This window comes from Paenibacillus sp. fava2 (assembly GCF_058313675.1).
This window is the reverse complement of sequence record NZ_CM177755.1, coordinates 2,129,488-2,187,158: the sequence shown is the minus strand read 5'-3', so window position 1 is coordinate 2,187,158 and position 57,671 is coordinate 2,129,488. Positions and strand designations below refer to the sequence as shown.

Here is a 57,671-nt window from a genome sequence, read left to right as displayed (position 1 = left end):
TGCCTGCACAATGCCTTCATGCACTGCGCCGCCTGCATAACGGGCGATCAGGGCTGCGGCGCGGTTCAGTGCCGGAATGACCGCTTTCGGATCCACCTGCTTCTCGAAGCGCAGGGAGGCCTCCGAGCGCAGGCCGAGCTGGCGGGAAGTCTTGCGTACGGTGCCGCCTTCAAATCTGGCCGACTCCAGAACGATATTAACGGTCTCTGCCGTTACTTCTGTGTCCAGCCCGCCCATTACACCTGCCAGAGCTACCGATCTGGCTCCATCGGCAATGACCAGCATTTGCGGCTCCAGCTTGCGCTCCTGGCCGTCAAGGGTGGTCAGCACTTCGCCTTCACGGGCAAAGCGTACTCCCAGCACGCCGCCTTCCACTTTATCACCGTCAAAGGCATGCAGCGGCTGGCCGTATTCCAGCATTACGTAATTTGTAATATCAACGATGTTGTTGATCGGGCGCACTCCTGCAGCCATCAGGCGGTTCTGAATCCACAGCGGCGACGGAGCAGGCTTCACTCCGGAGATATAACGCACCGCATAGTGGCTGCAGAATTCCTCGTTCTCGATCTGGACGGAAATGGAGTCGGAAGCTTTGCCCCCAGCTTCAACCAGTTCCGCAGCGGGATCAGGCAGTTTCAGGTCACGGCCCAGAATGGCGCTCACTTCATACGCTGCACCAATCATGCTGAGACAGTCGGAGCGGTTCGGCGTCAGATCAAATTCCAGAATCTCGTCATTCAGGCCGAGCACCTTCAGGATATCCTGGCCGACTTCCGTGTTCTCCGGCAGCACCAGGATGCCTTCCTGCAGCTCTTTCGGCAGCAGCTTGTCGTTCAGGCCCAGCTCTTTGGCCGAGCAGATCATGCCCTGTGACAGAACACCGCGCAGCTTCGCTTTCTTGATCTCCAGACCCGGCAGCTTGGCACCGACGAGGGCAACGGGCACCTTCTGGCCGGCGGCCACGTTCTTCGCTCCGCAGACGATCTGCAGATCCTCGCCTTGTCCGGCATCAACGATACACACGTTCAGCTTATCGGCATCCGGGTGCTTTTCTTTGGATTTCACATATCCGGTTACGATGCCGGACAGTCCTTTATTGCGGCGCTCCACGCCGTCAATCTCAATGCCTGCGGTAGTAATTTTGTCCGCCAGCTCTTCAGCGGTTACTCCCTCTAACGATATATAATCGGTCAGCCATCCGGTTGATACTTTCATGTCCGCTCACTTCCTTTTGTTTCAGATGTATTTATCTACCTGCCGGGTCTGCTTGCTGAAGATGTTTAAAATATAGCCCGAACCAGTAATACTCAATTTCGGGATAGCCGTGACTCCAGAGAATGTTTGGACTTCCGGCCGCTGTTGTCTTCAGATTTCCTGATTAGAACCGCTATTCGCGGTCGAAATCTGAAGACAGCATATGCTTCCGTAGCGAGCTTTTCTGCGAAAAGCTTTTAGGCGGTCGCTACCGCTCCTCCAGTTCCAAAATTCCTCTCCGTTCCTTAATAAACAGTTTTCTGACAGGTGCCAAACCACCAAAGCTGCGCCTTCATACACCAGCCCGCAGCCCCGCCAAAAATCTAAATCCCCTTGAACTGCTTCACAAAGCCCATATCGTTGGTGTAGAAGTAGCGGATGTCGTCGATTCCGTACTTCAGCATCGCGATCCGTTCCACGCCCATTCCGAAAGCGAAGCCGCTGTATTTCTCAGGGTCGTAGCCGCCCATTCTCAGCACGTTCGGGTGTACCATGCCTGCACCGAGAATCTCAAGCCAGCCGCTCTGCTTGCACAGACGGCAGCCGTCGCCGCCGCATTTGAAGCAGCTGACATCGACCTCAACGCTCGGCTCGGTGAACGGGAAGAAGCTCGGACGCAGGCGGATGCCTGTAGCCGGCCCGAACATTTCCTTCACGAACTGGTTCAGCGTTCCCTTGAGGTCGCTCATGCGGATTTTGCTGCCGATGACGAGACCTTCAATCTGGTGGAACTGGAAGGAGTGGGTCGCATCGTCATCATCGCGGCGGTACACTTTGCCGGGACAGATGATTTTGACCGGAGTTTCGCCCTTCATCGCCTGCATGGTGCGGACCTGTACCGGAGAGGTCTGGGTACGCATGAGCAGGTCCTCTGTTAAGTAGAAGGAATCCTGCATGTCGCGCGCCGGGTGATTCTTGGGCAGATTCAGTGCTTCAAAGTTGTAGTAGTCTGTCTCTACCTCCGGACCTTCAGAGACCTTGTATCCCATGCCGATGAAAATATCCTCGATTTCCTGAACAACCCGGTTCAGCGGATGAATGCCGCCTTGCGGCAGAGTGCGGCCCGGCAGGGTAACGTCTACCTTTTCAGCCTGCAGACGGTTCAGCGTCTCCTGCTGCTGGAAGGCGTCCTGCTTGGCTGTAATAATCTCTTCAATGGCGCTGCGCACCAGGTTCGCCACCTGGCCGATCACCGGCCGCTCCTCGGCGCTCAGTCCTCCCATTCCGCGCAGAACCTCAGTCAGCTCACCTTTTTTGCCCAGATATTTGACACGCAAATCATTCAGCGCCTGCGGATCGGTAACCTCCTGCAGCTTAGCCAAGGCCTCGACCTTCAATGCTTCCAGCTTTTCTTTCATGGCATGCACTGCCCCCTTTAATCATCGTATTGTACAAGTTGAACCGGCACCCGTCTACACAGGACCGGATCAACAAAAAAAGGCCTTCTCTCCCGGAAAGGGACGAAAAGACCGTGGTACCACCCTTGTTAGACAAGCTGTACCCTATCCCTCTAAGAGAGGTATTCCCTCTTACGGCATGGTAAAGACATGTCTCACTTTAACAGAAATAACGGTCTGCGGCCGGTATCCCCTACTGAATGAAATTCAGGGAACTGCTCCGGAGTGAACTTCGGCAGCTCTGCTCTCCCAGAAACGCTCTCAATCTCCGGCGTCTCCTCCCTGTTGGCCAGGCACTGCGTACTTGTCTCCATCACTGCATTTGTACAGATTATACGTATTCATCTTCATAAAGATATGCCTCAATAGTATAAGCAAAAATATGACTTTTGACAAGCGAATCTAAAATTAGGCAAATTTTTATCTGATTTTAATCTTCCTTTAAGTTTCAAAAAGCTTTTGCAGGTTTTTTTTCAGCGGACATTCAGCGAATCTTGATATTTTTCCTAATTAGTAAGGCCGGGCTAACCTGTTTTTTCCTGCGAAAAAAGGATAGTGCCGGTTTTTAAACAGGGAGGGAAATTCATGCATAAACGAAGTAAGGCTTATGTTCTTTTATTACTCAGCACATTTGCCGTAAGCCAGTTCCCCGGATTTACGGGATCTGCAGCATATGCCGCCGGCACAGCAGCAGTCAAAACGGCGGCTGCCGTAACCGAAATCTCAACGCTCGCCAAGCTGAGCCCGATGAATCTGGGAGCGTCCTTTAGCGTCAAGCTTAGTGATGCCCGGGTGTTCGCCCAGGACAGCGGAAATATTTTAACGTATACCCTTACTTACACCAATAGCTCAAGCACCAGCGTCAATCTGGTCAATTACTTCTCCAAGGTTGTTACAACCGGGGGAAGCGTGATCAAGGGGACGGCCGTCTCCGCAGACAGCGCGGTCAAAAAAATCGCCGGGAAAGAAACAAAAAGTATTACATACTATGCGAATATCGGCAAAGCCGTCAGCGTAAAAGGACTAAAAATCAATATGTACGGCTGGAATTTCAGCGCAGCCAATTATGAGCAGCGGATCGGCACGTTTACCGTTCCTTCAAACTATTCAGCCGCATCACTTCAGGGAGAGAGCAGGAAAACCGAGCTGGGCAGCGTTCCCGTAACTACTCAGGCCAGCTCACTGCAAATCTACAAATATAACGGAAAAGTCTATGCCAAAGTGGGTTACAGCATTACGAATCTCGGTACCAGAGTACTGAGTGATCCGGGCTACAGCATGTATCTGAAGTCCTCCGGCGGTTCGGTATTTACACTTGCGCTGGATGAGGGCAGCTCTGAATACAAGATTCAGCCGCAGCAAAAAAAGACGCTCTATTTCATGTCCGAAATCCCGGCGTACATGAACACTTCCAGAATGGAGCTGCAGATTGCCAAGCTGGATGAAGGCCTTAAGCTGTACCTGCCGGTGGCCTCTTATTCATTGCCCGCTTCGGTTACTGCTGACTTCACTGTCGCTGCCGGTGCGATCAAAAAGGTATCCGTCGACAGCAATGTGGTTGATATGCAGCTGAAATCAGCGGCCGTCTATGCCGAAAATGAGAACGGAATCTGGACATACCAGTTCCGGGTCAAAAATACAGGCAGTACAGCAGTGACTTTGCCTGCCTACGGGCTTTCGGTCAAATCAGCGGAAGGCTATTCCTTCCCGGTCACGACGGTAGCCTTCAACAGCCTTACACTGAAGCCGCTGGAAGAAAAGCTGATTGAGCTTACCGCCAGCGTTCCGCTTGAGCTCGCCCAGGATACCCTGGAGCTTCAGGTCATACCGCCAGCCGCCGCAGATAATTCCGGCAAAATCGTGCTGCCGGTTGCCTATTTTAAAATTCCATACAAGCTCGAGAGCAACACTCATATCACCTCCGAGGCCAGTGTTACCAACAATTACGGGACGTTTGGCGTTACCCTGCAGTCTCTGCAGCGTCTGCCCTGGGGCGATGAGGACCTTGTCCAGGCCAAGCTAAGCATCCGGAACAGCACCTCCAAGACGATCACGCTGCCCAAGCTGACTGGTAGTTTGAAAGCGGATTTGAATGATCTGACCTCCTCAACCCAGGTCGTTGTTGACAATGACGTGTCCATCCTTGCGCCTGGTGAAAGTGCGCAGCTTACCGTATTGGCTCCTATTCCTTACACGCTCGACTACAGCCAGACCAAGATCATTCTCCAGGAAACGTCCGGACAGTTCCTCTCTTTGAGCACAACCGACGGGGCAGTAACCAGCCTCAGCCCGCTGGCGGCAGGTTCATCATTCAAGATTACGGCAGCCGGTAAAAAAGCGAGTATTCAGGAGCGGCTGACCACGGTGTATACCGGCAGCAGCTCGAAGACGGTATACAGTGAAGTAGAGATGAACAGCGAGGAATCCCGCCAGACAAACCTGGCCAGGCTGTATGCCTCCTTCCGGACCGCGGACGGGCAATACTTTGAAGCTGATGTTAATCAGTCTGAGCTGCCTACCGGCGCAGCAGGCAAAACACTGGTCACCTTCTCGGCGAATGTGCCATCTACAGTAGACACCGCTTCCCTCCAGCTCTATATCGGCCAGGGCGTTGCGGGCGGCAAGCTTGCTGCAGCCGGAACGGAGGCTACCGGATACGTGAATACTGCAGCGCTGGCCTTGAACGTTAAGACGGTTACCCCGCAGACGAACCTTAGCAGCGGCATATCCGTGTTCCCTTACAGCCTTGCGGTTAACGCCTCTTCAAGCAGCCTGACTGCCGGCACCACGAACCTGACACTGTCCATCAACTACAGCCTGTCTCAGGATTCCGCTTACCAGACCGGGGCTTTCGGCCATAAGCTGGTGCTGCAATTTATTGATCCGTTTGGTCAATTCTTTGAAAAGACGCTTACGTTTGGCACTGATCTGATCACGGGCAGCAACAGCCTGTACACCACGACAATCAGCAGCACACTGTTCAAGAGCCTGAACGGGGGAAATTACAGACTCAGGCTGTACGATGAGTTCCAGGGCCAGCGGATGGAGCTGGGCAGCCAGATCTATGACATTACCGTTATCCAGCCTGCTTCGGCAACAGACGATGACAAGGACAAAGATACAGACAGCAGTACAAGCACCGGCGATACCGCCGCAGGCAGCGCATCCTGATTTTTGGTGACCTGCAATTATTTGTTTTGAATATGGAGCAAGATGGAGGACCTCGAATGAATAAGAAAAAGACAGTGATTATCTCGTCAAGCATAGCGGTAGTGGCGATTGCAGGTGTGCTGACCTATGTGCTGTGGCCGGATGCCGGCAAGGAGGCCAGTGCGGCTCCTCTGAATACCGCCATTGTGGCAAAAGGGAACATCCTTAACGGAGTGTCAGGTTCCGGCTCGGTATCACCGGTCAATACCGGCAGCATCCGGACCAAGGAAGCCGGGGAAGTCGATCAGGTTATGGTGGTTAAAGGCGATGTCGTTAAAAAAGGCGATGTGCTGATCACTTTTGTAGCCAGCGACTTGAGTGACAAAATGAGAGAAGCCGAGAAATCATTGACCAGCCTGAAGACAGACCTTACGGACAAACAGGAAAATTATAAAACGCTGGCGATGAACAATGCTACGGAGGAAGAGCTGGCTTCAGCCAAAAAAGCGATCGTAAAAGCGGAAAGCGACATCGCCGAGCAACAGGAATCGATATTCGATCTTGAAGAGGATATGCTTCCTCAAGGCCCGCTGACCGCTCCGATGGACGGCACGATTACAGCAGTCAATATTACGGACGGTGAACAGGCCCAAAACGGCTCGGAGCTGTTCACCATGACCGATTACGAAAACCTCAGCGTTACTGTTCAGGTGGACGAACTGGACATCCCGAATATTAAGCTTGACCAGTCTGCGACTATTACACTGGATGCCCTGGAGGATCAGGAGTTTGAAGGTAAAGTCATTGAAATTGCCAAAGAAGGCACCTCTTCCAACGGTGTCTCCCTCTTTGATGTGACCGTAGGCCTGAATGAATCCGAAGGCGTACTAGTCGGAATGTCTGCCGAGGTAGCCATAACCATTGAAGAGAAGAACGATGTATTAACCGTACCGATCGAAGCCGTATCCGAGATGAATGAAAAATACTATGTCAACGTTCCTGTAACGGAAGGTGACGGCAGTGAAACCGGCGCAGGAAGTGACACAACTGGCGGACAAATGCCTGGCGGCGCGGCTCCTGCAGGCGACACTGCAAGCGGGCAGGCTCCGAGTGGTGAAGCTCCTTCCGGGGACGCTGCAGACGGGCAGGCTCCGAGCGGTGAAGCTTCTGCCGGCGGCGTTTCCGGCTGGCAGGGCCGCGGCGGTGAAGGCCGCGGAGGCACCTTCCCGAGCGGCGGTCAAATGGGCGGCAGAAGCAGCAGCTCAAGCACAGCTTCCGGCCAGAAGCGGGTTGAGGTCACCGTCGGCATTCATGATGAGAGCAATATTGAAATCGTCAGCGGACTGTCCGAAGGCGATGAAGTGATTATCCCGACCGTTATAAGTACAGGCAGCTCCTCTAGTAGCGTACAGTCCCAGATGGGCGGCATGGGCGGGTTCAGCACAGGCGGCTTCAGCAGCGGTGGCGGTGGATTCAGCGGCGGCACAGGCGGCCCGCCATCCGGCGGCGGCGGCATGGGTGGTGGCCGTCAATGAGTACGCAGCCGCTGATTAAGGTCGAGAATATGATTCACCGGTATGTTATGGCCGGTGAATCCATGACCATTCTCAAAGGCCTCAGTTTTACGGTTGAACACGGGGAATTCGTGGCGATCATCGGCCCCTCCGGCTCCGGCAAATCCACATTGATGAATATGCTGGGCTGCCTTGATATAGCCAACGAGGGTGATTATTTTCTGGACGGGCAGGAAGTCCGTAAATTGTCGGACAACAAGCTGGCCCAGATCCGTAACGAGAAAATCGGCTTTATCTTTCAGAACTTTAACCTTCTGCCCAAGCTGTCGGCAGTAGAAAATGTGGAGCTTCCCCTGATATACCGGGGGGTCTCCCACCGGGAACGCCGGGAGGTTGCCCGTAATGCACTGATCAGGGTCGGCCTTGAAGAACGGATCGACCACCGGCCCTCAGAGCTGTCGGGCGGCCAGCAGCAGCGTGTCGCCATTGCCCGCGCACTGGCCGGAACCCCGCCGATCCTGCTGGCAGATGAGCCGACTGGCGCCCTCGATTCCAGAACAGGCAAGGAAGTTCTTCAGATGATCAAAGAACTGAATGAGCAGGGGCACACCATTATCCTGATTACGCATGACCTTGAAATTGCCGAACAGGCTAAACGGATCATCCGCATTCAGGATGGCAGCCTCGTTGAAGATCGGAGGATTGCCAGATAATGATGCTGTATCAAAGTATGAAAATGGCTATAAAGAGCATCCTCAGCAGTAAAGTGAGAGCTTTTCTGACCATGCTAGGAATCATTATCGGGGTTTCATCCGTTATTGCGCTTGTTTCTGTAGGGCAGGGAACGACTTCGCAAATTACGGAATCGTTAAGCTCACTGGGGACTAACCAGCTGACAGTTAGCATTATGGGACGAGGAGCAACCACCTCCCTGACCTACGAGGAGGCGCTTGCCCTTGGAGAGATTGAAGGCGTGGAGAATGTCTCACCTGTCATCAGCGGCAATGTCACTGCCAAGCACGGAACCGAAAACGTCTCGGTATCGGTAGAAGGCATTACGCCCGCCTATGAGGATGTGCAGAATTTCCATGTACAGTCCGGCCGCTTCCTGCTCGACATTGATACCGAGTACCGCCAGAAGGTCGCCTTAATCGGCTCAGACACGGCTGAGGATTTATTTGGCACTGACAGCCCGGTCGGCGAAAGAATACAGCTGAACGGGACGAGCTTTAAAATCGTCGGCCTGCTGGAGAGCAAGGGCAGCACCAGCGGCGGCTCCAGTGACGAGAAGGTTCTGATTCCAATCTCCACTGCGGAACGTTTCCTTCAGAGCAAAGGGGTACGCTCCATTACCATTACCACAACCTCCAACGGGAACGTGGAGGAAGTCAAAACCAAGCTGGAGTCCACCCTGGACGCCAAATTCAGTTCAGCGGAAAATGCCTACTCTGTCTTTGATTCCCAGGAGATGCTGGAGACCGTTAACGAGACCAGTGCCACGCTTTCGCTCGCCCTGGGCGGGATCGCCGGTATCTCACTGTTTGTCGGCGGTATCGGCATCATGAACATCATGATTGTCTCCGTGAACGAGCGGACCCGTGAGATCGGTATTCGTAAAGCCATCGGCGCCAAGAAAATAAACATTCTGATGCAGTTCATGATCGAATCTGTCGTATTAAGCGGCTTGGGCGGTCTAATCGGTGTCGGCGTGGGTCTTGGAGCCAGCTGGGCGGTAGGCAATTATACCTCGATGAATGTAGCAACATCCTGGAACATGGTCATGATCTCCTTCTCATTCTCGCTGATCATCGGAATCGTGTTCGGAATGATCCCCGCGAACAAAGCCGCAAGAATGCGCCCGATTTATGCTCTCCGCAACGATTAACCCCGGTGTATGCTGTACACAATCCGTAAAGCCCCTAAACCTGGCTTTGCGGATTTTTTTATCTGCCTGCAGGAGTATCGTTTATAGAAAAGATGGGTAATAGGATTCAAGGGCCGGAATAGAAATAGTCTGTAGGGTTCAATACATAATTTAAAAATTTGTTGTAAGATTTGTTTATACGTTCCCCTTTGCCGGTTGTGTGCAGTTCCGGAAACCCCGGAATTCCGCATATTTCCGGTTGTAAGACGTTATCATGATACATATACTGCCTGCAGACATTCCGCCCCATTTGGCAGTTGAAGCGGGCAATCTGACGGATGAGAAGAATCGTTAATCGTACGGAAGCTAAGCTTTCCTGTGACTTTTGAATGACCCCTCCTCCAGTCCCTGAAGGGCCTGGCTCCTCAGTGGAACAGCACCGCATGTTTTCTGTACACAGCAATGAGTTTTTAAGTTTGATGCGGGGAGAGGATGACAGTGGCAGGTTTATCCAAGAATAACAACACACGCAGATTGATTATTGTATTTGCCGCTATCCCGGTGCTTCTGGTCGTTATCAGTACCGCTTCCCTGCTGTACTTGAATGCTACAATGAATAGGCTTTCAAATTCCCTGTACAGTGACGTATACCAGAACTCGGAGCTGATTCTGAACGCTGACCGCGACCTTTACCAGGGTGCAGTCTCCCTTCAGGCGGCAATGAGCACGAACATTACAAGCGAGCAGCGCAGCCTGTTCGCCCAGGATTTTGAAGACAACAACTCGCAGATCCGGCAGCGCCTTACTATGGCCAGCTATAATATTAACAACCTGGACAATCCGTTCAGCGGCATGAAGCAAAGCGAGCTTCTGCTCAGTGAATTAAAGGGAAAGCTTGCAAGCTTTGAGAGTTCCCTGGAGACCTGGAAGGACACAGGCCGTGATCTCATTTCCCGGCGGGTACAAAGTGACTGGAACCCGGACAGCTATTCTGCCGCTCTTATTATTACCCAGTTAACAGAGACGCGCAGCAGCCTGGACGAGGCAGAAAACCTGATCGGCAGTTACGCCCAGCAGATTACCCAGGAATTCCGGGAGAAAAAAAGTGCTCTCTTTGCCGTCTACTCCCTGTTCCTGTTCCTCCTCATCCTGGTCATTATCTATCTCTGCCGCAGGCTGATTTCACTGCAGAACCAGATGCTCGAGGAAAAATCGCTGTATCAGCTGATCGGTGAAACGATGTCGGATTTCATTATTCTGACCGATCCCAACGGCCTGATCCTGTATGCTTCGCCTTCACATGCCGGCGTGCTTGGTTATGTTCCGGAGAAAGGCTCACCGCTCACCAATTATATCCGCGAGGCGGAGATATCCTGGGCCAAGCTGAAGAGCGCTGTACAGGGCAGCCCCCGCATCTCCGAGCTGCGCATGCGTTCCTCGGAAGGGCACTGGGTATGGCTGGAGACGAAGGTATCGCCAATCAGCGGGAGCAAGGTTTTCCCGGCCCAGTTTATGCTGATCTCCCGGGAAATTACACAGCGCAAGCAATATGAGGAACGGCTGCACAAGCTGGCCTTCTACGATCATCTGACGGCGATCCCGAACCGGGCGCATTTCAAGATGTATATGGAAAACCTGATCACCCAGCCGGAGGAGCGCAGACAGGAAATTGCGCTGGCACTGCTCGATTGCGACCGGTTCAAACAGCTGAACGACACCCTGGGCCATCTGGCCGGCGATGAGTTCCTGCAGCTGTTGTCCCGTGAGCTGCAGCAGACCGTCAAGGGGACCGGCCAGGCTTTCCGCATCGGCGGCGATGAATTTGCCGTAGTGCTGCACCGGTTCACCAATCCCGAAATGCTGGATGAAATCCTGCAGAGGCTGCTGCAATTATTCAACAAGACATGGTCGGTGAACAACGGGTCCAGCTTCCACACTTCAGCCAGTATCGGGGTAGCCCTGTATCCGCAGCACGGCTCCAGCATCAACGAGCTGCTCCGCGCAGCCGATCTGGCGATGTACCGCTCCAAAAATCGTGGCGGTAACGAAGCCAGCCTGTACAATGAGCTGGTCGACGAGGAAGTGTCAGATCAGACTAAATAGAGCACCAGTGTATACAAAAAGGCGCCCCTCAAGCCGGAAACGGCAGGGACGCCTTTTTTGGACATAATCTGATTTAAACTGCCGCCGTCTCCTCTAACCGGCCTTTCAGCTGCTCAGCTGTACTGGGTCATGCGCATTGCCGAGAGTGGCTGGCTGGCGTTCCCGCACCAGCACCTTGATCAGCTTTTCGCTGCCGGAGCAGTCAATGAACCGGTCGCCGTCCGCTGCCTTTTCTTCCCAGTCATTCAGTCTGAGAATATAGCCGACGGACTGCACGCCCATTTCAGCTTCAATCCGGGCTACAGCCCGCCCGTTCTCCATCTGCCGGAAATCACACTGGCCGTCCTGTATGCCTGTACCCCAGACCCAAAGGTTCCATCCGCGGTAATCGCCGTCAGGGCGGTCATAATGGACTTCAATGATCTTGGATCTTGGGGCAGGCTCACCATAGCTGTCATAGAGTACCATCATCGACAGGCCCTCAACCTGAACCTCCTGGTTATCGGCAATCCGGAAGGCTTCCGTTCCGGCATAGCTGTGATCCACGACAATGTTCCAGCAGCCGCCGGTATTAGGCAGGCTCTGCGTAATACTATCCGTATTGGCATTAAAGATAACAACAATATTGTTCCAGACGTCGCCGCCCGCGTTATCCTTCAGCATGTAAGACACTACACCGCCGTCGCAGCGGAGGAATTCCAGGGAACGTTCAATTTCCTGGCGCCCGTGCAGACGGAAAGCAGGATGCTTGCGGCGCAGCTCAATCAGGCCCTTGTAATACTGGAAGACCGGCATAAATGACTGCTTCCGGTCCCAGCGGATCGCATTAATAACATCCGGGCTGCGGTAGCTGTTATGATCGCCGTATTTGCTGCGCAGCATTTCATCGCCGGCATGAAGAAAGGGGATGCCCTGAGAGGTAAGGATCAGGCCGTTAGCCAGCAGCGAGCGCCGCACCGTCTCGTTACGGAGAATATTCTGTCCGTCAACTGCAAAATACGGATCTGCCGCCCCGACAGCCTCCTCCAGATTCCCCCCGTATTTCAGCCTTCCGTTCTCAAGCTCCGGCAGCCCGGCTGCCTGCTTCAGACCCTGGGAGGCCAATATTTTATCCCACAGGTTAAGATTATCATGGGCTGTCACATAATTGACCGTTTCAACGGGTGAATCGGTAAAATCATGTATCGCACCTTTGATTCCGGAGGCAATCGCCCCCTCCTTGCCGTACTCGCCGGTTACGAATCCTCTGCCCCAGCCGTCACTGTCACCTTTGATTGCCGAGCGGAAGTTATCATTGAATACCGCATAACCTTTCCCGCGCTGTACGCCTTTGAGCGTCTTGGCAGCCAGGGGGGATTCTCCGCCTGTCCAGGGCTCTCCGTAAATCAGAAGATTCGGGTTAATGTTAAGCCGCAGCTCCTCGGTAATTTCCCGGATCGTCACGCTGTCCATCAGCCCCATCAGATCGAAGCGAAAGCCGTCGATATGATATTCAGAAGCCCAGTAGGCCAGGGAATCCTTTATAAATTTGCGGACCATCGGCCGCTCGGTGGCAAGCTCATTGCCGACACCCGAACCGTTTGATAACCGTCCCAGGTAGTCCCGGCGGTAGAAATAATCCGGCACCAGCGGTTCAAAAGGCCCCTTCTCGAACGCATAAGTATGGTTGTAGACCACATCCATAATCACCGCAATGCCTTTGCTGTGCAGTGCCTGAACCATTTCCTTGCATTCGCGGATGCGCGTTCCGGGATCGCTTGGATTCGTGCTGTACGAGCCCTCAGGCACATTATAGTGCTGCGGGTCATAGCCCCAATTGTACTCTGTGTAATATTCCGGACGCGGCCCCTCTCCTGCACCATCCAGCTCATCAACCGTCTGGTAATCAAAGACCGGCAGCAGATGGACATGGGTTATACCAAGCTCAGCCAGATGGTCAATGCCGAGCGGATTTCCGGCCGCATCACGCAGACCGGTTTCGGTAAAAGCCTTAAACTTGCCCTTATTCATTATCCCCGAGCTTGCATGAGCCGAGAAATCGCGCACATGCAGCTCATAGATGACAGCGTCAGCCGGATGCGGGAGCTGTGGTGACTTATCCCCGCTCCAGCCTTCCGGATCCGTATCACGCAGGTCCACAATCGCCGACCGCAGCCCGTTGGCCGAAACAGCGGTTGCATAAGGGTCCGCGGCTTCATTGATCGTTCCATCCTCAAAGATCGTTCGGTACATATAATACTTGCCCTTCATATCCCCGGTAACCTGTACCTGCCAGACGCCGCCATCCTCGCGCTGCATCGGAACAATCCGTCCGCTGTCCCTGGTGAATATCGCCGGCGATCCGGTTCCGTTCCCTCCAGTCTCGTATAATACGAGTGAAACGGTAAACGCCGTTGGAGCCCACACCTTAAACTGGCTGTACGCTGCGGTATAGGTCAGGCCAAGATCACTGCCTGCATAGGTTTCGAGCACTGTCTCTGCATTCATATAGTTACTGTTCATAACATCCTCACCATCCTAATGCCCACCATGGATTTTACCGGTGAACGGATCACCTTGCTTAATTCCAACTATTACCACATCAATTTATAATCATACCTGCACTGATTTGCAAGCGGGGTGTAGCGGGGCCTTATTCCTGAGTTCAAGCAAATAACTTGGCTCAAAATAGTATATGTAACACTATGTTCACAGGTTTGGGTCCAGCAGCCTATTCTGCTGCCTATACAACATATATCGACAATTTATGGCATTTATTTAAGATAAAAAGCAAAGAGTCCAATCTAACGGAAGTATAGTCCATAATCCGCCACACTGCTACAGTAAAATGCTGTTATCTGTCTAATTCAGCAGATACTGGCCCGCTCTGCCTGTGTTTGCGCCGTACTCTGGCGAACAAAACGGCGACCGGAAACAGCAATGCAGCAGCAGCCAGCAATGAGGCTCTGATAGAGAACCTGCTGCCGATGTAACCGACTGCCGGTCCGCCGGCTGTCTGTCCAAGCGCGTCAGACTGGCTGATCAGAGACAATACGGTTGCCCGTGTCCTGCTCTCCAGTCTAAGATTCAGCCAGGTCTTGTATACCGGCTCATTGACCGCGCCTGCCACCGCAAGAAGCAGCACTGCAGCCACTGCCGCATAAAAGCCCGGTGCGAGTGCAAGCAGCAGAATTGCCCCGATACGGACCAGCGTCAGCATCAGCAAGGCTGCCGTGAGAACCTTCTCCTTGTGCATATCCATCCTGCGTGCGGACATATGAACGGCAGGTATTGCCAGCAGCGTAGAAGAGGCGCTGATGATTCCGAACCACACAGCCATGGAGATTACACTGTCCGGAAATCCGATTCCTTCTATTAAGTGGATTTGCCATAACCGGTCATAGCCTTCGGAGGCGGCCCCGCTAAACAGGGTTACCACAGCCAGCAGGAGCAGCACCGGACTTTTGAACAGGACTGCAGCACCGCTGTGCCAGGTACGGGCCCATGCCTTGAACGGAGCAGCTTCTGCTTCCCGCTCCCCCCTTACAAAACCTGTTTCCTTCATCAGAAGGAACAGGACTAGCCCTAGCGTGAGATATATTAAACCTCCAGCGATGTAAGGCAGGTTCGGCGCTGTAAGCGATAACCCCACACTGGTTACGGCACCGAGCAGGGAGGCGGCAAGAGAAGCCTTTTCCGCCTGCATAAAAAGGGTACCGGCTTTTCCCTCCCCCAGCTCATCCATAATCCAGGCGGTGTCCGCGCCGCTGACAAAGGTCCAACCAAGCCCGAACAGCAGCTGCGCGGCCATTACCCATGCAACGGCCGGCACGTCAGCCCCTCGGCCCGTAAACCAGACAATGCTTCCCTCCAGCAGGAAGCCGCAGCCCATAACACTCACGCCTATGATCACCGACAGTCTGCGGCTGTATAAATCGGCAACCGCACCGGTAATTCCCTCAAATACAAGCACAGTGATTTCCAGCACCGTTCCGATCAGCAGCAGCTCAAACGGGCGGAGCCCGAGTTCAGTCACATAATAAATGCTGTAGGTGGTGAATATAGTGCTGCTTGCAAATGACATCATGAATACATGCAGCAGATACAATTGAGAAGCCTGTAATTTTCGCACATGAGTTCCGCCTTTTCCCAAGAAATGTGCTTTAAGTATAAGGAACCCTGTTTCTTGCTGCTGTTCCGGACTTGCGGACTTTCTCTTTATGGAACAGCTTATGGAACAGCAAAAAAACCGGCCCCCTTGTCAGGAGACCGGCATAAAGTAGTTGGAAAAGTGAACTTGCCAAAACGGATCTTGCTTAAGCTTAAAAAGAATTACTTCACGCTGCTCTGCACAAGTGCAGCTACTTCCTCGGCCGTGCCGAGCTGCAGCGCTTTAGCAGCCATTTCCTTCATTTCTGCAGCGGACAGCTTGGAAATCTGGCTGCGTGCAGGCAGGATAGAAGTGGCGCTCATGCTGAATTCATCAAGACCAAGTCCCAACAGAAGCGGAATCGCGGTGGAGTCACCAGCCATTTCGCCGCACATGCCGGTCCATTTGCCTTCAGCGTGTGCTGCGTCGATCACAATTTTGACCAGACGCAGGATTGCCGGATTATACGGCTGATACAGGTAGGATACCTGCTCATTCATACGGTCGGCAGCCATTGTATATTGAATAAGGTCATTTGTTCCGATACTGAAGAAATCAACTTCCTTCGCGAACTGGTCAGCCAGTACTGCAGTAGAAGGAATCTCTACCATAATACCGAGCTGGATATTGTCGGACACTTCCTTGCCTTCTTCACGCAGCTTCGCTTTCTCCTCAAGCAGGAGGTCACGGGCTGCACGGAATTCGCCAAGGGTAGCAATCATCGGGAACATGATCCGCAGGTCACCGTGTACACTTGCTCTGAGCAGGGCGCGCAGCTGTGTACGGAAAATATCCTGACGGTCCAGACAGAGACGGATTGCCCGGAATCCGAGGAACGGATTCATTTCCTTCGGCAGATCCAGGTAAGGCAGCTCCTTGTCGCCGCCGATATCAAGCGTGCGGACAACGACCGGCTTGCCGTTCATGTTCTCAAGCACGGTGCGGTACGCATTGTACTGTACTTCCTCGGAAGGCAGCTTGTCGCGGCCCATGTAGAGGAATTCCGTACGGTACAGGCCTACGCCCTCGCCGCCGTTTTCAATCACGCCGGCAACATCGTTAGGCGTACCAATGTTGGCAGCCAGCTCGACATGTTTGCCGTCAGCAGATACGGTTGCTTCATCGCGGAGCTTTTTCCACTCGGCGATTTGCAGGTCGTATGCTTCCTGCTTCGTCTTGTACTCAGCCACTTCAGCCTCGCTAGGGTTGATCAGCACATCGCCGCTCAATCCGTCAACGATAATCAGATCACCTGCTTTAACCAGCGACAGCACATTTTTGGTGCCGACAACCGCCGGAATTTCCAGGGAACGGGCCATAATCGCCGAGTGCGAAGTACGTCCGCCGATATTGGTGGTAAATCCTTTAACGAAATTACGGTTCAGCTGAGCAGTATCCGAAGGTGTCAGATCCTGTGCAATAACGATAACCTCTTCACTGATCTCAGCAGGGCTGATATAGTGAATGCCCAGCAGGTGATTCAGCACGCGCTTTGTCACATCGCGCATATCGGCTGCGCGTTCCTGCAGGTAGGCACTCTTCATGTTCTCGAACATGGAAACAAATTGTGACGCAACTTCATTCAACGCATAGTCCGCATTAACCGCTTCTTCCCGGATTTTATCCATTACCGGGCTGATCAGCTCAGGATCTTCAAGAATCAGCAGATGAGATTCAAAGATCTCTGCTTTCTTCTCGCCCAGCTCAGCAAGCGTACGCTCCTTGATGGCCTGCAGCTCACCCTTGGATTTATCAAGGGCAGCCTGCAGCTTGGCCAGCTCGGCTTCCACATCGCTTACAGCAGTCTTGGTAATGGTGTAATCCGGATGTTCCAGGATAAATGCACGGGCTACGGCAATACCTGCTGAAGCCGCGATTCCTGAAATTTTACTCATTAATTTCTCCCAGCCCTTCTTTGATCATTACATCCTGCAGTGCGCTCAGCGCTTCAGCTTCTTCGCCGCCTTCAGTGATCAGGGTCAGCGTGTCGCCTGCTTCAAGACCCAGGGACAATACGCCAAGGATGGACTTCAGTGTTACTTTTTTGCCTTTAGCTTCTGCGAATGCTTCAGTGCCTTTGAATTTAGTAGCTGTATTTACCAGTGCAGTTGCTGGACGTGCGTGAATTCCGTCTTCGTCAACAATCTTGAAAGTTTTTTGCATAATAATCCAACTCGCTTTCTGTTATTTGGTATGGTTGTATGTTGCTTATATATATGTGAGGGCAGCGCCTCCACTAGATTATAATGGATGCGCTGCGCCATTGCACATTTTACTGGATGGTGATGATGTCCTTGTCGCCAACGGAAACCTTGCCCGGCTTCTTCAGGGTTACTGTTGAGCCTTCCGGCAGATTGGAGAAGATGACCGGTGAAATCACGGAAGGCGCATTGGCCTTAACGTACTCCAGATCCACTTCCATAATCGGCTGTCCGGCTGCTACCAGATCGCCTTCCTCCACAAGCACTGTAAAGCCCTGGCCCTTCAGCTTCACTGTATTTACCCCGATGTGAACTAGCATTTCCTTGCCGCCGTCCGACATAATGCCGATCGCATGCTTGCTCGGGAATACATTGAATACTTTACCGTAGACCGGTGAAGCAATTTTACCGTCAGCGGACAGGAAGGCGAAGCCGTCACCTGTCATCTTCTGCGAGAAGACCGCATCCGGCACCTGCGTGATATCAAGCAGTTCGCCGTTGACCGGAGATACAATGTCCTCGGCCACAATGGCCGCGCCTTCTTCTCCCGCCTGCTTCTCAAGCTCAGGCTGTGGAACAACCGGTGCAGCAACAGGGGTTCTGCCGTTCATGACATCCTGAATCTGCGATTTGATGGTATCGGAACGTGTTCCAAAAATCGCCTGGACGTTATTTCCGACCTCAAGCACCCCGGAGGCCCCCAGCTTCTTCAGGCGGTTTTTGTCCACGCCTGCTTTATCTTTAACCTCAACCCGCAGACGCGTAATACATGCATCCAGGTGAGCAATATTCTCTTTACCGCCCAGAGCTGCCAGAATGTTGCGCGGCAGATCGTCTCCGCTTGTTGAAACAGCTTCTCCGCTTATTTCTTCTGTCTCCTCGGAAGGCTCTTCACGGCCTGGGGTTCTAAGGTTGAACTTGCGGATGACGAAACGGAATCCGAAGTAGTAAATTACCGCGATTGCCAGACCTACCGGGATTACCAGCCACCAAGCAGTACGGTTCGGAATAATCCCAAACAGGACATAGTCGATGAAACCGCCGGAGAAGGTCATCCCGATTTTGACATTCAGGATGTGCATAGTCATAAAGGAAAGGCCTGCGAATACCGCATGTACCGCAAACAGCAGTGGTGCTACGAACAGGAACGAGAATTCCAGCGGCTCAGTGATCCCTGTCAGGAATGACGTGAGCGCTGCGGAAACCATCAAGCTTCCGACAATCTTTTTGTTCTCAGGTCTTGCTTCGTGATAGATCGCCAGTGCCGCTGCCGGCAGTCCGAACATCATAAACGGATATTTACCAGTGGTGAAGGTACCCGCTGTGAATTCCACACCGTCACGCAGCTGCTGCATGAAGATCCGCTGGTCTCCGCGGACCAGATCACCCGCCTTATCGATATAGCTGCCGAATTCATACCAGAACGGCGAGTAGAAGATGTGGTGCAGACCGAAAGGAATCAGGGAACGCTCGATCACCCCGAAGATGAAGGCGGACAGCGTCAGATTCGTATTGATCATGCTCTGTGATACGTAGTTCAGGCCGTGCTGGATCGGCGGCCAGATAATCGTCAGTGCAAGACCGAGGATCAGCGAGGTTACAGCCGTCATAATCGGCACAAACCGTTTACCTGCAAAGAAGCCCAGATAGGATGGCAGCTCTATACGGAAGAACCGCTTGTACATAGACGCCGCGAGTATCCCGACGAGTATCCCGCCGAACACACCAGTCTGCAGTGTAGGAATCCCTAAAACACTGGCATACGCAAAGTCCTGCTTGCTCAGCACCCACTCATTGATCCCGAGCACGGTCCCCATAGTCACGTTCATGACGAGGAAACCGATAATAGCTGCAAGTCCTGCTACCCCTTCGCCGCCGGCCAGCCCGATGGCTACCCCGACTGCGAACAGAAGCGACAGGTTGCTGAAGACAATCTGTCCCGAGTTCATTAATACATTTGCAATGGCTTGAACAACGTCGTTCTCCAAAGCCGGAACGTATTGGAGGAAATCAGGATTAACAAGCATGTTGCCGATCCCGAGCAGCAGACCTGCCGCTGGCAGAATAGCTACAGGAAGCATTAGCGCTTTACCTACCCTCTGTAAAACGCCAAACAACTTCTTGAACATAGGTTCACTTCCTTAATGTGATTTTCTCACCAGACAAAATGCCAAAAAAGGCATGAGCAATACAGCATATAGGTTGTCATCTAACGCTAAAGTTAGATTACCCCGAGTTAGGGGATTACAACCAAAAATACTGTAAATCACTCATGCCTGATCGTATCAGTTACACGTTGGTATTCTGTTGGTCTTTCTTAACAGGAATTAGTTTAGCACCGATAATAAAAGAAAGCAAGCGCAAATTTGACGCACTTAATTTTTATGCATTCATTTATGATTGTAAAAGCTTCAGGGCCAAGGTTACCGTTGCTGCTCCATATCCGCCTCATCCTCTTTTTTCTGGGCAAGACGCTGCAGATGGATCGTTAAATAGCTGACCTCCGCCGGATATACAGGAATGCGGACCCGCTGCTCGATAATCTTGGTCAGCTTCCAGGACAGCGAATACATCTCCGGGTATTCCCGTTTCATCAGATTATCCAGGGAAGATGTCTCCCGAACCGTTTCCCCGCGGCGCAGCCGTTCCAGTACGAACCGCAGATGGGTAACCAGACGCGAATAATCCAGCGAATCCCGCGGAATCCGGTAATCCAGATTATCCTCCACAATCGCCACCAGATCCCCGATCAGCAGAGAATGCTCACGCACCTCGGAGATATGCCTGTTGCTGAGCGCACTGACGATATGCAGCGCCACGAAACCGATCTCATCCGGAGGAAGCGTGACAGCCATCGTCTCGTTAATCCGCTTAACCGCATATTCGGCCAGCCTGTATTCTTCCGGATAGATCTCTTTTGTCTCATACAGAAAAGGGTTATGAATGGCGATATTCTGTTCATTGCGCCGGATGGCAAAGGAAATATGGTCGGTCAGGGCAATATGGATATGCTCATTCAGGGGCTGGTTGCTGCTCTGCATAATATGCAGAACGATTTCCTGTACAACCTCTATCAGTTTCTCGTCCACCTGGGGGACCAGTTGCTTATATTGTTCCTGCTCTTCCTGATTGCGGAGAATAAACATCTTCTCTACAGAGGAAAGAGTGATTTGATCACGGCTTTTGCGGTTATACCCGATCCCTTTGCCGATTACAACTACCTCGGCATACTGGGGGTGCTGGGCAATGATAACATTGTTATTGAGTACCTTGGCTACAGTTATGCTGCCCAATTCCGACACCTCTTTTAATTCTGAATACCTGTTGCTTCAAAGCAGCCGTCTGTCATAGCAGCATGCGTAAATTATACTTGAGGTACCATCATAACATCAACATGAGGTTATTAGAAGAGCGTCCCGATGGCAGCATTTATTTGACCCGGAAGGTTCTGTATGAATATTTGTAGACCAGGAAAAGAGCAGTGACCATATAAACAGCAGCAGCCAGAAGCACCAGCACCGCAAATTGTCCGGGTGCGCCCTTAAACTGCATACTGATTACTGCCACACCCATAATGATGCTGTTGACTATGCTGAAAAACGGGTTTTTCACATTTAACTCGGTGCTGTAGGGCTGAAAGATATAATACATAAACAAATGGTGGACGGAGAAAAAGAGAGAAAGGCCCAGTACCGTTGCACTGTAAATAAGTGAATCCCCTGCACTCCAGCTTTCACCGGACAGGAAAATCAGCAGATTCACTGCTATACAGATGGCCGCAGCCGGAATCAGATTAAGACCGCTGATCCGGAGCAGCCGGACGCGGAAATTGCTCAGAATAGCAGACCGGTCACGGTAAAAACCGTAACGCAGCAAACTAAGGTCGCAGTTGAAGAACATCGCTTTGCAGACCAGTTCTCCAATCGAAGTAAAGTTCATCAGGATGACAAATACAGGCAGTGCCCTGATCAGATAGCCGACCAGCCGGGAAGACAGCTCCGGTGCGACCAGCTGCAGCAGCAGTCCTGCGGCAAAAAGCACACCAATAATCATCAGCCGTCGCTGAATCGGCTGCACCAGAAACCGCCTGTGCCGGGAAAAGAAAATCGCGTTCAAGTAAGCATAACCGCTCTTTCCGGCGAACTGCTCCGGGCGCAGCTGCTCAGCCGAGAAATCCTGTTCCTTTGTTTCAACCTGCTTCAGATTGGCCTCTTTCATCATGCGTCCCATATCCAGCAACGGGTCATCTATTTTGGTTACGGCATCTACCGCACTCCGGTACCTCGGATATCTGGCAATATAAACGGCGGCAATGATGGCCGGCACCAGCGCTGCCAGAACCGCAGGCAGACTGAACAGCACAGCATCCATGTCCTTAAGGGCACTGCCTGTATAGAGCGGCAGAAAAGCAAGCAGATATCCGGCTCCGATTACCGACCAGACCAGCACGTTCTGTTTAACTACTACAATCTCCTTACGGTCAAAAATACGCAAATGCACCGCTTCGGCGGCTGTGCGCCAAAATGTCAGCAGAAGTGCCAGCAGAACCCCATGCCAGAGCGGAGCACCATAGATACCTGCAAATACCATCATCGCCGGCACATAATAAATAAAAAAGCTTACGCCCCTGAGTCCCATCACCGCGTGCATATACTTGTCGGCAGGCATGCGCATCAGCTTGACACAGATATACTTGTCGCGCTTAGGCTCTAGAATAACTGCGTTTGACACCGCGCTGACCCCAAAACTCAGCAGAAGCAGGATGTGCAGATATAAATTGTATTGCTGCGGCTGCGTCAGGTCACCGCCGGCAAGTGATACCGGCAGATAAATAATCAGACCCAGATAAGCAAATCTGGTCAGAAAGCCGTACAGAATCCGCAGGATTAGCGCTGCGATCGTGAAAGACTTTTTAAGCATCCGGTTGGAATAAACTTGTTCTTTCATGAGGGTGCCAAGCCAGGGGATTCTCATGAAATAGTACATAATCCGGTTGGCCCCGGAAGTACCCCTGATGTTCATGATGGTGTTCAGCGTCTTAAGCATGGCCGGTTCCATCCTTCAGCAGCGCAATAATCCGCTCCTCAAATTCCGGGCTGTGCAGCGTATCTGCCGGAATTTCCTGTAGTATCCCGTTGTTCAGAATCACCAGCTCGTCACACAGGTCGGCGGCAAGCTGCAGAATATGAGTAGAGAAAATAATAATATGATCCTGCTTCATCTCCCGCAGCAGCTTCTTGATCTCGAGCGCTACGACGACATCGAACGAGGTCAGCGGCTCGTCCAGCAGAATCAGCGGCGGCCGGGTGATAATAAAACACAGCATCTGGATTTTGTTCTTCATCCCGTGGGAGTAGCCTTTGATCAGCCTGTGGCGGTCCTCTTCCTCAAAAGAAATAATATTAAAATAATCCTCGACAGTCCGCCCGGGCTGAATTTTATCCCGGTTGATGTCCATATAGAATTTCACGAACTCATAACCGGTCAGAAACTCCGGCAGAATCGGCAGCGAGAAGACATATCCGATCTCATTTTCGGTGAGCGGCAGACTGACCTCATTCCTCTTGAGGAAGGCTCCGCCGCTGTCCATCCGGACCTCGCCGCTCAGACAGTTGAACAGTGAGGTTTTTCCTGCCCCGTTACGGCCCAGGAGGCCGTATATTTTTCCTTTTTCAAATGTGAAATCGACGCCTTTCAACACTTGTTTATCGTTGTAGCTTTTCCTGATGTTGTCCAGTATGAGCTCCATTCCATTCTCCCCCAGTCAGTACACTATCCAGTTTTTTGATATAAAAAAATCAGCACGTCTTCCCAATTTAGAGACGTGCTGATTCGGAATGCTGTCTTGCGTGAAAAGCTTGCACAGTCTGGCATGATCCCTTCACAGGCTGAGCCTGTGAAGTCTACTCCTTATGCTCCTTGGCTGCTGCCGGACTACCCGGTACTACTTGAACCGCGCTTCCCCCGGATGCCGGAACGGCTTTCTGGGTCAGCCCCTTGATCAGCGCCTCCACATCAATCCCGGAGACGCTCTTGAGCATTTCCGGAGCGGTGGCCATCAGCTGGGTCACATAATTGCTGACCCGGGCCGCCCCTTCGCCATTGCCGGTATCGACAACAGTGAGCTTGTCGATGGAAGCGATCGGCTCGGCAACCTTGCCGGCCAGCTCAGGCAGCATCTTGACGATGATGTCGAGCACCGCTGCTTCGCCGAACTTCTGGAACGCCTCGGCCAGCTTCTCCTTGGCTTCCGCTTCGGCAAGACCGCGTGCCCGGATGACTTCGGCTTCCGCTTTACCTTTGGCCAGCTCGGCATCGGCCATCGCCTGGCCCTCAAGCCGCTTCTGCTCTGAAGTCGCCTGTGCCTGCTTCTCGATGCTGTACTGCAGGGCGTCCGCTTCGCGCATCCGTCTGGCCTTATCTGCTTCCGCCGCCTGCTCTACAGCATAACGGTCGGCTTCCGCTTTCTTCTTCACTTCGGCATCATACTGCTTCTCACGGACCTGAATCTCTTTGGCCTGGAGGTCGATTTCGCGTTCCTTGCGGACCAGTTCAACCTTCATCTGCTCCTCGACCACCGTCTGCTTGGCCCGGGCCTCCTGGATGTGATACGCCTGGTCGGCTTCCGCCTTGGCTGTATCCTGATCGCGCTTAAATGCGGCGACCTTCAGCTGATTGTCCTTGGAGGCTTCGGCAATGTTCGTGTCACGCAGCAGCTCCGCCTTCTGCCCCTGCTCCTCGGCATTGGCCTTCTGAATCCGCGCATCCCGCATCGCTTCGGCTTCGGCAATTTCTGCATCGCGCTTAACTGCCGCAATCCGCGGTTTACCGAGCGCTTCCAGGTATCCGTGCTTGTCACGCACATCCTTGATTGTGAATGAAACGATCTGCAGACCCATTTTCTTCAGATCCCGCGCTGCTACGCCCTGTACCTCCTGGGCAAACCGGTCACGGTTGCGGTATACCTCTTCGACGGTCATCGAGCCGAGAATGGCCCGCAGATGGCCCTCCAGCACTTCCTGGGCCTCACTCTTGAGTGCATCAATCGGCTTGCCCATGAACTGCTCGGCGGCCGTCGCAACATCCTCGGTCGAGCTGCCGACCTTGATAATGGCCACACCGTCCGCAATAACCGGAACACCTTGCTCCGTGTAGACTTCAGGCGTGGTTACATCAAGCTTATGGGAGAGCAGCGACATGAACTCGGCCTTCTGGAATACCGGAAGAATAAAGGCACCGCCGCCGCGGACAATCTTGATTTTGCGGCCGGAGCCGTCATCGGAAATGTGGTTTTTGCCGAGGAATGAACCGGTAACGATCATCCCTTCATCCGGTCCGACTGTCTTATAGCGGGCCCAGAATGCAATCCCCAGAACGAACAGCACAGCTACAACTACTGCAGGAATAAACAAATAATCAGGTACACCGAACATTACACATCCGCTCCTTTTCTCTCTTCAAATTCAGATACCATTGCGACGCCTTCCCTTACTTCAATCACTACCACCTTGCTGCCGGCAGGCAGGGACTGCTGTTCAAAGCTCGCTGCCGTATGCAGGCTGTTGCCTGCACCAAACCTTACCATTACCTCGCCGTATCCAGCCGCGGGAACCGGAACGGTAATTTCTCCGATCCTGCCGGGCAGATCCTGCATCGAGAAGCCTGTGGACACCTCGCTTTTATCCATAGGCTTAATGACTGCGAGGAACAGGAGCACTGCCATAAAGGCTGCTATCAGCAGGGACAAGGCAAGAATTGCGCCGTCTTCCAGCCCGCTGTAGCGTGTCAGCAGAACACCTGCCCCTCCGAAGACGGTGATGCCGCCTGCAAGTACCGTAGGGTTCAGAAAATCAAACGAAACGAGATCAAACACCCCGTCCAGGGCATTCCCGATCAGATCCCCCACCAGCACACTAACCACCGCAAAAATTACGCCCAGCGCCAAACAGCCCAAGTATAGCGTTTGCATAATTTTCTCCTCCCGTCTTGTAGTTACGGACTGTCATACCAGTATAAACGCACAAACCATGTCCTTGGTTTCACAAACTTGGATTTTTATCTCATTAATGGTTCATGGAAGCGTGCTCCCTGATGTTATCCGCCCGTCTCTATGATACACTAAGTAGAAACGGAATTGCCGTTCTTATGGGAAGGCGGCAACCGTTTCTGCGAGAAATATAAGGAATATTGATAGCGTAAAACATATAAATTCTTATATTTTATAAAACCGTTAATCGTAACTTTTTTACAATAAAGGCGGGGAAATGGCGATGAGAAACCAGCAGGAAATGATGAGTCTGATTGTGGAAACCGCAGCTGCGGATGAGCGTATCCGGGCGGTCTATATGAACGGTTCGAGAACAAACGTGAATGCGCCGGAGGATATTTTTCAGGATTACGATATTGTATATGTGGTAACAGAGACGGAAGCTTTTCTAAAGGACAGGGACTGGACCGGCAGATTCGGTGAGCTGCTGATTATGCAGGAGCCGGACCAAAATGACTGGTTTCCCGGCAGTGTAATTGATATCAGCCGCAGTTACGCTTACCTGATGCTCTTCGGTGACGGCAACCGGATCGATCTTACCCTGCTCTCCAGGGATGCCGTATCGGACGAATACCTTGCTGACAAGCTCACCGTTCCTCTCCTGGACAAGGACGGCATTCTGCCTCCGGCTGAGGCGCCTACAGATATGGATTACTGGGTGAAAAAACCATCGGAAGCACGTTACCTGGGTTCCTGTAATGAATTCTGGTGGTGTCTGCAAAATGTGGCCAAAGGCCTCTGGCGCGACGAGCTGCCCTATGCCAAGCACATGTTCGAGCATTATGTAAGGAATGAGCTGGATACCATGATCTCCTGGTGGATCGGCATCCGGAATGATTTCAGCATTTCCGCAGGTAAAATGGGCAAATACTTCAAACGCCTGCTACCGCCGGAGTACTGGGAAATGTATGAGCAGACTTATTCTGACGGCAATCCCGGCCATTTCTGGGATGCTGTATTTACTGCCTGTGAGCTGTTCCGGACACTCGCCGCAGAGGTGGCAGCGAAGCTGTCATATTCCTATCCTGACCATGAGGACAGGAATATGACGGCTTACCTGCAGCGGGTCAGAGCATTGCCGGCGGATGCCAAAGACATCTGGTAAAGATGCAGCCGCAACAAGTAGAAACGGCTTCGCCGTCCTTCAGGAAGGCGGCAACCGTTTCTGCGAGTAATATGAGGATTATTGATAGCGTAGAACATATAAATTCTTATATTTTAAACAAGGGGTGTCCCCGGCCATTGTTACGGCCAGGGGACACCCCTTGTTACTGACAGATGCAAGAGAGCTAAGACTGCTTCTTACAGTGACATCTTATAAATTTCTACAACATCCTCGCGGTCCAGCTTGCGGAAGTTGCCGAACGGCCCAAAGCGGACCGCTTTATCGGCCATGCTGCCGATTTCGCTGTCGTCGATGTCGTAATCGCCGAGCGTCTTCGGAGCGCCGATGGAATCCCAAAAGCTGCGGAGTGCTTCAATGCCTTCAAGGCCGGATTCCTCGTCGGTTTTGCCGGAAGCATCCACTCCGAATACGTTCACCGCAAGCTGGCGGAAACGGGCAGGGTTAGTGCTGAGGTTATATTTCATCCACTGCGGGAACAGGATCGCCAGGCCGCCGCCATGCGGGATGTCATAAACGGCGGATACAGCATGCTCGATATTGTGCGTGGCCCAGTCTCCGGCGAAGCCCATGCTGACCATGCCGTTCAGCGCCATTGTGCCACAGTACATAATCGTCTCGCGCAGCTCATAATTCTCCAGATCCTCGATCAGCTTCGGAGCCGCTTCGATAACGGTGCGCAGCAGCGCTTCGCAGAAGCCGTCCTGCAGCGGCGTGTTGGTGTCGGTGTGGAAGTAATGCTCAAGGGTATGGGACATGATGTCCACCATCCCGTATACTGTCTGGTCGCGCGGCAGGGAGAAGGTGTTCACCGGATCAAGAATCGAGAATGCCGGATAGGCGTGAACGCTGCCCCAGCCCATTTTTTCCTTGGTAACTTCGTTGGTGATTACCGAGCCGCTGTTCATCTCTGAGCCCGTTGCCGCCATAGTCAGCACTGTACCCAGCGGAAGCGCACCCTGCGGAGCTGCCTTGCGCTCCACGAAATCCCACATATCCCCGTCATACTTTGCCCCGACAGCTACAGCCTTGGCGCAGTCAAGCACACTTCCGCCGCCTACAGCAAGGATAAGCTCAATATTATGCTCGCGGCACAGCTCCACGCCTTTATGTACAGTCGACAAGCGCGGATTAGGCTCAACACCGGCCAGCTCTGTAACAACAGCTCCGGCTGATTTCAGCTCAGCGAGCACATTATCATAAAGACCGCTGCGCTTGATGCTGCCGCCCCCGTACATGAGCAGGACATTCTTGCCGTACTTCGGTACTTCCGTCCGCAGTGCCTGCAGAGTACCTTGTCCAAAAATCAGTTTGGTCGGATTATAAAATTCAAACTTGCGCATATGTCTTAACCTCCGTTAATTCAAAAATAGGGATGCAGGATTATATTATAGACCTCCGGCGGGCCTCATACAAATCAGGACTGGAATTATTTTCCTTCCGGTACAGGATAAAGAAATGCCCCGCACCATCAGAGGCCGGGACATTCTTGGTATGCTTGTATTTATTGTGCACCAAAGCTCTGGACGAACCGGCGGAAAGCCGCCTGGCCTTCCGGTGTCCGTTTGTATACTCCGGCATGCTCCAGAATATGCGTGAACTTGATGCCCACCTCGTTCTGGACTGTTTTGACTGCTTCTTCACGGGCAAGACCTGTACCGAAACGCTCCACCAGCTCGTCAATCCAGAAGGCGTGCAGCGCCAGCGCATGCCCTTCCTCTGTCTTGACCGCCTCAAGCAGCGCCTGGTCTCCGGCCAGGATACCGGCCACAGCGTCAAGCTCTTCCTTCAGGCGTCCCGGAAGAATCGCCAGACCCATAACCTCAATCAGGCCGATATTCTCCTTCTTGATATGGTGCATTTCGCGGTGCGGATGGAAAATCCCTTCCGGGTACTCCTCGCTGGTCCGGTTGTTGCGCAGCACCAGATCCATCTCGAAGCCGCCGTCTTCGGACCGGCGCACGATCGGAGTAACCGTGTTGTGCGGTGTCTGCACGCCTTCAACGTCACTGAATGCCAGTACATCGGCATCAGGATCGCTGTAGCCCTTCCAGGCTTCGTACAGCGCGTTTCCGCACTCCAGCAGTACGGCCGGATCATTGCTGCTGAGACGCAGCACGGACATCGGCCATTTCACGATGCTCAGGCTCACGCCGGGATAAGCAGGATGCGTGTAGCTGTCCTCTTTAGGCGCTTTCTGGATCGGGAAGGTATGCCGTCCTCCCTGGAAATGGTCGTGGGTCAGGATGGACCCGCCGACGATCGGCAGATCGGCATTGGAGCCGATGAAATAATGCGGGAACGACTCTACAAAAGAGAGCAGCCGCTTCAGCGTATCCTTCGTCAGCCTCATCGGCACATGATCGTGATGGAATACGATGCAGTGCTCGTTATAGTACACGTAAGGCGAGTACTGGAAGAACCATTTCTCCTTGTTCAGCTCAAGCGGAATAATGCGCAGGTTCTGGCGCGGCGGGTGGTTGACCCGGCCGGCATAGCCGACATTCTCGCGGCAGAGCTGGCATTTCGGATAGACCGGCGGCGGAAGCAGCCGGGCCATCGCGATTTCCTTCGGACTTTTCTCCGGTTTGGACAGGTTGATCGTCATCTCGATATCGCCGTACGGCGAATCCTGCAGCCAGTAGACGTTCTTGGCGACGCGGTCCATGCGGATATAGTTGGAATCAATGCTGAGCTTGTAGAAGCGGTCAGTAGCCGCTGCAATCCCCTGCTCGGCGGCAAGGCCTTTGAACTCGGCATTGACCTCCGACGGACGGGCCATCAGCAGACCCATGATTTTGGCATCCAGCAGGTCGCGGTACGTGTCGGTGTTCTCCGGAATGAGGCCGATAGCGAAACCGTAGTCAATCAATGCATCAAGCGGGGCCTGCGGGCTTTCCAGCGGAGCTTCGCTGAATGCTCCGGCATACGGCTCGCTGAAGCCAAACTGGTCCAGCAGCTCGTTGCGGCTGTAATCCACATCCGCCGGCTGGATCAGCTGCTGGTGCTGTGCGAACAGGACAAGCTGTTCGATCGCATACAGCGCCTTCTCTGCGGCGGGAGCGGCAGTATTATCGTTAGACATGTTAACTCTCCATTCTCCTTATTCAGGTGTAGCCTCTTGTCTGTATTATTCTCCGTAGCCTTGCGGATTGGCGGAATGCCAGTTCCAGGCGCTCTGGATAATTTCTTCAATGTCTGCCTTCTGCGGATTCCAGCCCAGCACCGACCGTGCTTTGGCCGAGGAAGCCACCAGTACTGCCGGGTCACCGGCGCGGCGCTCCTGGATCACTACCGGAATGTCCCGGCCGGTTACCTTGCGGGCCGATTCAATGACCTGCTTCACCGAGAAGCCAAGTCCGTTGCCGAGGTTGAAGACATTGCTGGCACTGCCGCTGCGCAGGTAGGTTACCGCGCGGATATGGGCGTCAGCCAGATCGCTGACATGGATATAGTCACGGACGCAAGTTCCGTCTTCTGTCGGATAGTCGTCACCGAACACTGCAATGCTCTCGCGCTGTCCAAGAGCGGTCTGCAGCACCAGCGGAACAAGATGGCTCTCCGGACGGTGGTCTTCACCGATCTTGCCGCTGGCATGTGCGCCGGCTGCGTTGAAGTAGCGGAGGGCCACATACTTGATGCCCAGCACCTTGTCGAACCAGGCCATCATGCGTTCCATGGTCAGCTTGGTTTCACCGTAGACATTTGCCGGCTCGGTGCGGTCGCTTTCTTCAATCGGCACCTTCTCAGGTTCGCCGTAGGTTGCCGCTGTGGAGGAGAAGACGATTTTGTCTACACCGGCATGCTGCATGGCTTCAAGAAGACACTGCGTACCGTACACGTTATTGTCGTAGTATTTAACAGGGTCTTTCATGCTCTCGCCGACAAGGGAGCTGGCTGCGAAATGGATGACTGCTTCAATTTTATTTTCGGAGAAAAGCTTTGCCAGCAGCTCTTTGTCACGCAGATCGCCCTCATACAGCTTGCCGCCCAGCAGCGCCTCGCGGTGCCCAGTCAGCAGATTGTCAATGACTACAACCTCTTCGCCCCGGTCCAGAAGCTCCGCTACCGTGTGGGACCCGATATACCCTGCTCCGCCTGTTACTAAAATTGCCATCTTACTTCACTCCTTCCAGTTCTTCTACACCATTACCGATGCCGCATACATAAAATTCGCCGGTCAGGCCGGTTCTTGCTTTATAAGCTTCGCCTACTTCGCGGATGAAGCGTTCTACATCGTCTTCATGAACCAGTGATACTGTACATCCGCCGAAGCCTGCACCGGTCATCCGGGAGCCCAGTGTACCTGGAATGCGCTGTGCTTCCTCCACCATGACATCCAGCTCTTCGCAGCTTACTTCGTACAGGTCGCGCAGCGACACGTGGGAGTCGTTCATGAACAGCCCGAACTGCTTCAGATCGTTGTTCTTCAGCACTTCTACAGAGTCAAGCACACGCTGGTTTTCTTCCACAACGTGTCGGGCCCGGCGCCGTACAGTCTCGTCGGCGATCTTGTGCTGATGAAGCTCGAACTGCTCCGGCTTCATCTCTGCCAGATACGACAGGGAAGGCACTTCCTGCTTCAGGATCGCCAGCGCTTCTTCACATTGGCTGCGGCGCTCGTTATATTTGGAGTCTACAAGACCTCTCTTCTTGTTCGTATTGCCAATTACCAGCTTGTAGGCTCCGGTTGCAAATGGAACCAGGCTGTATTCCAGTGTGTCACACATCAGGAGGATCGCATGGTCACGTTTGCCGTTAGCTACTGCGAACTGGTCCATAATCCCCGAGTTGACGCCGACGTACTGGTTCTCTGCACGCTGGGACAGGAGGGCAATTTCAACAGTATCGGTATCTCCGCCCAGCAGGGACAGGAAGGCATAACCTGTAACTACTTCGATGGAAGCGGAGGATGAGAGGCCGGAGCCGTTCGGGATTTCACCGTGGAACAGCAGATCATAGCCGCCGGAGAGCGGAAGCTCCTTCTTGGCCAGCTCAACCAGAACGCCGACAGGGTAGTCGACCCATTCGCCGGTTTTGGCTTTGCCGATTTCACTGTAGTCAATGGAAGCTGTGTAAGGGAAGTTCGTGGAAGCGAACTGCACCTTGCTGTCGCTGCGCGGACGCACGATCAGGGTTGTTCCGAAATCCAGTGCTGCCGGGAATACATAACCGCCGTTGTAGTCCAGATGCTCGCCGATCAGATTCACACGGCCCGGAGCGTAGAATACACGCGCCTCCTCCGTGCTCTCCCCGTACTTCTCGATAAATTTGCTGTTAAGTTCCTGTATGCTCATTAATGCCACTCCATCCTTTCGCTGGTTTCACTCTTTGGTCTTGGGTTCTTTTACTTGCGTCCTTTATGGTTACATTATAATAAAATCAGACTTGCCCTGATAATGCAATCATGTGTGTAATGTATGGATAAATGTGACTTTGCGCGTTATACTTTGATCAGGCCGGGCTTCAGGTTCTGGAGCCGCCTCCCTGCGTGCAGGGCATTGACAGCGTTAACTCAAGGAAAGGATCTGTCAGCGTGGAACATACCTATTCCGTAGGATCAAACCCCGTATATTACGATAAGCAGAATCTGCATGTGCTGTTTGCCGGCGAGAGCCAGACCCTGCCGGTCCATCAGGCCGGACCCAAAATCTACGATTATTATCTGCTTCACTTCATTGAATCGGGCTACGGCCAGTTCACTACCGAGCACCGTAAATATTCGCTGGGGCCGGGTGACTGCTTCCTGATCCACCCCGGCCAGCTCGTCAGCTATGTCTCGGACCGGCAGCAGCCCTGGCGGTACCGCTGGGCGGCTTTTACCGGGGCTGATGCCGATGCCCTTGTGCTTCAGGCAGGCTTCGCGCCGCAGCAGCCGGTGCTTCAGACCGCAGAGGGAACCGTATTTCCCTCGGCACTTTCCGGGATGATGCAGGCTTTCTATGCCAATAAAGAAAGCGCCCATCTCACCTCCCTCGGCTACCTTTACCTTGTTATCGGAGAAGCCGCCGAACGGCATCTCTCCGCATCACGTCTGCCGGGGGCAGAATCCCAGGTCAAGCGCACCGTGAAGCAGATGATCCATTACATGGCTTCCCAATATGCCCACCCGGTATCCATTGAACAGATGTGCGGCAGCCTGGGGTACAACAGGGCTTACCTGTCACGGATTTTCAAGCAGGAGACCGGCCTTTCACCGGTCACCTACCTGCTCAAGCTGCGCATTGAGAAATCGCGCCAGCTGCTGCGCGAACGCCCCGAGCTGTCCGTCGAGCAGGTCGCCGCTTCGGTAGGACTGACCGATGCACTCTATTTCTCCCGCCAGTTCAAGCGGTTCTGTGCCCAGTCCCCGACTGCCTACCGTCTGGCAACAGCCAGACACGGGGAGAAGTAGCCGGCCGTGCCCATGCGCCGGACTCCTGCGCTTCCCTGCTCCTGACCAGTTCCGGCTCTGGAGGTGGCACTATTTCTTATACTTGTCTACGAGCCAGACCTTTATGTAAAACAACAGCCCGTTTCCATCATGCGGAACGGGCTGTTCAGGTTATGCGGCTTATCAAAACCACATCTGGGGCTTTAGGGTCCAGTCCATGTTGTATTGCTTTGCCTGAAACCAATGGACGAGGAGATTAAATGCAAAAATGCAGCTAGAATAAAAAGTGGACACCCGTTAAGAGAGCATGAATAATGAACTTAACGAGGAGGTGTTCACATGGGTGAACAACGGCAACGATACAATGAAAAGTTTAAAAGAGAAACCGTCAAGTATATTCAGGAACAGACGAAGACGGTAGTGGAGATTGGTGAGGAGCTGGGGATCTCCCCTGGCGTGCTGCACAACTGGCTGGCGAAGTATCGGGAGTTCGGCAATGAACCTGTAAACAGTGCGGAAAAGGTTCGCGAACTCGAGCAGCGGCTGGCCGAACAAGAAAAAGAATTACGAGCAAGAGCGCAACGAATTGCAGACGTCGAAGAGGAGCTTGCCATCGTAAAAAAAGCGGTGCACATCTTCAGCAAACCAAAGAACTGAGATTTCAGTTCATCGAAACCCATCGCTCTGAGTTTCGAGTGGAGAAGATGTGCAGCGTTCTCAAAGTCTCCCGGAGCGGGTTTTACAAATGGCAAAGCGCGGCTACCAGCCCCCAAGCGGAGCGTAAGGCACGGTTACTCCAGCGAATCACCTATCATTTCAAGGATAGCAAGAAACGTTACGGCAGCCCAAAAATCACCAAGCTTCTACAGAAAGAAGGCTACATCGTTAGCGAGCGGACGGTAGGGAAATACATGCAAGAGCTGGGTTTACGCTCATGTGTCGCCAAGCGCTTTCGCGTGAAGACGACCGATTCCAATCACGATTTGCCCATCGCCCCGAACCTACTGAACCAAGACTTCAAGACCGCCGAACCCAACAAAGTCTGGGTTACGGATATCACCTACATCCCCTGCCGGGAAGGCCGGCTGTACTTGGCCAGTGTGCTCGACCTCTGCACGAAAGAAATTGTTGGTTGGAGGCTAGAGGAGCGAATGACGACTGATCTGGTACTAGGTGCCTTGGACGATGCTTACCAAGCGAAACGGCCCAAGAAGGGACTCACCCATCACTCTGATCGGGGATCGCAGTATGCCTCAGCAGATTACCGTAAACGTCTTAAGAAGTACCACATGAAGGCAAGCATGAGCCGCAAGGGAAATTGCTATGACAATGCCTGCATCGAATCCTTTCATAGCGTACTAAAGAAAGAATTTGTCTATTGCACCAAGTTCAAAACGAAGCAACAAGCGCAGGACGAGATGTTCCAGTACATTGAATTCTTTTATAACCGCAAGCGAATCCACAGTGCGCTAGGCTATGTTTCCCCTGTCCAGTTTGCGGCGAAGTTTAAAAAGAGAAAAACCGCATAATCTTTTTTTCTTGTGTCCACTTTCTTGACGGAGGTCCAAAAAGACAACTAATTCTTATAACACCCTTAGGTTTTAGAGTTTAGTTGGAAAAAAGCCACTTAATTATGCGCTTTACCCCTTATAAGCGGTTAATAGCCAAATTAAGATGCTTTTTTACACCTAATTACCTGAAAAGCTCCAAAATATCAAATTTAAGTGTCAAAAATCCATCTAGTGCCCCCGACTCCGGCTTCTCACCAGAATCAAACGAGCATTACGCATCAGGCATTAGACACCTGCCATCAGTCAAGTCTCAAGTATCAGGCATCGGACATCCACCAACTGCCACCCGCCCTCAGCCCTCACTCTCTGTCTTCAGGATCGTATCGATCCGGTCCAGCTCCTCCTGCGAGAATGCCGGATGGGACAGGCAGGCAATGTCCTCCTCAATCTGGCTGATCCGGCTGGCCCCGATCAGCGCTGAGGTCACCTTGCCCTCCCGCAGGGTCCACTGGAGTGCAAGCTGTGCCAGGCTCTGGCCGCGTGTGACAGCCAGCTGGTTAAGGGCGCGGATCTTGCGCTGTACCTCGGGCGTGATTCCGCTCTCATCCAGCGCAGCAGACGGTCCCGCTGCCCGTGAATCCACGGGAATGCCGTTAAGATATTTACTCGTCAGCAGGCCCTGCGCCAGCGGAGTGAAGGCAATCGTGCCGACTCCATTGTCTTCAAGCACCTGCTGCAGCCCGCCTTCAATCCAGCGGTCCAGCATGGAATAGCGCGGCTGGTGAATCAGCAGCGGCGTACCCATATCCTTCAGAATACGGATCGCCTCCAGCGTCTGCTCCGCCGTATAGTTGGATAATCCGATGTAAAGCGCCTTGCCCGAGCGGACGGCATAGTCCAGCGCCCCCATTGTTTCTTCAAGCGGCGTCTCCGGGTCCGGACGGTGGGAGTAGAAAATATCAACATAGTCGAGCCCGAGCCGCTTCAGGCTCTGATCCAGACTGGCGAGCATGTATTTCCGTGAGCCCCAGTCACCATACGGTCCCGGCCACATATAATATCCCGCCTTGGTGGAAATGACCATTTCATCGCGGTAAGCGGAAAGATCACGGCTGAGCACTTTGCCGAACAGCTCCTCTGCCGAGCCGGGGGGCGGACCGTAATTGTTCGCCAGGTCAAAATGGGTAATGCCAAGATCAAACGAGCGGGTAATCATTTCCCGGCCGTTCTCATAGGTGTCGATTCCGCCAAAGTTATGCCACAGCCCCAGCGATACTGCCGGGAGCCTCAGGCCGGATCTGCCCGAGCGGTTGTACTTCATCATTTCATACCGTTCATCGCTAGCCACATATACCATTGCCGATCCCTGCCTCTCGCTAACCTCGATTGCTTCACTACCCTAATTTAAACTTGGCGCCGCCGTTATAATCTGCCGCCCACAGAATTGCGCTTCACAATTGGGTCATTACCCTTCCCATAATCTCGCCGATCCGGTCTGTAATAATCAGATCAGCCCGGTGGTCATAAGGAGTAGGCTCCCCGTTCAGCAGGACAGTATGACGGCCGTGAAAATAGGTGACGAGGCTGGCTGCCGGCTGTACAGTCAGCGAGGTGCCGCCGATAATCAGCAGGTCGGCCGCAGCAATTGCCGCAACGGACCCTACCAGCACATCATGATCAAGCTCTTCCTCATACAGCACCACATCAGGCTTGATGATGCCGCCGCAATCTCCGCAGCGCGGAACCCGCTCAGCAGAGCCTGTTATGGCCTCCAGAGGATAAAAGCGGCCGCAGCCCATACAGTGGTTGCGGTGAACCGAGCCGTGCAGCTCGAACACGGCACGGCTGCCCGCCTTCTGATGCAGGCCGTCGATATTCTGCGTAATGACCGCCTTCAGCTTGCCCTGCCCTTCAAGCTCGGCAAGCAGAAGATGCGCGCCGTTCGGAACGGCCTCCGGATGAAGCATTTTGCTGCGGTAAAAATCAAAAAAAATGTCCGGGGAGGACATAAAAAACCGGCGGCTGAGCATGACCTCAGGCGGATATGGGGAATTATGCTCAGTCTGATACAGTCCGGCCGCAGAGCGGAAATCGGGAATCCCGCTTTCGGTAGAAGTTCCGGCTCCGCCGAAAAATACGATATTTCCGCTGTTCTTAATCCAGGAAACCAGTGTCTGCACTTGATCCATGCTCTGCACACGCACCTTTCTCCAAAACGAATTTAATCCGAAATGCGAAGCTGATGATACCCGGTAATAATGGCGTCCGCATCCAGCAGATGGCCAGCGGTACCTTCCGGCGAGATTCCCACGGACAGCCGCAGGCCGGCTCCTTTGCCGAGCTGCATATCCGCGTTGCTGTCACCGATAATGACGGTATGCTCCGGCAGAGCCTCCAGCTCACGGCAGGCCAGTTCGGCCATTTCGGGCGCCGGCTTACCCAGCCGCACCCGGTCTCTTGTTACCACTGTCTGAAAAAAACCTGCGATACCCATCCATTCCAGCTGCTCACCAGTTGTGCCCGCCCCGTCTGAGGTAACAACTCCGAGCTTCAGTTTTGCAGCTGCGCACTGCTGCAGGAACGGCAGAAGGCCCGGAAGAGGCACTGCAGCACGCCGTTCCCGCAGCCCGTTCATCGCCTCTTTGGCAATAGCATTAACGCGGGTTACAGCTTCGTTCCAGGGCACCCCGGCACTGTACAGCTGCCAGGCCAGGATGCCGGTGCTCTCTTCGGCTGTCGCCATGGCCAGCGGCCCGGCCGGGTCATAGCCGGTCAGCCGGCCGTCAGCATCGTGCCGGGTCCCGAGTACACGGGACAGATCGGGCAGGCGGCTGCCTCCTATGAGTGCCAGCTGATTGTCCAGCTCCTGCAGCACCAGCTCCGCCCAGGTTCCCCAGGTGGCGAGCAGGTCCAGCAGAGTGCCGTCCTTGTCAAACAAAATGCACTGGCAGGGTACGGCCAGATTATTAACATGCAGCTGCGGCATTCTCCGCCTCCTCTCTGAGGTTTATATAATCAGCGCAGATTGCCCAGCCAATCCAGAATAGCCCGCGCTGTGCGGGTCTGCTGCTCCTCTTCTGTAATGGAAGCTTCCCCGTCGCCCTTCTGCTTGCCGTAGCTTCCGAACTGGGCGTGATTTCCGCCCTCAATGGAGAAATAAACGGTATTGCCGGGCAGATAGGCGCGGCCTTCATTGTAATTCTCCCTGTTGACCACTGTATCCGCCGTTCCGAGCACAGACAGGACAGACAGCGTTGTATCCTTCAGGCTGCCCTTCTCATCCGGGTAGGACGCGAGATAAAAGACGCCCTCGAGCTGATCCGCATGCTCTGCCGCGTAACGCGATGCCATAACTCCGCCCAGGGAATGGCCGCCGATCACGAAGGACTGCTGCGGATGAGCGCTGATAATATCCTCCGCAGCATCCCCTTTAATGACAGCCAGATTGAACGGCATCTGGGCTATGTAGAACGGATGTCCTGCAGTAGCAATTCTTTTGGCGAGCGGCGCATAGGCCTCAGCTTCAACCAGCGCGCCGGGATAAAAAATAACGGCTGTACCGCTGGCCGCTGCCGGCTCAAAAGAGATCCAGCCGTCATTCTGTTCCACTGTCACTCCTGCGGCGGAGAGCATTGCAGTTTCTGCATTCTGCTCCGGCTCATACGGTGTCAGGTAATTCCACATCAGCAGTCCGGCAACCACCAGAAGGACTGCAAGCGACAGGAGAGCCCTGCGTCTGTTTATTATTTTCTTCATATAGATTCACTCCCGAGTACTGCATACAAAAAATTATAGAGGAATCAAAGAAATCAAACAACCTTCAACATATCGCCACAAATACGGCCCCTGATAGCGCTTTCTATTGTGATTGAATTCACAATAATGAGCTCCAAAAACATGTATTTTAAAATTAAATTAAAAACTTTTGCATTGTGCAACTTTTGGGGGTTAAACCATGGAGAGGGAGAACACGCTGGAGGCGCGCGGAGAAACATTTTTTCTTAACCTGCGCTTCATGCTTATCGTCACAGTATTTGCCGGTAATGCGATTGAGCCGTTAATCAGTAAAATGAGCGGCCTGCACGGGCTTTATATGTGGATTTTCAGCTTTCATATGCCGCTGTTTGTACTGGTAACCGGGTATTTTGCCAGAAAAAGCCTTACCGGAGGCGCGGGCCGCAAGGTACTCCTGCAGATCGGCATGCAGTACCTGATTTTTCAGACCCTGTATTCAGCGCTCGATGTTTCCCTTTTCCAGGTAGACGGCATTCATCACTCCGTATTCGCACCCTATCTCCTCCTGTGGTTTCTGGCCAGCCATGCGTGCTGGCGTCTCCTGATGCTCGGCATGGGCAAATGGTCCGCACCTGCACAAATTGCTTTTGCTGTAACGGCCGGCGTGGCTGTCGGCTATCTGCAGGTTGACGGGATCTGGTTCAGCATCAGCCGCACCTTTGTCTATCTGCCTTACTTCGTAATCGGCTATCATTTCTCTTTCGGCGCCTTCACCAGGCTGTACCGCAAATATATCAAAACAGCCGCAGCCGCTGCCTCATTGCTGTTACTGGCCGTCCTGGCCGCGGCAAGTCCCGAGCTTCCGCTTGGCTGGCTGTACGGCAATATGACCTACATGCAGCTTGGCGCTGGCGAATGGTATGCCGGGGTATACCGGCTGGCGCTGTACGCGGTGCAGATTGCCGCATCCCTTGCTTTTCTCGGGCTCGTGCCCTACGGTGTCAGCCGGATGACCGACTGGGGCCGCCGCACCCTGTATGTCTTCCTGCTGCACGGCTTCATTGTACGGCTGGCGGCAGTCTCCGGAATTTACGGCTATCTCGGCAATACTGCCGGAGCCGTTCTGCTGCTGCTCGCAGCCGTTCTCTGCACCGTGCTGCTGGCCCAGCCGGCAGTCAAGCGGTGGCTGCATCCGCTGGTTGAACCGCCGGTTGACTGGATGATTACCCTGCAGCGTGCAGCACTCCGGCGCACCCCATAAACAGGGGTCAGGCTTTCGCCGCCCTCTATATAAACGCCCGGCCCCTTGAGCGGTTATCCGCATCAGGAGCCGGGCGTTTATTTGTCTAGAGGCTGTTTACTCAGCCTGCAGAGTATAACTGATTTTCATTATGATATTTTGTCCGTAATCACCAAATCCGCGGCCGAACAGGTTAAGCCCGCCCTGATGAACGGCATCCGGCTGAATGCCGATCCGCAGCCGCATTTTGGGGCTGCCGTTAATGTTCAGTTCTCCGAGACCCACCTCTGATACCTGCTCCAGATCAAGCGTAGTCTGTTCATGATCAACACGCCATGTTTTTAGAGCACCGTATTGCGTAGACCCGTCAGGCCACCACTGCGGGTTCAGCCGTCCGCGCCGGTCGCCGAAATCACCGGGACTTGTCCACGAGCCGATTTCCACACCATTAATCATGACGGAAATATCCGACGGCCAGTTCTGATCATAATTGGGAGCCTCAGAGCACATCTCCATTGACAGCTCAAGCGCCTCTATCTCAGCTTCGTCCGGCAGATCTACCGGCAGCAGATATTCAAGATATCCCCGGCGCAGCCAGATCATCTGGGCATTAACATGCTTGGGGTGATAGAACCCCGCAGGTTCATCCTCTTTTACAATAAGCCCCTCTGCACTGGCCATTCCGCAGGTAGGCTCCACCTCACAATCGCTGTAATGACCAACCGGCATGTCCACCTCATACACATAGGTTTGTCTATTCTCCAGCCCCCGGTGTGTATTCAGGTTAATCTGAATATTACTGTAATTGCTGCTGCACAGCTTCATTGCCCCGCGGGATGCAGGAACAACTGCTGTACGGATCAGTCCTGCTGCTTCCAGCACTTTAACATGGCTCGCTACCGTCGATACGGGAAGCTTCAGCCTGGCGGCTATTTCAATGATATTCAGATCCTCTGCAGCAAGCAGCCGGAGCATTTCCACCCTTGAACTTGTTGATAAAGCATGAGTTACCGCAACCAGACGGTCCGGGTCCTCAAAGCTGAGCTCCAGCACAAGACTCACCTCTTTTTCTGATAAAAATATATGTACACTCACCCTCCAGCATCAAGCTGCTTCATTAACATGCTACAACAAGCTACACCGGTTCATTCATCATAATCGCCCGGAGAGCGGCCAGCGGCGCTTTCGGCTTTCTGTCATAGGTCAGCAGCCCATTGATTTCCTGCTCGACATCCGTCAGCTGGGTATAGCAATAGCCCTGAATCACCGGTGAGGTGAACATGGGCCCGACAACCGCCTGTAGCCGGCTCAGAAAATCCGCTTCGTTCTCTGCTCCGGAGTAGCCCCAGCCCTCCTGCTCGCTTTTTTTAAAGGCAATGCCCCCGAACTCCGAGACAAGCAGCGGCTGCCCCTGGTAGGAAGCCCCTCCCACAAAAATCCTGCGGTTAGCCGGCATGGCACTAACGGCCGATTCTGCCGAGGCATACCTCTGCTCCAGCACCTCCCGCCGGCTCTCATAGTCGTGGATGGTAGTCAGGTCTGTCGTCATATGCTCCCAGCCGTCATTATACACCACCGGTCTTGTCCCATCGAGGGATTTGGTCAGATGATACATGGCCAGTCCGTGCTGCTGCTGCCGCTTATCAATCTGCACATTCGGAATTCCCCAGCTTTCATTAATCGGAACCCAGGTGACAATGCAAGGATGGTTATAATCACGCTCCATAATTTCCAGCCATTCCTGTGTAAACCGCCGGACATAGGCTTCGGAGAATTCGTAAGCATTCGCCGCCTCACTCCATACCAGCAGGCCGAGCTTGTCGCACCAGTACAGAAAACGCGGATCTTCCGTCTTCTGGTGCTTGCGCACACCGTTAAAGCCCATTCTCTTGGCCAGCTCGACATCACGCCGCAAATCACCGTCAGAGGGAGCGGTCAGAATCCCTTCAGGAAAATAGCCCTGGTCGAGCACAAGCCGCTGATAATACGGCCGGTTGTTCAGGCATAGCTGCCCTTCCTCAACAGATATTTTGCGCATCCCGAAATAAGCATCCGCTTCATCTATAACAATTTCACCGCGGACAAGCTGAAGCCGGATATCATATAAATTTGGATGCTCCGGACTCCACAGCCGCCCAAGCCCATGATCAGTGAAGTCGCCCAGTCCGACGCTCCGCTGGTGTTCAGTCCCGCCGATTGTATATTCATCCTCAGCAATCCGCTCCTGCTCAAAACGGATCCTGATACGCAGTTTAAGCTTGTCTGACGCCTCATACCCTTTAAGGAACGTGTGAATCCGGACTTCATTGCGGTCAATATCAGGGGTAAGCACTGTTTTAGCCAAATGGACTTCTGATACAGGCTCCAGCCACACACTTTGCCAGATTCCGGTTGTACGGGTGTAAAAGATGGAAGCAGAGTTCTCCAGCCAATACTGCTTCCCCCTTGGCAGGGTGACATCACGGCTGAAATCCTCCGCCCGTACCACGATTCTGTTGCCGCCTTCAGCCAGCGCTGCCGTAATATCAGTCTGAAAAGGGGTATGTCCACCTTCATGCATAGCTACAAGCTGCCCATTCACCCAAACTTTGGCCAGATAATCAACAGCTCCGAAATGCAGCACAATCCTTCTGCCGCTCCAGTCTGCAGGAATGTCAAACGTTCTACGGTACCACACCACATCATGAAAAGAAGGGTCACCAATCCCGCTCAGCCTGCTCTGAAACGCAAACGGCACCTGAATTGTCCCGGAAGAAAAAGCGTCCACGTCCTCCTGATACCAGCGTTCCGCCTCACCTGCACGTTCATCATCAAAGCTGAAATCCCATTTTCCGTTAAGGCTTAACCAATCCTTGCGGACAAACTGGGGTCTTGGATATTCCGGACGGGGAATACATGTACTTTCTGCTTCTTTCGACAAAATGAGCTTTCACTCCTGCCCTTTTATGATATTGTTACAATTTTTCCATAATAAATGTTATTTGATCTAATGTTTAAAACATAATGTACGTAATTCAAGACAGATTATAAGGACGTTCCTAAAGGTTGTCAACGCTTACAAAAACAATTCATCAAAAACAATCGGATTCTTATATCTTTTAATCCATAACTGCAAAACTTCAATTCATTACAATATTATTGTAATAATTCATAACATCCATGCTCTATTCGTTATTTTCAAAAATGTCCGATCCTCACAGACCGCTTACAGCCTGATAAAAGACAGCTGCAGCTCCGGAAAATAACCTGATTCTCCCAAGCCGACAAACTTCACATTGTCCGGTAGAAAAAACAGGCCTTTTATGATAGACTCACTAATAACAATGGCACGCTGCCCGCTTAGGCAGGTTAGTTTGGCCCTGTTAATACGGCATTATTTTTTATAGAAACGGCTCCGCCCTCCTTCTGCAAGATGAAGCTGGACCCCGTTATTTCTATAAACCGCAGATACGCAGCTTTCGGGATTGCAATGCGTTAATGCGACACTATATCCGTTCAACAAATTTCGGGAGGGAATGTTAATATGGCAGCCAAGAAAATGCGTTCAGACATGATTAAAAAAGGCTTCGACCGTGCTCCGCACCGCAGTCTCCTGCGTGCAGCCGGAGTTAAAGAGGAGGATTTCGGCAAACCGTTCATCGCGGTCTGCAACTCCTACATTGATATTGTACCTGGTCATGTTCATCTGCAGGAATTCGGCAAAATCGTCAAGGAAGCGATCCGCGAAGCTGGCGGCGTTCCTTTTGAATTCAATACGATCGGCGTAGACGACGGAATCGCCATGGGCCACATCGGTATGCGCTATTCGCTGCCAAGCCGTGAGATCATCGCTGATGCACTGGAAACCGTTGTTTCCGCGCACTGGTTCGATGGTATGGTCTGCATTCCCAACTGTGATAAAATTACTCCCGGCATGATGATGGGCGCCCTGCGCGTCAACATCCCGACCATCTTTGTCAGCGGCGGACCGATGAAAGCCGGCGTAGACAGCAAAGGCAACAAGCTTTCCCTGACTTCCGTATTTGAAGGCGTTGGCGCACACCAGGTCGGCAAGATCAATGATGCCGAGCTGCTTGAGCTAGAACAATTCGGCTGTCCTACCTGCGGTTCCTGTTCGGGTATGTTTACTGCGAACTCCATGAACTGTCTGGCTGAAGCAATGGGTCTTGCCCTTCCGGGTAACGGCACCATCCTTGCCGTAGCCGAAGAACGCAGAGATTTCGTACGCAAATCAGCTACCCAGCTGATGGAGCTGATCAAGCTGGATCTGAAGCCGCGTGATATCGTAACCAAGGAATCACTGGATAACGCCTTTGCTCTTGATATGGCGATGGGCGGCTCGACAAACACAGTGCTTCACACACTGGCTCTGGCCCAGGAAGCCGAGATCGATTATCCGCTGGAGCGCATCAACGAAGTGGCTAACCGTGTACCTTATCTGGCCAAGCTGGCTCCTGCCTCCGACATCTTCATCGAGGATGTTGACCGTGCAGGCGGCGTAAGCGCCGTGCTGAACGAGCTGCTCAAGAAGCCGGGTGCTCTCTTCGGCGACTGCATGACCGTTACCGGCAAAACCATTGCCGAGAATGTCCGCGGCCACGAAATTCTGGATACCAGCGTTATTCATAAGCTGGACAATCCATACTCCGAAGTAGGCGGTCTCGCTGTACTCTACGGCAACCTGGCACCGGAAGGCTCGATCATCAAGGTCGGTGCAGTTGACGCTTCTGTAGGCGGCTACCACAAAGGACCGGCGATCTGCTTTGATTCCCAGGAAACGGCACTGGAAGGAATCGCTAACGGCAAGGTTAAAGAAGGCCATGTCGTAGTTATCCGTTATGAAGGTCCGAAGGGCGGACCGGGCATGCCGGAAATGCTTGCCCCTACCTCCCAGATCGTCGGCATGGGCCTCGGCGCCAAAGTCGGCCTGATCACCGACGGACGTTTCTCCGGCGCATCCCGCGGGATCAGCATCGGGCACATCTCGCCGGAAGCTGCTGAAGGCGGACCCATCGCATTCGTTGAAGACGGCGACATCATCGAGCTGGATCTGATCAACCGCAAGATCGAGCTGCTGGTTGATGAGGAAACTCTGGCGACCCGCCGCTCCGGCTGGAAGGGCTTTGAGCCTAAGGTCAAGAAAGGCTACCTGGCCCGCTATTCCGCGCTTGTTACCAACGCAAGCAAAGGCGGCGTGCTGAAGATTTAATTGTTAATATTCAGGCCCCGGACGCGTGAGACGTCCGGGGCCTTTTTGTGTCCGGGCCTCTGCCGCAAGCGCGTCCGGGTTCCCTTGGACGAAATGAATGACACCGCATTTGCAGACAGCGTTTCCTCCGTACGATTAACTGCACTTTGTACAGTTATAAGGACTGCTTTTAACGGAAAGGTCAGTATAGCTGTATTCTGTGCAACTAAACGGCCGCATAAAGCCGCTTTGGGCCGATTCTGGCTGAAATAGCTGCAGGCAATCCGCCAATCCTAATTCAGTATTAGACGAAAATCAGAGAACGGCCAGCAGGCCCGTAGCAGATAACCAAAAAAGACAGGGGCTTCAAAAGCCCCTGCCCTGTCCTGCACAAGTTATAACGGTAATAATGGCCTGGTTACTGCCTAAAGCTAATAAAGCAAACAAATGTATGAATCTACCCGCTGAGCAGCTTAATGTACAACCGTCGCTCCCGGAAGCTCTGCCTCCAGGGCCAGCTCCTCTTCCCTTGTCCGCTCACGTGCTTTTACCTGCTTCTGCGGCCGCTGGTGGTTCATCTTGCCAAGCAGCTCCGATACCGGCATCAGCATCATCTTCGGCACAAGCACCTCACTGCGTTCCTTAAGCCGTGCACCGCCTGCCGGATGAATGACGCTTAGCAGAATGCTCAGATAAAACTTGGTCGAACGGGCAAACCAGCCGTCCGGCAGATCCAGCACCATAAAGCCGAACTTCTCCGGCCCGCGGTTGAGCATGCTCACCCCGTACAGCGCCTTGGCCTCTGCCAGATCCACATCTGCAGCAATCCGCTCTGCCAGCACCGGCAGATCCTTCTCCATGCGGCGGATCATCCGGATGGCCAGCTGTGCAGAGGACCGGGAGTGCACGCCGAGCTCAAACAGCTGCCTGTTGTCGATATGCAGCTCGATGATCGGGTCGCCCTTGGTCAGGCGTTCGCCGTTATCCATCAGTACAGGCTCCCCCTGATACTTGCGCAGCCGGTAATGCAGGAACGGGTCAGCGGGTGCAATCGTCTTGATCCGGAACAGGAACTGGAAGCACTGCTCCCAGATCAGCCACAGGCCGACGACCAGCCGTTTGCCGAAGGAGAGCTGTGTGACCGGGGAGGTCTGCACCTGCCGGATCATCTCGTCGATCCGGATACTGCGCAGCCCCCGGCGGCGGGCCTCATCCAGCATCCGTTCGAGGGCAACCAGCATATGCTCCGGCGCTTTCGGATCGGCACCGAGGGTCGTTCCGCAATCATGCAGAAGCATCACCTCACCGGGACCCAGCTTGTTAAGCAGCTTGCCGGTCAGGCGTTCTGCACCAAGCTTCTCTTTCCAGTCGCCGAACATTGCCGACCATAATACGATCTGCACCTGGCGGCGCTTGGAGAAATCGAACAGGTTGACAATGCCCCACGGCGGCCGGTAGTACGTGCTGCGTACACCTGTAATACTGTAGATAATGTCATCTGTGCGCTTGATCTGCTGCTTGACGGTGGCAGGCCGCATCAGCCAGTTTGTTTTGTGCACATAATTATGAATGCCGATGAGATGACCCTCATCATGGATACGCTTTATAATCTCCGGATTCTGCTCGGCGTGTGAGCCGACGACAAAGAAGGTTGCCTTGGCATCATACCGTTTCAAAAGATCCAGCAGCAGCGGTGTATAGTGCGGGTCCGGCCCGTCATCAAAGGTCAGGGCAAATTCACTGCGCCCGATCCCTTTGCGGAAGACGCGGTAGCCGAATATTCTGCTGATCATTCCGGGAATGAAAGCATAGAAAGTAGAAATGTAAAATAACCAGAGCAGCAAAGTCTGCATGTATATTCCCCGCTTTTCCAGAGTTGACTTTGGCTCGTCTTACGGGTACGGCCAAGTAGGGTGAGACCTATCGGACAGTTCCGAAAAAAAACGTTACCCCCTATTTTAACACAGGTCATAAAGAAAAAGACGCATTTTTATTAAAATCGTGTACAATGAATGGAAGATAAATTTGTCATTTTCTCTAAAAAGAAACCAATGTCATGGAGCAACGTAAAATCAGCTAAATTCATGTAATGGAAAAGGAGTCGTGTTAATCTATGCTGCCGCTGTACAAAAAATATTGGCGAACGTTCTTTGACATCGGGCTGGTCGTGCTGACGGTGTATCTCGTTATGCTCGCGTTCAGCAAGCTGTACCAGCTCGCCGCGCCTGTATTTCTGTCATTTTTTGTTTTCCTGCTGATTGAGCCGCTGGCCCGCTTCCTTAACCGCAAAGGCATGGGCAAGCCCTTTGCCTCAGCCATCTCGGTGCTGCTGTTTCTGGTCATTCTGCTTGGCATCCTGTTTGGCGCCGGCTTGCTAATCGCTACCCAGGCACTGCAATTCCAGGATAGCCTGCCGCGGTACACCGCAATCATCCAGCTGCATTTTGCCGAAGCCACTACATATCTACAGCAGCAGATTGATGCCCTCCCGGCCGATCTGACCGACAAAATTAACGGCTATTTCACAGATGCCACCAATGTCCTGTCTGACTGGCTGGTTGTTTTTCTAAAATATATGATCGGAGCGCTTGGTTCCTTCTCTTCCTTTATGGGGAATTTCGGTATTGCGATTATTCTGGCCTTTTTCCTCAGCATGGAGATCAAGGACTGGCGCAAAATCGCCCATGATAAAATGCCCAAGACGTTCAAAACTGCTTACGCTTTTGTCCAGGGGAATGTGTTTAAGGCCATTGGCTCTTATCTCAAGGCACAGCTGATCCTGATCGGCATCACCTTCGTTATTGTACTGGCCGGCCTGCTCATTCTCGGTACCGGCAATGTGCTGACAATGGCGCTGATCTGTGCCGTATTCGACGTGCTGCCGCTGCTGGGTGTATCCACCATCCTGATTCCCTGGATCATCTACCTGTTCATTGTCGGCAACACTTCTCTAGCTATTGGACTGATTGTGCTGCTTGCCGTTGTACTGATTGTAAGGCAGCTGCTGGAACCCAAGATTACCGGTAATTCCATCGGCGTCTCCTCCGCTTTCCTGATGCTGTCCTTTGTAATCTTCTCTATGTCGGCCTTCGGTGTCGCCGGACTGATCCTGTCACCGATTCTGCTCATACTGATCAAGGAGCTGATCCAGCAGGGCTATCTGCAGCGCTGGATCTATCTCCCGCAGGAAGAGTTCATTGTATCCCCGTTCGCCGCATCCGGCCCGTCCACTGCCGGCGGCACCGTGTCCGGTGATTCCGCCGCTGAGCCTCAGGCTCCGGAAGATGCCGACAGCAAATCAAAAATCTGACCGAACAGCCGGGTAGCGGTATGTTCACTGTCGGGGTCCACGTTCTCCACAGCAACGGAGACGGCATACCGGGGATGGTCTGCCGGCCCGTAGCCGATAAACCACTGGTTGTTGCGCGGCACACCTTTCACCATTGTCTGTGCCGTTCCGGATTTGCCGGCGACCGGCCACTGCGTACTGCGCAGCCGTTTGCCGGTTCCCTCCGTAACGACCAGGCGCATCCATGACAGCAGCGCCTGCGCGGTCTCACGGGAGATGGCGCCTGCGGCGGCCGGCGCCAGATGGGCGGGCAGCTCCTGCAGCGTCTGCCCGTTCCGGAAGGCGACGCGCTGCAGAATGCGCGGCGCCCGCACTTCCCCGCCATGCAGCAGCGTGACAACCAGATTCGCCGCCTGCAGCGGCGTCATGGTTACATCCCGCTGGCCAATGGCGGTCTGCACCCTGGCCCCGGCGTCGTCCGGAACCAGGGTGCTGAAGATCCGGCCCGGCTGCTCGCCAGCCAGCGGCCGGAGCACCGGCTGGCCCAGCGTGTCCGCAGCCTGCCAGCCGATGTCTCTGCCCAGGCCGAGTGCAAGCGCTGCGGCCTGGAGCTGAGCGCCGCTGAGCCGCTCGGCCAGCGTAGCGAATACGGTATTACAGGACACGGCGAACCCTTGCGCCAGCGTGAGGGAGCCGTGTTTTTTGCCGTGCGGGCAGGACAGGTGATACCTGCCGAATTCGCCGGAGCAGAAGAAGCGCTCCTCCGGCGAGGTCAAGCCGGCTTCGAGGGCTGCGGCGGCCGTAACAATCTTGAAGACCGAGCCGGGGATAGCCGCCTGCAGTGCCCGGTTGTTCCATTCGCCGCCTTCGGGCGAGATATGATCCGGGTCATATAGAGGCAGCGAAACCATAGCTTCAATGTCCCCTGACCTGGAGTCCAGTACAACTACCGCCCCTTCCTTCATCCCGGCCTCCACAGCCAGCTTTTCTATCCCTTCCTGCAGCTCTTTATCAATAGTGGTATATACAGAGAGCGGATAATACGGATTCCCCGGTGTTCTGACTTTCAGTACGCTGCCGGGAAGCCGGTTGCCGCGGGCATCCACCTGCGCATACACTTCCGTATGTCCGACTCCCTGCAGCAGCGGCTCCAGCGTCTTCTCAAGCCCGTCCGTTCCGGCCAGGGGAACCCGCAGTCCGGTCGGGGACTGCTTCGCAGCCGCAGGCGGCAGCTCAGACAGATACCCCAGCCACTGACGTCCGGATGCAGCTCCGTCATATCTGCGGGCAAACGGCAGCGCGCGAACGTAGCTGAGCTCAAGCTGCTCTACCTGCTCTGCCTGATCCGGGCTCAGCGCCAAGGGCTTCCGGCTGCCGGCCGAGGGCCAGATCAGCGGCTCCTTCAGGCCGCTGATCCGGCTCTCCAGCTCGCCGTACGTCACTCCCAGTACAGTGGCAAGCTGCTGCAGCTTATGTCCATCTGCGTCTTCAGCCCGTTCCTCCTGCGGAAAAAAAGCCGCCGTCCACACCGTCTCGCCGGCAAGCGGCTTGCCGCTGCGGTCATAGAGCCGCCCTCTTCCGCTGTCGAGTACCGTCTCCCGCTCACTTTGAATTTCAGCCATTTGGGCCATTGTATATGCGGCACCGGGTACGTTCCTGTCCTTCAGCACAAGCTGCACCCAGGCAAGTCTGATTATCAGAACTCCAACAAGAGCCGACAAAATGAGCAGGCTCCAGACAATACGCTTATTGCTGTGTTTATGCAAGGTCATTCCTCCCGCTTGCCGCCTGTACCTTAGCCGGCCAGGACTTCTGCACCTATTATGCCCACCTTCCTGATAAATTACATACCCTGCATCAGCGAAATCAAAAAGCCGTACTATCCGGGGGGACAGTACGGCTGATAATAGTCATTCTATACGCTGAACCTGGACAGCCGCTCCCTGAGCCGGAGAGAAGCCTTCTCCAGCTTACCTGAAAGCTCGACCAGATAATCACTCACATTCTGCTGTTCGCCGCTGAGTGAGGCAACCTCCTCGGAGGCTGCAGAGGATTCCTCGGCAAACGAGCTGACATTCCCGATCGTCTCTGACAGCCCTCTTTGAGACTGACTTAACCCGGCGATGGAATCCGACACGGAATCAAGGCTCGCTATGAACTGGTTCATCCGCTCCTGTACCGATACGAAAATTTCACTTGTATCCCGGACTGAGGCCATCTGCTCCGTAAAGAGCGGGGCTACTTGAGACAAGGCGTTCACCGTCTCATTGATATCCTTAATAATCGTGTCCGTAGTTTCCGCGACCAGGGCAATAGAGCGCTTGGACTGGTCGGCAAGCTGGCGGATTTCATCGGCCACCACCATGAAGCCGCTGCCCGCCTCGCCTGCACGCGCTGCTTCGATAGTGGCATTCAGCGACAGAATATTCGTCTGCTGCGTGATATTCTGCATGACATCCAGCACCTTGATGACCGAGGATGCCGTCTCCTGCAGCTCGTTCACCTTCTCCACCAGGGTACCAGTCATTCTGCCGGTGCTCCCGGTTCTATCCAGGAGTTCCTGCAGTCTGGCAACTCCCTCCCGGCTCGATTGCCCGACACTGTGTGCCGTGCTGCTCATTTCCTGTGCTGCAGAGATAACCAGAGCTGTCTGGCCGGATATCCGCTCCGTCATTTCATTGCCCTGGTCGGCTTCAAGCGCCAGGCTGCCGGCTCCGCCGGCAATCTCCTCCGTTGCGGAAGCGATATCCCGGGCCGCCATCGCCGTCTTGCGTGACGCCTCACCCAGAGCGTCTGCCGTCTCAAGCACTTCACGGGCGGTTTCATTCGTATGTACTACGAGCTCATTAATCCGCTCCATCATCATATTAAAAGAGCCGGAGAGCTGGCCGATTTCGTCCCGTGACGTTACTTGGGTACGAACCCTGAGATCTCCCTCCGCTCCCGCGAACATCAGTGTTTTCAACCGGTTCAGCGGTCCCGAGACCATCCGCATCATCCAGAAGCCGATTAAAACTGCAATAACGCCGGCGGCTGCGACAGCAATGTATGTGGTATTCAGGATACGTCCGGCTTCCCTGGTCAGATTGTCCGCCGGCACTACGCCCAGAACCCTCCATCCAGAGCTTGCCAGTGTGCCGTACACCGCCAGAATGGACTTGCCCTGCTCATCCTCGGTCGGCAGCGAGCCTGATGCCTGGCTGAGGCCATTAAACAGTGTTCCGCCCAGGCGCAGATAAGAATCCGCCTCCTGATGCTGTGAGGTGGCAATGAGCTCATCTTTGCTTGTCAGCAGCTGGATGTAGGAATCCGCACCCAGGCTGACCTTGCTTAGCTGGTTCTCAATATCGGCGGTCTTGATATCACAGACTGCAATATAGCCTGCGTTTCCGGAGTTAAGGCTAACGGATTTGGCAAAATGAAAGACACCCGCATTCTCCCCCTGCTTCACAGCCTGTGTAATCCATACACTCTGGGGCTGCTTTTGCAGCTGGCTGAACCAGTCATTACCCCGTATTCCTTCAATAAATGTGTTATCAGCCGCTCCGGAAGCCAGAACCGGCAGGCTCTCATCCAGCGGAACAAGATATACAGCCTGCATATTACCGGCAGCATTGAGCCACTGGTCCAGAACTGCCTGAATCCTTGCAACCGCTGCCTTCCGCGTCCCATTGTCGGATGACGCCGTTCCAGACTGGACAGCCTGCACAATCGTCTCATTGTAAAACAGCTCACCCAGCCTGTCCTCAAAACGCAGCAGAATAACATCCAGCTTCTCAGCCGTCTGCTGAACGGTCTGTTCGTTAGCTGCCAGAGCATTAGTTTCAATCGTATGTTTAGCTACGGAGTACGAGGTATAGCCAAGTGACAGCACTATTCCCATAGTGGTGATGAAAAACACCAGGAATAACCGCGTTCCCAGCGATCTGGATGGAAGCAGCCGGGCGAATCCACTGCTGCCTGCTCTTGATTTACTCACAAAAAACCACCGCCGAATCTTTATTATCTTTTGCACATAACCGCATTTAATCATAAACGATTAAGCTTACAGTTGCTGTGATTTTGTTCTATCAGGCGAATGGTGTCGAAGATTCTTGAAATGATCGGAATCCCCACCCTGTTTCATCAGTTTCCCCTCTTGAAATCACCTCCGAAAAGGGTTATAACTAAATTGTATTCTTAAATTATCGTTTTGTTATTAAATTTTCGCTAAATAATAATAACAAAATATACAATGTTATCTTTTTATTATCATAAAATTAGCAAAGTGGGGGTTGCAAATGTCACGGCTGAATGAATATGTCGGAGGCGTTACCTGGGGTTTCATGGGTAAACGGGGAACGTGGGCAACAGAGGCTGCCGGGGTCTCAATGGAACTTATGAAATCGGTTACGGGAGCCAACTGGACGGCAATCGCCTTCAGCGCTTTTCAGGCTACTGCCCAGTCCACAGCTATCCCTTACCAGGAGGCGCCGACGGTTACTGATGATGAAGTGCTATGGGCAATCCGTAAGGCCAAGTCACTTGGCTTAAAGGTCTGTCTGAAACCGATTGTCAACTGCGCTGACGGGACATGGCGGGCTCATATCAATTTCTTTGACAAGGATGTTCCCTGTGAGCCTAAGTGGTCAGACTGGTTCCGCTCTTATACGGCCTTTATCCTGCATTATGCTGCGATTGCCGAGGAAACCGGCTGTGAAATGTTCTGTATCGGCTGTGAAATGGTGCAGACGGACCGGCGTGAAGCCGAATGGCGCACACTGATTGCGGAAGTCCGCAAGGTATACACCGGTGTACTGACCTACAATTGCGACAAGTATCAGGAGGACAATGTGACCTGGTGGGATGCGCTCGATGTAATCTCCTCCAGCGGTTATTATCCTGACACAGACTGGGAAGCACAGCTGGACAGAATTGAAGCGGTGGTAAAAGCGTACGGCAAGCCCTTCTTCTTTATGGAAGCCGGCTGTCCGAGCCGCAGCGGAAGCGCAGCGATTCCCAATGACTGGTCACTGCCGGGCGGACCGGATCAGAAGGAGCAGCTCCGCTTCTACCGGGCAATGTTCGGTGCAAGCGGGGGCCGCAGCTGGGTGCAGGGCTTCATGCTCTGGGACTGGCCGGCTGAGCTTTACCCGCTGGAGGAGGCAGCAGCCAATGATGATTACTGCATGTACGGCAAGGCGGCTGCACCGGTTATCAAGGAATATTTTACATCCAAAATAAATAGTGAGGAGTGAACGTTACAACATGACAATAACAACTGAAACGTGGCTGGGCGCACTTGAGAATGAGCTGCAAAACAATATCCTTGGCTTCTGGATGAAGCATACGCTGGATGAGGAGCACGGCGGGTTCATCGGGGAGATTGACAATCAAATGAAGGTGATTCCCGGAGCCGAGAAGAGCCTGGTGCTTAATGCGCGAATTCTCTGGACCTTTGCGACAGCTTACCGGACCTATGGGGCGCCTGAGTACCTGAGTATGGCCGAACGGGCCTACCGTTACCTGCTGGAGCATTTTCTGGATAAGGAATACGGCGGGCTGTACTGGATGGTGGACGCTTCGGGTGCCCCTTCCCAGTCCAAGAAGCAGGTATATGGCCAGTCTTTTGCCATCTATGCTTTGGCTGAATTCCATCACTCCACCGGTAATGAGGAAGCACTGAATCACGCTGTAGAGATATTCCGGGTTTTGGAGAAGTACAGCTATGATTCTGTTTATAAAGGATATATCGAAGCCCTCTCCCGCGAATGGGAGGTTACAGATGAACTGTCGCTCAGTGACAAGGATATGAATGAGAAGAAATCAATGAATACCCACCTCCATGTCCTTGAAGGCTATACCGGCCTCTACCGGGTGTGGAAGTCAGAGGAGCTGCGGGTGAAGCTGGCTGAGCTGATCGACACAATGCTTGTCCACATTATTGATGATCAGGACCAGCACTTCCACTTGTTCATGGATGAAGAGTGGCATGTCAAATCGGATATTACGTCCTACGGCCACGATATTGAAGGCAGCTGGCTGCTGGTGGAAGCGGCAGAGGTGCTGGGGGATGAAGCGCTGCTGGAGCGTGTGCGCAAGGTTGCCGTAACTATGGCTGAAGCTGTGCTGGCCGAAGGCATTGACAAGGACGGCGGCATCTGGAACGAGGCTGACAAGAACGGCCTGTTGAACGAAGAAAAAGACTGGTGGCCGCAGGCGGAAGCGATGGTAGGCTTCTATAATGCTTATCAGCTTACACAGGATAGCCGTTTCCTGGATGCCTCTGCGGCAGTGTGGACGTTCATCGACCGTTACATTGTTGATCATGAGCATGGTGAATGGTACTGGGCGGTAGATGAGCATCTGCAGCCGCTGGCCCATGCACCGAAGGTCAGTGCCTGGAAATGCCCTTATCATAACGGCAGAGCCTGCTTCGAGATGATCGGAAGGCTGCAGGCTGCTGTAAAGGAGACTCATTAATGACAGCACTATTCGAAGAACGCAAAGCACAGCTGACACAGCGCTATGAGGCGCTGATCACCCGTACCAACGAAAAGCTGCCATTCGGCAACGGGATTTACGACCGCTACCGCTATCCGCTGCTGACTGCAGAGCACGCTCCGCTGATCTGGCGTTATGATTTTAGTCCTGAGACCAACCCCTACTTCGCCGAACGGATCGGTGTAAACGGCGTGTTTAATCCCGGGGCAATCGAGCTGGATGGTAAATTCTACATTATCGCCCGTGTTGAAGGCAACGACCGCAAGTCGTTTTTCGCCGTCGCCGAGAGTGACAGCGGAGTGGACGGCTTCCGGTTTTGGGATCATCCGGTCGTCCTGCCTGAGACGGAAGAGCCTGACATCAACGTCTATGACATGCGCCTTACCAAGCATGAGGACGGCTGGATCTATGGCCTGTTCTGCACCGAGCGTAAGGACCCGGATGCCCCTCATGGCGACCTGTCCAGCGCTGTAGCACAGTGCGGGATCGCGCGCACCAGAGACCTTAAGAGCTGGGAGCGTCTTGCCGACCTCAAAACCGGCTCTGCGCAGCAGCGCAATGTCGTGCTGCATCCGGAGTTTGTAGACGGCAAGTATGCCTTCTACACCCGTCCGCAGGACGGCTTCATTGATGCCGGTTCCGGCGGCGGCATCGGCTGGGGCCTGTCTGAAACCATCGAGAATGCGGTAATTGGTAGCGAGACAATCATCGACCAGCGTTATTATCATACGGTTAAGGAAGTGAAGAACGGCCAGGGCCCGGCTCCAATCAAAACCCCGCGCGGCTGGCTTCATATCGCCCACGGCGTGCGCAATACTGCTGCCGGCCTGCGCTATGTGCTCTATGTCTTCCTGTCCGACCTGAATGAGCCGAACAAGGTCACCCATGCTCCGGGAGGCCACTTCATCGCACCGGACGGGGAAGAACGTGTCGGGGATGTCTCCAACGTAGTGTTCTGCAATGGTGTAATCGCCCGTGACAACGGGGAAATCTATATCTACTACGCCTCCTCCGACACCCGCGTGCATGTCGCAACCACCACAGTCGACCAAATGCTCGACTATGTGATGAACACACCTGAAGATCCGCTGCGCTCCTACGCCTGCGTTCAGCAGCGCATCGCAATGATCGACCGTAATTTGCAGCTATAACTAATCCGCTCTACAGCAAAGAGGCGGGTGCCGGGAGAACTTAATTGTTCCTGCCGGCACCCGCCTTTTGTTATGACCAACGTATCCCAAAAGCCGCCCCATACCGGACCGCCCAACCCCCTAATGCCGGCGCCGTAATGCTCTGGCTGGGCTGCCGCGAAGCCTTGAAAGGCTCGTACATCTAGTTGGATTTTTGTCATCTATTTTTTGTATATATCTGTATTTTCGTTCTTTAGTTGGATTTTTGCTACTTATTTCGGCTGGAAAGGCTCGTCATCCATAAATCCAGTGCAATTAAGTGACGTTTTTACAACTAGGAGGCTGATTCCGGGATTATATGGAGAATTAAGTGCCGAAAATCCATTTAGTCATAGAAAAGCAGCTGTCCTCCCCATTCCCTTACACAATGCTGCGAGTTTAAACCAGCGTCCTGCTTCAGCACCCGGCAGGTCCTTGATCTCCTCAATTACCAGCAGTGAGAGTAAAAGCAAAAAGAGAAAGAACCCCGGGATGTTTTCCTGTTTTACTAACCGGGTACAATGAGAGCATAGCTTTTTTGCGCCACAAGGGAGGAGAATCAAGAAATGAAACCGCGGATTTCAGTTATTACACTGGGAGTGGACGATCTGGAGCGGTCACTGAAGTTTTACCGGGAAGGGCTGGGGCTGCCGACTGAGGGCATTATCGGAACGGAGTTCGAGCACGGTGCAGTTGCTTTTTTTGAGCTGGAGGGCGGCCTCAGGCTGGCCATCTGGAAGCGCAGGGATCTGGCCCACGACAGCCGGCTTCCGCAGACACCAGCCAGTCCGACCGAATTTTCACTGGCCCACAATGTAGGCAGCCGTGAAGAAGTAGATCAGCTTATGGAAAAGGTGCGGCAGGCGGGAGCAGCTATTACCGTACCTGCCCATGACACCTTTTATGGCGGGTATGCGGGCTATTTTCAGGACCCAGACGGCCATTTATGGGAGGTTGCCTGGAATCCGGCCTGGGAGATGCCAGAGTAAGTATAGCCTTGTCCGGGAAAAGGACTGAACGGCTGCCGCCGGGCAGGCTGCGTCTGCAGATCAAGCGGCAGCTGCCCGGCGGCATACCTTACTTTTGCCGAAACTAATAAACCTCCCCCTCATCTCCCTGCACTTTAGCCCCTAATCCGGCAGCAACCTCGATCATTTTCTCAACTACAAAATCATCCGCACCCGCTACTGTAATCCGTCCATCTGTATGTTTAAAGGGGATTTGTTCGTCCTCTTCCGCCAGCCAGTTAAAAAAGTCTCCGCCAATTGCCAGCGTCCCAAACGGACCTTGCACCGAAAGACCGCTGCTATACTCAAAGTCCTCCTGACCGGCAAAATAGGCTTTCGCCTCCTCCAGTGAAATCGGATTACTGCCGCTTTCCGTCCAGCGTTCCGCCCGGGTAATATGTACATCATAACTCATGAGTCGTTCACTCCAGTTTCGTTTTTTATTAGTGGACACCGTACTTGGCTTCAGTCCGCCCCTCGCTCAGCTGCGCGGCTCAGCCACCGAGTCCCGGTGGACGATGTCGGCAGCGATCAGAATCTTCTCCAGCGGCGAAGACGGGCTGTTAATCCGGCTCAGCAGCTTCTCTACAGCAGCCCGGCCCATCGCTTCTTTGGGCACATGGACCGTGGTGAGCGGCGGTATGCCTCTGGCAGCATCGTCAATATTGTCAAAGCCGGTCACGGAAATATCCTCCGGTACAGACAGGCCCTCCTCCCGGAGCACATTGCATACAGTGAGCGCAATAAAGTCATTGCCGCACAGCAGCGCGGTCGGCATATTGTTTGCTTTTCTGCGCTTAAGCAGCCACTGCTTGAGTTCTTCATGCAGGATGATCGAGTCCATTCCTTCCTGCAGCAGCAGCTCGTCATCACCGGACTGGGCCTGCAGTCCGC

General features: G+C 53.5%; 43 protein-coding genes and 1 other annotated feature (2 of these 44 only partly in view). Of the genes, 16 read left to right on the top strand and 27 right to left on the bottom strand.

Annotated features, from left to right (window positions below):
• Together pheT and pheS are read right to left on the bottom strand one after the other, a co-directional pair.
• A protein-coding gene (pheT, locus tag AC4G46_RS09080) for a phenylalanine--tRNA ligase subunit beta (RefSeq protein ID WP_491127642.1) crosses the window boundary here: on the bottom strand, nucleotides 1-1,215 show its 5' portion. 1,230 nt of this gene lie to the left of the window's left edge; the window shows 1,215 of its 2,445 coding nt (coding positions 1-1,215); it begins with the start codon at nucleotides 1,213-1,215; its stop codon lies off the left edge, out of view.
• Between the two features lie 362 nt (nucleotides 1,216-1,577).
• Nucleotides 1,578-2,612, bottom strand: a complete 1,035-nt coding sequence (gene pheS / locus AC4G46_RS09075; protein ID WP_491127641.1) for a phenylalanine--tRNA ligase subunit alpha — start codon at nucleotides 2,610-2,612, stop codon at nucleotides 1,578-1,580.
• A gap of 95 nt (nucleotides 2,613-2,707) precedes the next feature.
• Nucleotides 2,708-2,977: a binding site (T-box leader), on the bottom strand.
• Between the two features lie 259 nt (nucleotides 2,978-3,236).
• Between pheS and AC4G46_RS09070 the strand changes: the two genes are divergently transcribed.
• From AC4G46_RS09070 to AC4G46_RS09050, 5 genes are all read left to right on the top strand, one after another.
• Nucleotides 3,237-5,822: a hypothetical protein gene (locus AC4G46_RS09070; protein ID WP_491127640.1), complete on the top strand. Its 2,586-nt coding sequence runs from the start codon at nucleotides 3,237-3,239 to the stop codon at nucleotides 5,820-5,822.
• A gap of 56 nt (nucleotides 5,823-5,878) precedes the next feature.
• A complete protein-coding gene (locus AC4G46_RS09065) occupies nucleotides 5,879-7,336 on the top strand; it encodes an efflux RND transporter periplasmic adaptor subunit (protein WP_491127639.1) in 1,458 nt (485 codons plus the stop codon).
• The gene (locus AC4G46_RS09060; RefSeq protein WP_068729065.1) at nucleotides 7,333-8,028 is read left to right on the top strand and encodes an ABC transporter ATP-binding protein; all 696 of its coding nucleotides are present in this window, start codon (nucleotides 7,333-7,335) and stop codon (nucleotides 8,026-8,028) included. The genes AC4G46_RS09065 and AC4G46_RS09060 overlap by 4 nt, the downstream gene beginning before the upstream one ends.
• Entirely contained in the window at nucleotides 8,028-9,200 is a 1,173-nt protein-coding gene (locus tag AC4G46_RS09055; protein WP_491127638.1) for an ABC transporter permease, read from the top strand. Before AC4G46_RS09060 ends, AC4G46_RS09055 begins: the two co-directional genes overlap by 1 nt.
• Before the next feature lie 477 nt (nucleotides 9,201-9,677).
• A complete protein-coding gene (locus AC4G46_RS09050) occupies nucleotides 9,678-11,282 on the top strand; it encodes a diguanylate cyclase domain-containing protein (protein WP_491127637.1) in 1,605 nt (534 codons plus the stop codon).
• 105 nt (nucleotides 11,283-11,387) lie between these two features.
• Here AC4G46_RS09050 and pulA read toward each other — a convergent pair whose 3' ends face one another.
• The 10 genes from pulA to AC4G46_RS09000 all read right to left on the bottom strand — a co-directional run bounded on the left by pulA (nucleotide 11,388) and on the right by AC4G46_RS09000 (nucleotide 25,581).
• The gene (gene pulA / locus AC4G46_RS09045; RefSeq protein WP_491127636.1) at nucleotides 11,388-13,784 is read right to left on the bottom strand and encodes a type I pullulanase; all 2,397 of its coding nucleotides are present in this window, start codon (nucleotides 13,782-13,784) and stop codon (nucleotides 11,388-11,390) included.
• A 331-nt stretch (nucleotides 13,785-14,115) separates the two neighbouring features.
• Nucleotides 14,116-15,393 carry an MFS transporter gene (locus AC4G46_RS09040; RefSeq protein ID WP_491127635.1) on the bottom strand — a complete coding sequence of 426 codons (1,278 nt, stop codon included), beginning with the start codon at nucleotides 15,391-15,393 and terminating at the stop codon, nucleotides 14,116-14,118.
• A 200-nt stretch (nucleotides 15,394-15,593) separates the two neighbouring features.
• The gene (gene ptsP, locus AC4G46_RS09035) at nucleotides 15,594-17,306 is read right to left on the bottom strand and encodes a phosphoenolpyruvate--protein phosphotransferase (RefSeq protein WP_491127634.1); all 1,713 of its coding nucleotides are present in this window, start codon (nucleotides 17,304-17,306) and stop codon (nucleotides 15,594-15,596) included.
• Entirely contained in the window at nucleotides 17,299-17,574 is a 276-nt protein-coding gene (locus AC4G46_RS09030) for an HPr family phosphocarrier protein (protein ID WP_039871440.1), read from the bottom strand. The genes ptsP and AC4G46_RS09030 overlap by 8 nt, the downstream gene beginning before the upstream one ends.
• A 109-nt stretch (nucleotides 17,575-17,683) precedes the next feature.
• Nucleotides 17,684-19,741 carry a glucose-specific PTS transporter subunit IIBC gene (gene ptsG / locus AC4G46_RS09025; RefSeq protein WP_491127633.1) on the bottom strand — a complete coding sequence of 686 codons (2,058 nt, stop codon included), beginning with the start codon at nucleotides 19,739-19,741 and terminating at the stop codon, nucleotides 17,684-17,686.
• Between the two features lie 294 nt (nucleotides 19,742-20,035).
• Nucleotides 20,036-20,905, bottom strand: a complete 870-nt coding sequence (glcT, locus tag AC4G46_RS09020) for a glucose PTS transporter transcription antiterminator GlcT (RefSeq protein ID WP_090716362.1) — start codon at nucleotides 20,903-20,905, stop codon at nucleotides 20,036-20,038.
• 136 nt (nucleotides 20,906-21,041) lie between these two features.
• Nucleotides 21,042-22,658 carry a hypothetical protein gene (locus tag AC4G46_RS09015; protein ID WP_491127632.1) on the bottom strand — a complete coding sequence of 539 codons (1,617 nt, stop codon included), beginning with the start codon at nucleotides 22,656-22,658 and terminating at the stop codon, nucleotides 21,042-21,044.
• Nucleotides 22,651-23,361, bottom strand: coding sequence for an ABC transporter ATP-binding protein (locus AC4G46_RS09010; RefSeq protein WP_491127631.1), 711 nt, complete (start codon nucleotides 23,359-23,361; stop codon nucleotides 22,651-22,653). The genes AC4G46_RS09015 and AC4G46_RS09010 overlap by 8 nt, the downstream gene beginning before the upstream one ends.
• Nucleotides 23,362-23,515: 154 nt before the next feature.
• Nucleotides 23,516-25,045, bottom strand: a complete 1,530-nt coding sequence (gene floT, locus AC4G46_RS09005) for a flotillin lipid rafts scaffold protein FloT (protein WP_491127630.1) — start codon at nucleotides 25,043-25,045, stop codon at nucleotides 23,516-23,518.
• Entirely contained in the window at nucleotides 25,045-25,581 is a 537-nt protein-coding gene (locus AC4G46_RS09000) for an NfeD family membrane protein (RefSeq protein WP_491127629.1), read from the bottom strand. The genes floT and AC4G46_RS09000 overlap by 1 nt, the downstream gene beginning before the upstream one ends.
• A gap of 301 nt (nucleotides 25,582-25,882) precedes the next feature.
• On the opposite strand from AC4G46_RS09000, the gene AC4G46_RS08995 reads away from it, so the two are divergent.
• Nucleotides 25,883-26,764 carry an aminoglycoside 6-adenylyltransferase gene (locus AC4G46_RS08995; RefSeq protein WP_491127628.1) on the top strand — a complete coding sequence of 294 codons (882 nt, stop codon included), beginning with the start codon at nucleotides 25,883-25,885 and terminating at the stop codon, nucleotides 26,762-26,764.
• A 197-nt stretch (nucleotides 26,765-26,961) separates the two neighbouring features.
• Here the strand turns inward: AC4G46_RS08995 and AC4G46_RS08990 are convergent, their stop codons facing one another.
• The 4 genes from AC4G46_RS08990 to AC4G46_RS08975 all read right to left on the bottom strand — a co-directional run bounded on the left by AC4G46_RS08990 (nucleotide 26,962) and on the right by AC4G46_RS08975 (nucleotide 32,079).
• Nucleotides 26,962-28,125, bottom strand: coding sequence for an iron-containing alcohol dehydrogenase (locus AC4G46_RS08990; protein WP_491127627.1), 1,164 nt, complete (start codon nucleotides 28,123-28,125; stop codon nucleotides 26,962-26,964).
• Nucleotides 28,126-28,286: 161 nt separating this feature from the next.
• Nucleotides 28,287-29,867 carry a UDP-glucose--hexose-1-phosphate uridylyltransferase gene (locus AC4G46_RS08985; protein ID WP_491127626.1) on the bottom strand — a complete coding sequence of 527 codons (1,581 nt, stop codon included), beginning with the start codon at nucleotides 29,865-29,867 and terminating at the stop codon, nucleotides 28,287-28,289.
• 45 nt (nucleotides 29,868-29,912) lie between these two features.
• Nucleotides 29,913-30,899, bottom strand: coding sequence for a UDP-glucose 4-epimerase GalE (gene galE, locus AC4G46_RS08980; protein ID WP_277471714.1), 987 nt, complete (start codon nucleotides 30,897-30,899; stop codon nucleotides 29,913-29,915).
• Nucleotide 30,900: 1 nt separating this feature from the next.
• On the bottom strand, nucleotides 30,901-32,079 hold the full coding sequence (locus AC4G46_RS08975) for a galactokinase (protein WP_491127625.1): 1,179 nt from the start codon (nucleotides 32,077-32,079) through the stop codon (nucleotides 30,901-30,903).
• 239 nt (nucleotides 32,080-32,318) lie between these two features.
• Here AC4G46_RS08975 and AC4G46_RS08970 point away from each other — a divergent pair, with 239 nt between their 5' ends.
• The 3 genes from AC4G46_RS08970 (at nucleotide 32,319) to AC4G46_RS08960 (ending at nucleotide 34,684) form a co-directional block, all read left to right on the top strand.
• Nucleotides 32,319-33,176, top strand: a complete 858-nt coding sequence (locus AC4G46_RS08970; protein WP_491127624.1) for an AraC family ligand binding domain-containing protein — start codon at nucleotides 32,319-32,321, stop codon at nucleotides 33,174-33,176.
• A 318-nt stretch (nucleotides 33,177-33,494) separates the two neighbouring features.
• On the top strand, nucleotides 33,495-33,812 hold the full coding sequence (locus AC4G46_RS08965; protein ID WP_060818741.1) for a transposase: 318 nt from the start codon (nucleotides 33,495-33,497) through the stop codon (nucleotides 33,810-33,812).
• On the top strand, nucleotides 33,719-34,684 hold the full coding sequence (locus AC4G46_RS08960; protein WP_491128831.1) for an IS3 family transposase: 966 nt from the start codon (nucleotides 33,719-33,721) through the stop codon (nucleotides 34,682-34,684). Before AC4G46_RS08965 ends, AC4G46_RS08960 begins: the two co-directional genes overlap by 94 nt.
• Before the next feature lie 334 nt (nucleotides 34,685-35,018).
• On the opposite strand, the gene mgrA is transcribed toward AC4G46_RS08960, so the two are convergent.
• The 4 genes from mgrA to AC4G46_RS08940 all read right to left on the bottom strand — a co-directional run bounded on the left by mgrA (nucleotide 35,019) and on the right by AC4G46_RS08940 (nucleotide 38,422).
• Nucleotides 35,019-36,023, bottom strand: coding sequence for an L-glyceraldehyde 3-phosphate reductase (gene mgrA / locus AC4G46_RS08955; protein ID WP_491127623.1), 1,005 nt, complete (start codon nucleotides 36,021-36,023; stop codon nucleotides 35,019-35,021).
• Nucleotides 36,024-36,117: 94 nt separating this feature from the next.
• Nucleotides 36,118-36,855 (bottom strand): NAD-dependent protein deacylase, encoded by a 738-nt coding sequence (locus AC4G46_RS08950; protein WP_491127622.1) that lies wholly within the window; start codon nucleotides 36,853-36,855, stop codon nucleotides 36,118-36,120.
• Nucleotides 36,856-36,887: 32 nt separating this feature from the next.
• Nucleotides 36,888-37,652, bottom strand: coding sequence for an HAD family hydrolase (locus tag AC4G46_RS08945; RefSeq protein ID WP_491127621.1), 765 nt, complete (start codon nucleotides 37,650-37,652; stop codon nucleotides 36,888-36,890).
• 29 nt (nucleotides 37,653-37,681) lie between these two features.
• The gene (locus AC4G46_RS08940; RefSeq protein ID WP_491127620.1) at nucleotides 37,682-38,422 is read right to left on the bottom strand and encodes an alpha/beta hydrolase; all 741 of its coding nucleotides are present in this window, start codon (nucleotides 38,420-38,422) and stop codon (nucleotides 37,682-37,684) included.
• A gap of 199 nt (nucleotides 38,423-38,621) precedes the next feature.
• On the opposite strand from AC4G46_RS08940, the gene AC4G46_RS08935 reads away from it, so the two are divergent.
• The gene (locus AC4G46_RS08935; protein ID WP_491127619.1) at nucleotides 38,622-39,662 is read left to right on the top strand and encodes an acyltransferase family protein; all 1,041 of its coding nucleotides are present in this window, start codon (nucleotides 38,622-38,624) and stop codon (nucleotides 39,660-39,662) included.
• Nucleotides 39,663-39,758: 96 nt separating this feature from the next.
• Here the strand turns inward: AC4G46_RS08935 and AC4G46_RS08930 are convergent, their stop codons facing one another.
• On the bottom strand, nucleotides 39,759-40,694 hold the full coding sequence (locus AC4G46_RS08930) for an ArsR/SmtB family transcription factor (protein ID WP_491128830.1): 936 nt from the start codon (nucleotides 40,692-40,694) through the stop codon (nucleotides 39,759-39,761).
• An 82-nt stretch (nucleotides 40,695-40,776) separates the two neighbouring features.
• A complete protein-coding gene (locus tag AC4G46_RS08925; protein WP_491127618.1) occupies nucleotides 40,777-42,561 on the bottom strand; it encodes a glycoside hydrolase family 2 protein in 1,785 nt (594 codons plus the stop codon).
• A 603-nt stretch (nucleotides 42,562-43,164) separates the two neighbouring features.
• On the opposite strand from AC4G46_RS08925, the gene ilvD reads away from it, so the two are divergent.
• Nucleotides 43,165-44,850, top strand: coding sequence for a dihydroxy-acid dehydratase (gene ilvD, locus AC4G46_RS08920; protein ID WP_491127617.1), 1,686 nt, complete (start codon nucleotides 43,165-43,167; stop codon nucleotides 44,848-44,850).
• 452 nt (nucleotides 44,851-45,302) lie between these two features.
• On the opposite strand, the gene AC4G46_RS08915 is transcribed toward ilvD, so the two are convergent.
• On the bottom strand, nucleotides 45,303-46,682 hold the full coding sequence (locus AC4G46_RS08915; RefSeq protein WP_491127616.1) for a polysaccharide deacetylase family protein: 1,380 nt from the start codon (nucleotides 46,680-46,682) through the stop codon (nucleotides 45,303-45,305).
• A gap of 260 nt (nucleotides 46,683-46,942) precedes the next feature.
• On the opposite strand from AC4G46_RS08915, the gene AC4G46_RS08910 reads away from it, so the two are divergent.
• Complete coding sequence (locus tag AC4G46_RS08910; protein WP_491127615.1) at nucleotides 46,943-48,139, top strand: AI-2E family transporter; 1,197 nt, start codon at nucleotides 46,943-46,945, stop codon at nucleotides 48,137-48,139.
• Here the strand turns inward: AC4G46_RS08910 and AC4G46_RS08905 are convergent.
• Entirely contained in the window at nucleotides 48,100-49,884 is a 1,785-nt protein-coding gene (locus tag AC4G46_RS08905) for a peptidoglycan D,D-transpeptidase FtsI family protein (RefSeq protein ID WP_491127614.1), read from the bottom strand. The two genes, AC4G46_RS08910 and AC4G46_RS08905, sit on opposite strands and share 40 nt — an antisense overlap.
• Before the next feature lie 149 nt (nucleotides 49,885-50,033).
• Nucleotides 50,034-52,097 (bottom strand): methyl-accepting chemotaxis protein, encoded by a 2,064-nt coding sequence (locus tag AC4G46_RS08900; protein ID WP_491127613.1) that lies wholly within the window; start codon nucleotides 52,095-52,097, stop codon nucleotides 50,034-50,036.
• Between the two features lie 301 nt (nucleotides 52,098-52,398).
• Here AC4G46_RS08900 and AC4G46_RS08895 point away from each other — a divergent pair, with 301 nt between their 5' ends.
• The 4 genes from AC4G46_RS08895 to AC4G46_RS08880 all read left to right on the top strand — a co-directional run bounded on the left by AC4G46_RS08895 (nucleotide 52,399) and on the right by AC4G46_RS08880 (nucleotide 56,759).
• Entirely contained in the window at nucleotides 52,399-53,355 is a 957-nt protein-coding gene (locus tag AC4G46_RS08895; RefSeq protein ID WP_491127612.1) for a glycoside hydrolase family 113, read from the top strand.
• Nucleotides 53,356-53,365: 10 nt separating this feature from the next.
• The gene (locus AC4G46_RS08890; protein ID WP_491127611.1) at nucleotides 53,366-54,580 is read left to right on the top strand and encodes an AGE family epimerase/isomerase; all 1,215 of its coding nucleotides are present in this window, start codon (nucleotides 53,366-53,368) and stop codon (nucleotides 54,578-54,580) included.
• Nucleotides 54,580-55,752: a glycoside hydrolase family 130 protein gene (locus tag AC4G46_RS08885; protein ID WP_491127610.1), complete on the top strand. Its 1,173-nt coding sequence runs from the start codon at nucleotides 54,580-54,582 to the stop codon at nucleotides 55,750-55,752. The genes AC4G46_RS08890 and AC4G46_RS08885 overlap by 1 nt, the downstream gene beginning before the upstream one ends.
• 584 nt (nucleotides 55,753-56,336) lie before the next feature.
• Entirely contained in the window at nucleotides 56,337-56,759 is a 423-nt protein-coding gene (locus tag AC4G46_RS08880; protein WP_491127609.1) for a VOC family protein, read from the top strand.
• Nucleotides 56,760-56,862: 103 nt separating this feature from the next.
• On the opposite strand, the gene AC4G46_RS08875 is transcribed toward AC4G46_RS08880, so the two are convergent.
• Together AC4G46_RS08875 and AC4G46_RS08870 are read right to left on the bottom strand one after the other, a co-directional pair.
• Nucleotides 56,863-57,192 (bottom strand): hypothetical protein, encoded by a 330-nt coding sequence (locus tag AC4G46_RS08875; RefSeq protein ID WP_491127608.1) that lies wholly within the window; start codon nucleotides 57,190-57,192, stop codon nucleotides 56,863-56,865.
• Nucleotides 57,193-57,258: 66 nt separating this feature from the next.
• A protein-coding gene (locus AC4G46_RS08870; RefSeq protein WP_491127607.1) for a LacI family DNA-binding transcriptional regulator crosses the window boundary here: on the bottom strand, nucleotides 57,259-57,671 show its 3' portion. The gene runs 652 nt beyond the window's last position; only the last 413 of its 1,065 coding nucleotides appear in the window; its start codon lies off the right edge, out of view; the stop codon is at nucleotides 57,259-57,261.

Coding starts and splice junctions, on each gene's coding strand:
- AC4G46_RS08945 (WP_491127621.1), bottom strand. CDS start 37,652: ATGCCGCAGCTGCATGTTAATAATCTGGCCGTACCCTGCCAGTGCATT.
- AC4G46_RS09015 (WP_491127632.1), bottom strand. CDS start 22,658: ATGCTTAAGACGCTGAACACCATCATGAACATCAGGGGTACTTCCGGG.
- AC4G46_RS08940 (WP_491127620.1), bottom strand. CDS start 38,422: ATGAAGAAAATAATAAACAGACGCAGGGCTCTCCTGTCGCTTGCAGTC.
- galE (WP_277471714.1), bottom strand. CDS start 30,899: ATGGCAATTTTAGTAACAGGCGGAGCAGGGTATATCGGGTCCCACACG.
- AC4G46_RS08875 (WP_491127608.1), bottom strand. CDS start 57,192: ATGAGTTATGATGTACATATTACCCGGGCGGAACGCTGGACGGAAAGC.
- AC4G46_RS08950 (WP_491127622.1), bottom strand. CDS start 36,855: ATGGATCAAGTGCAGACACTGGTTTCCTGGATTAAGAACAGCGGAAAT.
- AC4G46_RS09030 (WP_039871440.1), bottom strand. CDS start 17,574: ATGCAAAAAACTTTCAAGATTGTTGACGAAGACGGAATTCACGCACGT.
- AC4G46_RS08915 (WP_491127616.1), bottom strand. CDS start 46,682: ATGCAGACTTTGCTGCTCTGGTTATTTTACATTTCTACTTTCTATGCT.
- AC4G46_RS08910 (WP_491127615.1), top strand. CDS start 46,943: ATGCTGCCGCTGTACAAAAAATATTGGCGAACGTTCTTTGACATCGGG.
- ilvD (WP_491127617.1), top strand. CDS start 43,165: ATGGCAGCCAAGAAAATGCGTTCAGACATGATTAAAAAAGGCTTCGAC.
- AC4G46_RS08895 (WP_491127612.1), top strand. CDS start 52,399: ATGTCACGGCTGAATGAATATGTCGGAGGCGTTACCTGGGGTTTCATG.
- AC4G46_RS08995 (WP_491127628.1), top strand. CDS start 25,883: ATGAGAAACCAGCAGGAAATGATGAGTCTGATTGTGGAAACCGCAGCT.
- ptsG (WP_491127633.1), bottom strand. CDS start 19,741: ATGTTCAAGAAGTTGTTTGGCGTTTTACAGAGGGTAGGTAAAGCGCTA.
- AC4G46_RS08890 (WP_491127611.1), top strand. CDS start 53,366: ATGACAATAACAACTGAAACGTGGCTGGGCGCACTTGAGAATGAGCTG.
- pulA (WP_491127636.1), bottom strand. CDS start 13,784: ATGAACAGTAACTATATGAATGCAGAGACAGTGCTCGAAACCTATGCA.
- mgrA (WP_491127623.1), bottom strand. CDS start 36,023: ATGGTATATGTGGCTAGCGATGAACGGTATGAAATGATGAAGTACAAC.
- ptsP (WP_491127634.1), bottom strand. CDS start 17,306: ATGAGTAAAATTTCAGGAATCGCGGCTTCAGCAGGTATTGCCGTAGCC.
- AC4G46_RS08885 (WP_491127610.1), top strand. CDS start 54,580: ATGACAGCACTATTCGAAGAACGCAAAGCACAGCTGACACAGCGCTAT.
- AC4G46_RS09000 (WP_491127629.1), bottom strand. CDS start 25,581: ATGCAAACGCTATACTTGGGCTGTTTGGCGCTGGGCGTAATTTTTGCG.
- AC4G46_RS09055 (WP_491127638.1), top strand. CDS start 8,028: ATGATGCTGTATCAAAGTATGAAAATGGCTATAAAGAGCATCCTCAGC.
- floT (WP_491127630.1), bottom strand. CDS start 25,045: ATGTTCGGTGTACCTGATTATTTGTTTATTCCTGCAGTAGTTGTAGCT.
- AC4G46_RS08985 (WP_491127626.1), bottom strand. CDS start 29,867: ATGTCTAACGATAATACTGCCGCTCCCGCCGCAGAGAAGGCGCTGTAT.
- AC4G46_RS09070 (WP_491127640.1), top strand. CDS start 3,237: ATGCATAAACGAAGTAAGGCTTATGTTCTTTTATTACTCAGCACATTT.
- AC4G46_RS09010 (WP_491127631.1), bottom strand. CDS start 23,361: ATGGAGCTCATACTGGACAACATCAGGAAAAGCTACAACGATAAACAA.
- AC4G46_RS08965 (WP_060818741.1), top strand. CDS start 33,495: ATGGGTGAACAACGGCAACGATACAATGAAAAGTTTAAAAGAGAAACC.
- AC4G46_RS09065 (WP_491127639.1), top strand. CDS start 5,879: ATGAATAAGAAAAAGACAGTGATTATCTCGTCAAGCATAGCGGTAGTG.
- AC4G46_RS09060 (WP_068729065.1), top strand. CDS start 7,333: ATGAGTACGCAGCCGCTGATTAAGGTCGAGAATATGATTCACCGGTAT.
- AC4G46_RS08990 (WP_491127627.1), bottom strand. CDS start 28,125: ATGCGCAAGTTTGAATTTTATAATCCGACCAAACTGATTTTTGGACAA.
- AC4G46_RS08935 (WP_491127619.1), top strand. CDS start 38,622: ATGGAGAGGGAGAACACGCTGGAGGCGCGCGGAGAAACATTTTTTCTT.
- pheS (WP_491127641.1), bottom strand. CDS start 2,612: ATGAAAGAAAAGCTGGAAGCATTGAAGGTCGAGGCCTTGGCTAAGCTG.
- AC4G46_RS08975 (WP_491127625.1), bottom strand. CDS start 32,079: ATGAGCATACAGGAACTTAACAGCAAATTTATCGAGAAGTACGGGGAG.
- AC4G46_RS08880 (WP_491127609.1), top strand. CDS start 56,337: ATGAAACCGCGGATTTCAGTTATTACACTGGGAGTGGACGATCTGGAG.